Consider the following 57,671-nt stretch of genomic DNA (forward strand, 5'->3'; position numbering starts at 1 on the left):
GAGTAGAAGGAGCGCGGGCCRTAGCCGGTGCACCGCGAGTCCACGGGGTTGTCGCCCGTGCGCTCGGCGGTGATGACGAGCTTGCCGCCGCCCACCGTGACGTTCTGCGCCCGGGGGAACTCCAGCTCGCCCGTGCCGAAGTTGCAGTTGTTGGTGACGGGGTCCCAGTTGCTCGTCAGCACGGTCCAGTTGTTGCCGTTGACGGCCGTGCCGTTGAACTCGTCCTGCCAGACGAGGTTCCAGCCGGCGCCCGGGTTGTAGCCCAGCTCCGCCTGCTCATGGATGCCGAGTGCCTCGGTCTCGGATTCCACGGTCTCGGGGGCGCAGCCGGTGATGGCGGCGAAACAGCTCGCGGCCACGAGGCTCGAAATGAGGGTGTGTCGGGTCATGGTCTTTCCTGTGTGAAATACGGATGAAGCGCTCCGTGTGGAGCGCTCCGTCCTTGGGGGAGGGCACTGCGGGGGGGGGGAGACTGCTCAGTTCACGCCCACGGCGGTCCAGCTCTCCTGGACCTTCTTCACTTCGGCCGAGTTGGCGCCGTAGAGGTCCGTGGCGGCCTGCACCGTGGCCTGGCGGGCCTGGGCGAAGGTGGTCCGGGGCGTCATGTAGTGCTCGAGGGCGCGGGAGAAGACCTTCAGGCCCTTCTCCATCCCGATGCCGTCCTTCACCTCGAGGCCGGAGGTGCGATTCTTCCCGCCGTTGGCCAGCAGGTAGAAGGCGTTGTTGGCGATGCCGCTGGAGCCGTGGACCTCGGTCTGCTTCGGGTAGTTCTTGTAGTTGTCCACGGAGTACCCGTCCTTCGTCGGGTCATCCATGTAGCGCAGCGCGTCCCCGTTGCCGTTGGCCGGCGTCCACGCGTCCTCGCCCACCTTCCAGTCGAACTCCACGGCCTTGTTCTTCTGCGACGCGTACCACTCCACGCCCGAGCCGATGATGTCGCTCATCGCCTCGTTGAGGCCGCCGGACTCGCCCTCGTAGATGAGGCCCGCGGTGCGCTCGGTGAGGCCGTGGGCGATCTCATGCCCCGCGATGTCCAGCGTGGTGAGCGGGCCGGCCGTCTTCCCGTCTCCATCGCCGTAGTTCATCTGCGAGCCGTCCCAGTACGCGTTCACGAAGTTGTTGCCGATGTGCACGTTGGACACGAGCTTCTCGCCCTTGCCGTCCAGCGAGTCGCGGCCGAGCACGTCCTTCATGAAGTCGTACGTCATCTGCGCGCCGTAGTGCGCGTCCACCGCCGAGCGGTTGCGCGTGGGGTCCGTCGACTCGCCCCACACGTCGTTCTTGTCGGTGATCTTCACCGGCCGGCTGGCCTGCTCCTTGTTCTGCGCATCCAGCGTCACCACGCCCTTGCCGCGGCTCGCGTCCTCCAGGCTGAAGCTGCCATCCGCGTTCTTCGTCGTGGAGAGCTCCACCTTGCCGCTGTAGAGGCTGGTGTCATCCGCCTTGCCCGTCACGGGAGTGGGCTTGCCAGGCACGGGCGCCGGGGCCGCCGGCGTGGCGCCAGCCGTGGTGCCGCCCGCGCGGGCGTGGGGCAGCTCGATGCCGCCCATCTGGTTGAAACTGGTGAGCATCTCGCCGCTGTTGGCGTCCACCAGGTAGTTCATCCGCCGGGGGCGCTCGTCGCCCTCGAGGCCCTTGGTGTGCGTGAGCTCCACGTGGAAGGCCGAGTGGTAGTTGCCGTCCTTGCCCTGGAAGACGACGCGCTCGGCGGTGGGCGCGCGATCCGTCCGGCCCGCGAAGTCCTTCTGCGCGATGGCCAGCGCGTCATCGGCCGTCAGCTTCACCGGCTGCGAGCCCAGGCCCGCCGGAATGGTGGAGACGCTGCCCGTGAGGCCCGACACCTTGCCCTGCGCGTCCAGGTGGCTGACGAGCTGCTCGCCGAAGACCTTCACGCCCTCGTGCGTGCGGTCCAGGCGCACGTGCGTCATGCCCAGCGCGTCGCGCTCGACGGAGCGGGGCGTGACGGCCTGGGAGATGCCGGCGCCGGGCGCCACGCCGCGGGCCAGCGAGCCCGTCTGCTGCTGGAGGAAGTCGAGCGACTTCTGGATGGCGGTCTGCGCCTGCGGGCTGCTGAGCGCCAGGGGGCCCGTGGCGGGGGCGGCGGCCTGCTGCGCGGTGAGCGCCACCGCGGTGCGCTTGCCGGTGGACGCGAAGCTCGAGGCCGACTCGAAGCCCGAGGCGTTACGGGCCTGGCTCTTCGGCGAGCTCACCGGGAGCTCGCGGGGGGTGACGGGCGTGGTGGTGGTGGCGACGGAGGGCTTCTGCGCGCGGTTGGAGATCTGCATGGCGGGAGTCTTTCTTTGAGTGGGTCTTGTGCGCAGGACAGAGCAGGTTGTGTGCCATGCGTCGCGTCATGGCCCCACGAACCCCAAGCTCTTGAATTCACACGCACTGCCCACGGGGCTCCCACCGGGGATGGTGACACCCGTCACCACGCCGCACCGGTCTTCCCCTGGTGACTGCTGTCACGGAATGGTGACAGCAGTCATCACCTCACCTCACGCGCCGCCGTCGCGGTCCTCGAGCCCGTGTTTGCGCAGCAGCTTGCGGAGGTAGACGCGGTCGATGCCGGCCTCGCGCGAGGCCCGCGAGATATTGCCCTCGCAGCGCTCGATGAGGCCCTTGAGGTAGTCGCGCTCGAAGCCCTCGATGAGGCGCTCCTTGGCCTCCTTGAAGGGCAGCTCCATCTCGGCGGTGGCGGTGCGCGGTGCGCCCGGGACTCCCTCGCCGCCGGGCAGCGGGGGCATCTCCGGGAGCGCCTCCTCGCCCAGGTTCACCACCTGCTCCACCACGTTGCGCAGCTCGCGCACGTTGCCGGGCCACGGGTACTGGGTGAGCAGGGCCCGCGTCTGCGCCGACAGCGTGCTGGGCGGCTTGCCCATCCGTCCGAGCACGGCGTCGACGAGCAGGGGGATGTCATCGGGCCGCTCGCGCAGGGGGGGCAGGGTGACGCGCAGCACGGCGAGCCGGTGGAACAAGTCCCGGCGGAACTTGCCCGCCTTCACCGCGCCCTCCAGGTCCACGTGCGTCGCCGCCACCACCCGCATGTCCACCGTGCGGTAGTCGTTGGCGCCCACCCGCTTCACCTGCCGGCGCTCCAGCACGCGCAGCAGTCTCGGCTGCAGGTCCAACGGCAGCTCGCCCACCTCGTCGAGGAAGACGGTGCCGCCACCGGCCCGCTCGAAGGCTCCGGCGCGGTCGGACTGCGCACCGGTGAAGGCGCCCTTCACGTGGCCGAAGAGCTCCGACTCGATGAGCGAGGGGGCGATGCCCGCCAGGTCCACGATGATGAAGGGCCCCTTGCCGCGCTTGCTCTCCTGGTGGAGCGCCTCGGCGCACAGCTCCTTGCCGGTGCCCGTCTCGCCCTGGATGAGCACGTCCGAGCCGCCGGGCGCCATGCGCTCCAGCAGGGTGAAGACCTCGCGCATCTTGCGGCTGCTGCCCACCAGGGCACCGAAGCTCTCGCGCGCCGAGAGCAGCAGCGAGCGCTCCCGCGTGTCCTCCGGCACGATCTTGAACTCGGTGGTGCCCAGGGTGACGACACTGCCCGCGCGCAGCTCCAACTGGGAGAAGCGCAGCCCCTCGCAGAAGGAGCCGTTGCGCGAGTCCATGTCCACCGCGAGCACGTGCTCCTGGTGCACCTGCAGCTTCAGGTGCTGCCGCGAGATGGTCTTGTCATTCAGGACGATGTCACACGTGGGGGCCTTGCCCACCGTGTACTCGCCGTGCTCGAGCGAATGACTGCGCCCCGCATCCGGGCCGGAGATGACCAGCAGCTTCAGCCGCAGCTGTGCTGGACCGGCACGGTGGAGGGGCACTGTCGCGCCCATGGTCTCTTCATCTTCATGCGACGCAGCCACGGCGTGGACGCTACCACGCTCCACGTCCTCATGACACCGCTTGTCGACCCGGTGGGTACACGAGTGCCATGACCCTCACTCCCCGCCCTCTCACAGAGCGAGAGGGAGTTACAGGCGCGTCGGGCGGCGGGAGGGCTTCGCCGGGCGGCGCTTGGACTTCTCCTTCTTCTTGGGCTCCTCCTCCTTCGGGAGTGACTCGAGCCAGGAGTCCACCTCGGTCACGCGCGGCGCCATCCCGGCCTGGGTGAAGCGCTCGCGGGCCCGGGCCGCCTCGGCACGCGCCTCCGGCTGCTGGCCGGACACCCACAGCGCACGCGCCAGCGCGAAGCCCGACACCGCCAGCATGTCCGGCGGGGCCTCGGCGAAGGTGACCGCCTGCTTCAGCGGCTCGACGGCCTCGCGCTCCCGCTTCAAGCCCAGCAGCGCCTGTCCCACGCCGTCATATGAGGGCTGGAGCAGCATGTCCTCGGGGGGCAGCGCCTTGCGCTTGGCCGCGAGCGCCGCCTCGTAGATGGGCAGCGCCTCCTCGTAGCGCTTGAGCTCCAGCAGGCACATGCCCACCTCATCCAGCGTCTCCGCCGTGGGCATGCTGTCCTTGCCGAAGGTGGCCTCGCGGATGCGGTTCGCCGCGCGCGCATGCTCCAGGGCCTTCTCGTGCTGGCCCATGTCCCGCAGCGTCCAGGACATCATCACGTGGCGCCGCGCCATGTCCGGGTGCAGCGGGCCCACCGACGCCTCCGTCTGCTTCAGCGCCTCCTCCAGCAGCGGCAAGGCCTGGGCGTACTCGCCCATGTCCCGCATCACGCGCCCGAGCAGGAACGTGGTGCGCGCCCGCTTCGGATGGCCCGTGGGCAGCACCTTCGCGTGGAGCTGCCTCGCCTGCTCCAGCAGTGCCTTCGCCTCCGGGAGCTTCTGCTGGGAGATGGCCAGGTTGGCCCGGTTCACCAGCACGTCGCTCTCCAGCAGCGGCTCGCCGCCCAGGCGCCGCAGCGTGGCCTCCGCCAGCCCGGCCCAGCCCTCCGCCTGCCCGAAGTGCTGCTGCCCGTCCTCCACGAAGAGCAGCTTGTTGAGGATGGACACCTTCATCCGGTCCGCACGTCCCGCCTCGGCGTCGTAGACGGACCGCGACAGCAGCTTGGACGCCTCCACGGACTCGCCCAGCTGCTCCTGGAGCCAGCCCTGGTGGAAACGCAGCTCGGCCACCAGCGGCAAATGCCCGGTGGCCAGCACCGCCGCCTCCAACTGGTTCGCCTTCTCCTGCGCCATCGGGTAGCGGCCCGCGTCCACCATCACCTTCACCTCGGCGAGCCGCTCCTCCAGCCGGGTGATCTCCGCGCGCTTCGCCGGGTCCGACGGCAACCGCTGCTGCTCGGAGAGCGACTCCACCTCCGCGCACTCCTGCAACGCGGGCAGCGCGTGCGCCGCGTCCAGCGCCTTCTCCACCAGGGGCCCGTCCGCCTCGGACAGCAGCCCCACCAGCGCTCCCAGGTCCTTGCGCCGCCGCTCCAGGCACACCACGCGCCGCGACAGCAACTCCTCGGGCTGTGTCCCGTGCACGCGCGTGGCCTCGCACGCCTCGGTGCGCTGCCGGGTCCACGCGGCCGCGTACTCCTCCAGCACTCCCGACACGCGCGCCGCCGTCTCCTTCGCGAAGGGCTTTCCGGTGGCCAGGAAGGACGCCTCCAGCTTGCCCTTCGCCGCCGGCTCCCACACCCCGGTCATCAGGTCCGCCGCGCCCGTGCACAGCCGCGACTGCCGGAACGCCACTCCTCCCACCACCGCCAGCCCCACCGCCGTCGCGCACGCCGCCGCCACCCACCGCTGCCGCTTCACCCGCCGCTGCTCCTGCGACAGGGCCTCCAGCAGCTCCTTCATCGACCCGAAGCGCGCCCCGGGGTCGATCGCCAGCCCGCGCATCAGCGCCTGCTTCACCCACGCCGGCACCTTCTTGTCGCGCGGCGGCTCCTGGATGAGATCCGTGGGGATCGGCTCCGGCTCCATGGGCTCGGTGCGCGCCGCGTCATTCGGCTGCGAGCGCGACGTCGCGTACGCCCGCATGCGCGAGGTCTCGAAGGCGCGCTTGCGGTAGAGGCCCCAATACAGCGCCGCGCAGAAGCTGAATTGATCCGAGCGCGAGTCCACCTCGCGCCCCTGGTACTGCTCCGGCGACATGTAGTTGGGCGTGCCCATCACCACACCCGTCTGGGTGAGGTTGGCCTCCAGCAGCCGGCGCTCGGGCGGCATCAGCTCCCGGGCCTCGTCGGACAGGTCATCGTCCCGCTGGGACGCCCCCACCTGGAGCGCCAGTCCGAAGTCGGTGACGTACACGCGGCCGGCGCGGGTCACCAGGACGTTGGCCGGCTTGAAGTCGCGGTGCACCAGCCCCGCCTCGTGCGCCGCCACCAACCCCCGGCCCGCCGCCAGGAACCGTTCCAGCACCTCGCGCCAGGAGTGCTCCTCCTCCAACCAGCCGCTCAGCGTGCCCCCGTCCGCCAGCTCCATGGCGAGGAACACCTGATCTCCCCACATGCCCACGTCGAAGATGGGGATGACGTTGGGGTGGGACACCCGGGCCATGGCCTGCGCCTCGCGCAGCAGCCGCGCCCGCGCCGTCTCCGAGGCCGACTCCCCGTCCGGCGTCTGCAGCAGCTTGAGGGCCACCTTGCGATCCAGATCCGGATCGAACGCCGAGTACACCACCCCCATGCCGCCCTGGCCGAGCCGCTCCAACAGCAGGTAGCGCCCCACCTGGGAAACCGGGGGCACGTCCTCCGGAGCCCGGCTCCGCTGGGACCGGGATCGGCCGGTGTTCGGTGCCGACTCTCGCGTACCCTTCCCTTTGCTCCGGCTCTTCGAGTCTCTCATGGGTTGCCGAACATTCTAACTGGACTGTTTCTACGGAAAAAGGGTACATAGTGCGTCGTCCGAAGAAACTTGTGACGGCGCGCGTCGATAAATACGCAAGATTCGCGATTTTCCAAATCAGGTGGGCTGCGAGATGAGCGTGAAACTGTCCTCGATGCTGGGTAACGCCCTGACCCGGGCGCTGGAAGTCCCCTCTCAGAGCCGTGTCCAGGCTCCGACCGCGCCCACACCCGAGGTGTCGCCGGCCAGCACTCCCGCTGTGTGCATCCCGGGCAGCACGGACGCCTTCGAGACGGTGTCCAAGGCCCAGAAGGAGTGGGAGTCGAAGTTCGCCGAGGTGGTGCAGGCGATCGCCCCCGAGCTGGAGCAGCTGGCGCCCCTGGAGACGAAGTCCCTGAAGAACCTGGCCAACTCGGTCAACGAGTCGCACAACGTGGTGGCCGGGGACCAGTACGAGAAGGGCAAGTGGTCCAGCTCCACGCCGGTGCTCCAGCAGACCGAGGACAGCAACTGCGGCGCGGCGGCGGCGGCCATGCTGACGAAGTCCAAGGGCGGCAAGGAGGGCGTGTCCGGCAAGGCGCTGATGGACGATCTGGGCTCGCGCTACGGCACCAAGGACGGCACCACGCCCAAGGAGATGGCCAAGATGCTCTCCAACGAGGGCATCGCGGTGAAGGGGAGCACCACCACCGCCGACAAGAACTCGCTGGAGAGCACCCTCAAGAGCGGCGGCAAGGCCGTGGCCATGGTGGACTCCAATGAGATCTCCTCCAAGGGCGGCGCGCAGGCGCCCGGCAAGGCGCACTGGGTCGTCATCGACGGCATGGACGACCAGGGCCGCTTCATGGTGAAGGACCCGGGCAGCGCCTCCAGCTACTTCGTGAAGGGCGAGGAGCTGAACAAGGCCATCGACACCGGCCGCAACACCCACCAGTCCGGCGGCGTGCTCCTCCTGGAGAACGAGCAGGCCCCGGCCACCGTGCCCGTGGCCGAGCAGGAGGCGGAGCAGAAGGCGGAGGCGCTCGGCGACACGCCGGGCACTGGCTCCATGGCGTCCCGCTTCGGCCGTGAGTCTTCCTGAGCCGGGCCGGGTTCCACCTCATATTCCTAGAAAACCGGATTCGTCTTTTCCATATCGTATCGTATGGATTTCGGATCCGGGGAGGGTGCAAGGTACGCCGCCATGTATCGCAGGGACCGCACCAGGGTCGGAGAGTCTGGCCAGGCGACGGTCGAGGCGGCGCTTACCCTCCCGTTGACGATCTTCCTGCTGCTGGGGACGTTGCAGCTCTTCCTGTTGCTGCAGGCGCGGGCGCTGACGGAGTACGCGGCGTTCCGCGCCGTGCGCACGGGCAGCGTCAAGCACGGGGACTGCGAGGCCATGACGCACGCGGCGCTCGGGGTACTGTTGCCCACGTTCGCCCGGACGGACTCGCCAGCGGCGCTCGGAGTGGCCTTCCGCAACCACCGGGACAACCTCTACCACCCCGGGCGTGACTCGGGGCACTCGGGCTCCATCGTGTGGATTGCCCGCGAGCGGCCCCTGTCCGGCTCCATCCCCGAGAACGAGGAGGAGTCCTTCGACGACGTCAACCGCTACGGCAGCGTGGAGGACGTGGTCCGGTTGGAGGCGCGGCTCGTCTTCTGGTTCCCCATGCGCATCCCCTTCGCCAACTGGGTGCTGGGCCGCATGTTCCTGGCCCAGCTCGGGTTGCGCGAGTACTCGTCCACGGATCCGCTCATCCCCGCCCGCACCGCGAACTGGGGCGGCCGGGCGCCTCCCGTGCTGGACCTGGCCATCCGCGCGGAGCTGCTCGAGCGCGCCGCGCGCCACGAGTACGTCTTTCCGCTCCAGGCCACCTACGCCATGCGGATGATGACGCCCGCGCGCCCCCGCTACTTCCGCAGGCAGAACTGCCCGCTCACTCCGGAGGGCCTGTGAGCTTCCGCCGCGCTCGAGGCCAGTCGTTGGTGCTCTTCAGCCTGACGATGCTGCTCGTCGCCGTCATGGTGTGTCTCACGCTCTCGTTCTCCATGAAGGTGCGCGAGAAGATGGAGACGCAGAGCGTGGCGGACCTGGCCGCCTACAGCAGCGCGGTGGCCACGGCGCGTACCTTCAACAGCATCGCCCTCACGCGCCGCGCCCAGACGGGCCACCTGGTGGCCATGTCCGGGGTGCTGAGCCTCACCAGCTGGACCAGCATGATGCGCGCCAACCTCAACGCCGCCCGCCTGGCGGCCCAGGGGTGTCCCGCCGCCGCCGCCGCCATGGTGGCCCTGGACGAGCAGAACGCGGAGATCGAGCGGAAGTGGCACGAGCTGGACTCCCGGGCCGGTGTGCAGGCCTACAACATCCAACTGATTGGCATGCATCTGGCGAGCATGCAGGGCGAGATGTTCGGCCGGCTGCAGGAGGCGGTTTCCGGCGGGGATGCCTCGTTCGTGGCGCAGATGGCGGCCATGGCGAGCAAGGGCAGCCCGTACAGCAAGGAGCTGCGCGCGGGGAAGACGCCGGTGTCCGTGGGCGAGCTGATCCACGCCACCGCCGGGGGCGCCGGCCACGCCCTGGACATGGCCATGGCCACCCGTGGCTATGGCTTCATCACCCGCCGCCAGGGTCTGCCGGCCTTCGTGGGGGACCGGGGCATCCTGGGCGCTCTCGGCGCGGCGGGAGGCACGGCGCGCGTCCTCAATGGTGGCGGCAGCGCCTATTGGGGCACGTCGCTCGGGCATGGCGGGCGCGCGGACAAGACGTGGTTCACCTGGGCCGAGGACCACGCCCTGGTGGAGGTCACCTTCCCCGGCTGTGCTCCCTTCCGCGTGAGGGCCACGGCGGGCGTGAAGGCCACCGACCTCGAGGATGGCAGCGATACCCACTGGTGGACGCCCACCTCGCCCGTGCTCGGGGCGACGGATCCGGGGATGGAGAATCAGTACCGGCACACGCTCCTGTCGTGCTGGCCCCGCACCAACTGCCCGAGCACCTTCATCGGCGGCATGACGTACAACACGGCCGACGACGAGAACGGCAACCTCTGGGCCCAGCCGAAGCTCTTCGCGCTCGCCGAGCGGGACTACAAGGTGCGGGGCCCTCGGAGCGATCCGTGGAACCTCCTGTTCCGCTTCCGCTTCACGCCCGAGCGCGTCGGCACGTTCGACAGCCGCGGCATCGTCCTGGCCAATGGCACGGACATCAGCGTGCAGTCCGCGCTCGCCACCGGGCTGGCCTACTACCACCGGCGCGGACGGTGGAACGAGCCGCCCAACCTCTGGAATCCCTTCTGGCGCGCCACGCTCGTGGCCGCGGACATCGACGCCGGGGGAGACGTGCGGCGCGGCGGCAACGACATCCCCAACACGGTGGGTGGCACCGCGGGCGATGCCCTCCGTCAGCTCATCGCGGCGGGCTACAAGGGAGTGCACTGATGAGGGCGGCGCTCCAGCGGCTCCCGCGAGGGCAGTCCACGGTGGAGCTGGCGCTGTGCCTGCTCGTCTTCGTCACCGTGTTGATGTTCGGCATCCACTTCGCCGAGGTGGGCTACCTGTCGCTCAAGGTGCACGAGGCCGCCGTCTCCCCGCTCTGGGACAGCACGGCCTTCCGGGTGCACCGGATGCTCGAGAACCGGGAGAAGGTGAGCGACTTCGGGGCCTTCGACTCCATCGCCCCGCGGGTGATGGGCAATGCCCAGGCGCGCTACCGCGACTTCGACGGGCGCAGCTCCACGCCGGGCACCCGCACCCACGTCACCCAGGTCTTCACCCGGGTGGATGACATGCAGGTGCGGTGCGACCGGGACGATGAGGTGGAGTTCGACCTTCCCCGGAGCCGTCGCCCCGCGCTGCGCTCGCCGCAGCCCGGCAACTGGGGCACCTTCCCGCCCGGACAGGACGTGGGGGAGCCCACGGACAGTGTGCTCGATGGCATCTTCGAGAACGTGGGCGGCGTCAGCTGCGCCGCCGAGGCCCACGTGGAGGGGTTGCCCACGCTGCCCACCTCCTTCCTGGAAGGGGAGGGAGGGTTCTTCCGGGAGAAGCACTCCACGCGGCTGCGCATGAAGACGTGTGCCTCGGGCCGCCCCGTGGGAGGCAAGTGCGAGGGCCGCTACGGCATCCTGCTGGGGGACTTCGGCTTCTCGGATCCCGAGGTGAGCGGGCACTGCCCCCTCCGGCCCGAGCAGCCGGACGTGCCCTGCTCGGAGAACCGGGCCTTCTATTACTCGGCCATGAAGGTGTTCGACGCCAACGGGCGCGCCGCCGGCCGGGATGCCTCCGAATTCGCCGAGTTCTTCGTCGGCTACAGCCCCATCGACGAGGGTGGCTTCTTCATGAGCTACCGCGGCGAGGAGGACGACTACATCGAGCGGAGCACCCCTCGCGGCGAGTCCCAGGACGAGGTGGATCGGCCGAGGAACACCGGCGGCGTGGACCACAAGCCGACTCCCAATCGCCGCCCGTCCAACAAGTGCTTCCTGGGGCTGTCGGAATGCTGAGCTGTCTGCTGGTGCTCGAGCTGCTGCTGGCGGCGGCGCCCGCAGAGGCGTCCCGCGAGCCCTTCCAGTGGAAGGTGCCCGGGCTGGTGTCCGTGGTGGACGTGCCGGACACGATGAACGTGGGCGGCATCCCCGTCCGCATCCAGGTCTACTCCTCCAAGGAGAAGCTGGAGCGGCTCCTCCAGTACTTCGCCACCGCCTTCGACGACGCGGGCTTCTACATCCAGCGTCATCAGCCCCGGCTGGCCGCCGAGCCCCACCTCACCGCGCTGGATACGCGCACCTTCACCTCGTACACCGTCGTCCTCACGCCCGAGCCCGGAGGGCTCACCACGGTGGTGCTCGGCCAGGCGCGATTGGGGGAGGCCCGGCCGGCCGCGGCTCCGAGGTTCCTGCCCGTGTACGACGGGGCCATGAATGTCCTGTACGCGGACCTCGAGGGCGCGCGGACGCTGACGTACCGGGCGCCCGGCAAGGAGGCCGAGGTGCGGGGCTGGTACCGCGACCAGCTCACGCGCTCCGGGTTCAAGGCGGAGTCCCCCCAGGTCTTCCGCCGCGGGGCGCAGGAGCTCCGGGTGTCGCTCTCGCAGGAGGGAGGCTGGGTCCAGGTGGTCATCTTCCTGAAGACGGGCGGAGAGCCGCCGCCGCTGGAGCCCGAGCAGGAAACGCGGTAGGGACAGCGGCCCATGAAGCGCCGCACCTTCCGAGTCGAAGCCGCCCACACGGGCCGTCCCCTGGGTGAGGCGCTGGTGGCGGAGCTGGGCCTCCCACGCGAGGAGGCGGAGCGCCTGGTGGGCGTGGGCGCGGTGTACGTGGCCGGGCGCCGGAGCCGGGACGCGGGCTCGCGGCTGGCGGCGGGACAGGTGGTGACGGTGGTGCTGGAGGAGGGCGGACAGAGCCCGCTCACGGCGCCGCCGGCCTCCGCGCCCACGTTGCGGATACTTCACGAGGACGCGGACGTCATCGCGGTGGACAAGCCGGCGGGGATGACGGCGCAACCCACGGAGGGGCGGGTCGGGGACAGCCTGGTGGACCGGGTGGGCGAGTACCTGAAGCGGCCCGCGGGACTGGTGCACCGGTTGGACAGGGAGACGTCCGGGGTGACGGTGTTCGGGAAGACGCCCCAGGCGACCACGGCACTGGCGGAGGAGTTCCGCGAGGGCCGGGCACGCAAGCGCTACCTGGCGGCGGTGGGGCCGGTGGCGCTGCCACCACAGGGCACCATTGATCTACCGCTGTCGAAGGATCCGTCGCGGCCGGGGCGCTGGCGGGCCACCCGCGCGGCGAATGGGATTCCCGCGCTCACGGAGTACCGCGTGCTGCACGCGGGGCCGGATTTCTGCCTCGTGGAGCTGTTGCCCCAGACGGGGCGGACGCACCAGTTGCGCGCGCACCTGACGGCGCTGGGCGCACCCATCCTCGGGGACAAGCGTTACGGGGGCGCCGCGCGGGCAGGAGGAATCGAGGCGCCGCGCTGCCTGCTGCATGCCCAGGCGTTGGAGTTGGGCCACCCGCGCACGGGCGCGCCGGTACGGTTCGAGGCTCCCATTCCCGAGGATCTCGCGCGCTTCTTCGAGGCGGCCGGTATCGCCGGGCGCTAAAAAGAGCACATGGGGAGTACCGAGAAGTCCATGGAGTTCTGGCTCGAGGACCTGGCGCGGCGCAGGACCTTCGTGAAGCCGGAGGAGCACACCATCCGGGGCTTCTTCTTCAATGGAGTCCTGGAGAACCTCCGGACGCTGGGGGACGAGGCGCTGGTGAGGCGTTGCCTGGAGGCGTGCGGCCAGGAGCGCTTCATGGACTTCTTCAGCTACTCCACGGATTCGATGTTCCTCATCCTGTCCACCGCGCTGCCCACGCTCGCCGAGCGGCATGGGGGCGCGGAGGCCGCGCTGCGGCAGATGGGTTACCAGGCCTCCACCGACTTCCTGGCCTCGGTGGCCGGCAGGGCGATGATGCTGCTGGCACAGGGGAGGAGTCCCAAGCCGTTGATCAGCAGCCTGCCGGCGGCCTTCCGCGTGGCGATGAGCTACGGCAGCGTCCAGGTGGAATGGCTGGGGCCGCGTCAGGGGCGCATCAACGCGCGGGGCAGCTTCATGTCTCCCCCATTCATCGAGGGGCTGTTGCTGAAGGTGCTCGAGGCGGCGGGGGCCCGGGGAACCCAGGCCACCGCACGCCCCTCGGGAGCGCTCGACATCGTGTGCGAGTTCTCCTGGGAGTGAGCTGCCCCCGTCCGGATGCCTACGGGGCGGTGCGCTGACGCAGGCGCGGCGGGAGGTGCGGAGCGAACTCCTCGAACTGGGGCTCCTCCACCCAGGCTGGCGGCGTGCTCTTCAGCCCGGCGGAGGAAAGACCCGCCCAGCGGAGCACGGTCCCGTAGGCCTCGGAGCGCTGGGGCTCCGGCAGCCGGCTGATGCTGCTGCCGTGATTTCCGCCCGGCACCACGTACAGGTAGGCGTCACTGGCGCGTCCCAGCGAAAAGGCCGCCGAGGTCCAGGGATCGAGCTCGCCGTAGATGAACATCAACCGCTGGCCCCGCGTGGACACCCAGTCCTGGATGTCCTGCATGGCGGACTCGCGGAAGACGAGCGGCAGGCCGAGCGGTGCATAGACCGGCGCGACGTCCGTGTCCGGGAAGTGGATGAGGTCCCCGAGGAAGTCGTCGTACGCCCCGGGCCAGCCCAGCTCCACCGACGCCTGGTAGTAATAGGGCGCGTAGTAGCCGAGGCCGTTGGAACCGTTATCGGCGAACGCGGCCAGGCCCACCTCGCTGTTCATCACGCTCATCAACTGCGCGCCCGTCGCCTCGCTCCCCGGGAAGATGTCGCAGTTGGCCGGGGAGTTGTACTGCCAGAAACCGAAATAGGTCTCGATGACGGCATGCTCCAGCGTCCGCTCGAAGCCGAGCTGCGTGTACGTCAGCTTGTTGTCCTGCGCGTAGGTGCGCAGCAGCCCCAGCATCTCCTCGCGGCGCCCCAGCACCGTGCGCTGGAAGGTGTGGATGCGCTCGCGGCAGGCGGCCTGGGCATCGCCACCCACGGCATGCATGAAGGCGGGGAAGCGCGCGTCGTCCTGGAACGCGAGGGGCGCCACGTAGGCCACCGTCGCGTCCACGTCGTCCGGGTAGAAGCGCCGGTTGAACACCACCGTCTCACCGCCCTTGCTGGCCCCCGTGGACAGCCAGCGGCCGCCGTAGATGGGCTTGATGGCCTGGACGATGCGGTGGAAGTCATCGGCGGACTGCTTGATCGTCAGCAGGCTCCAGTCCGCGGGCTCCGGGCGGCTCGGCAGGAAGAAGCGGTGCTCGACGGAGAGCTGGTTGGCACCCAGCATCGAGGTCAGCTCGCGCCGGCTCGGGCTCGTGGAGACGTAGTAGCCGCCGGTGTAGAGCACCATGGGCGCCGTGTCCGACGTGTGCAGCAACGTCAGGCGCTGCTGGAAGCGCTGGCACTCCGGGTTCGAATGATCCGCCGGCTGGTCGTACTGCATGATGAAGAAGCGGTAGCCGGTGGGGACTCGCGCCCCGTTGGGGTTCTCCTGCACGGTGAGCCCGGGGATGGCGCGCAGCCGCTCCAGGATGTCCAGCGACGTGTCCTGGAGCAGGGCCTTGTTCGCCACCGCCTCCACGAACGCCAGGCCGGTGCCGCACTGATTCGTGCCGCCGTCGGATTGTCCCGTGCCAGCGTCCGGCTGCTCCGTGCCGGAGTCTGGCTGCTCCGTGCTGGCGTCCGGCTGTTCCGTTCCGGCGTCACTGACGCCAGCATCCGGGGTGGGCTTGGGGTTGTCGCCGCAGGCTCCCAGGGAGAGCAGGAGCAGGAGGGGCGTCAGCAGGAAGGGGGACCGGGTGACACGGTCGGTGTAGCGCATGGACTCCTCAGGGGATTGGAGCAGACCCCGTGCGTGGGACTGCCTGCGCCATGTTACCGCACGCTTCGGACGTCACCGCGGAGAGCAGGAGGGACCCCTCCGGGCCCGGTCTCGCCAGACTTGTCCAACAGTTGGACAAGTTCGTGAAGAGCGCGCCCGGGAGGCGGGCTGAAGTCGAGGGCGTGACTTGCGTACACGGTGAGGACACACTCACCCCTGAACGGACTTTGTTCCGATGGCTTAGGATCGCCTCATGTCTCGAAACAGGGTTGCCGCGGCGGCCTTCAACAACGCGCGATGGTGCGATGCGGTTTGCCGTGCTCATGGGCACCCGGGTGAGCTCACGGATGCGCTGTGGCTCAACCGCGCCGAGGTGCCACCGTTCTATCCCAACGTCGTCACGCTCACGCCCGAGGGAGGGGCCCGGCAGTTGGAGGCGATCTCCGCGCTCGCGCTGCCGGGGCGCTGGGGCGTCAAGGACAGCTTCGCGACGCTCGACCTCGCGCCACGGGGCTTCGAGGAGCTGTTCTCCGCGCAGTGGATCCAATTCTCCTCGGAGAGAATGGCTCCCACCACTGCCAGTGGAGCGCGCTGGGTCCAGGTCCGTGACACGGCCGCACTGGCCTCGTGGGAGGCGGTCTGGAGAGGTCAGCAGGGTCCGGCTCCAACGCACGCGGTGTTCCGCCCCGGCCTGCTCGAGGACACGGGGGTGAAGATTTTCGCCGCGTACCACGAGGACACCCTCGTCGCCGGAGCCATCGCCTATCGCGCCGAGGGCGCCGTGAGCCTGTCGAACACCTTCTTCGCCGAGTCCCGGGCCGGAGTGCTGCGCGCGGAGCTGCTCGGGCAACTCCTGGCCGCGTTCCCGGGCCTGCCCCTCGTCGGGTACGAGCACGGTGACGAGCTGGCCGCGTGGTGTGAGCTGGGCTTCGAGCCCATCGGGCCCCTCAGGGTCTGGCTGAAGAAGACGTAGGCCGTTTCACGCGGCGCAGGTGAAGTGCACGCCCTCCACCCAACCGAGCGCCGTGAGGGCCGTCCGAATCTCGTCTCGGATGCCGCGCACGCCCACTGCCGCGATGAGGTGCGTGTCCTCGGGCGGCGCTCCCAGTGACTCCGGCGCGTCCACCGGAATCCCGTGGATGCGCGTGCCCACCTTGCGCGGGTGCACGTCGATGAAGCGCTTCACCCGTGCCCCCTCCGCCAGCAGGAAGCGTGTGAGCGTGAGCCCTCCCGGACCCGTGCCCCATACCGTCAGCGGCCTCCCCGCCACCTCCCGGCTTCGCGCCAGGTAGCGCGCCTTCACCCAGATGAATCGTTTGTGCGCATACCTCGGGTCCGTGCGCGTCAGCCGCTCCGTGCTGTCCCTCCAGCGCAGCAGCACCTCGGGCACATTGTGCATCCCGTGGCCCCGGTGGATGAGCTTCAGCCACAGGTCGTAGTCCTCCGGGAAGTCGCCGTGCTCCCAGCCGCCGGCCGCCACCACCGCCTCCCGCCGCAGGCACACCGACGGGTGGCAGATGGGGCTCTCCACGAAGCGCTCGCGGTGCAGCCGCTCGGGCGTGGTGAGCCCGTTGAGCCACGCCGCGTAGTCCCTCATCGAGGGGCTCACCGGCTGGTCCTCCCGGAACATCTCCACGCCGGTGCCCACGCCGCCCAGGCCCGGGTCCGCCTCCAGGGCCGCGACGCTCGCCTCCAGGCGCCGGGGCAGCGCCTCGTCGTCCGCGTCCATCCGCGCCACGTAGGGCGAGGTGGCATGGGCCAGGGCGAGGTTGAGCGCGGCCACCAGCCCCCGGCCGCCCCCCTCCAGGACCTCCACCCGGGCGTCCCGCTCCGCCAGCCCATCGAGCACCGCGCGCGTCCCGTCCGTCGAGCCGTCGTCCACCGCGAGCACCCGGATTTCACGCAGAGTCCCTTCGAGGAGGCTCTCCACGGCGCGCGCCACGGTGCGCTCGGCGTTTCGGGCGGGCAGGAGGACGGTGACGACCGGAGGCTGCATCCTGTGTAGACTGCCCCACCCATGGGTGGCGTGAGAAACGGCAATGCCCCGTCCGGGCCGGGCACCGGCGTGCCCGACCTCGTGGAACGGCATCGCCAGAGCGCCGCGCGGCTGCTCGAGGAGGGCCATGCCCCCCAGGCCTTCGGCGAGCTGGTGCGCGCCAGCCGGACCCTGCCCATGACGCCGCGCCTGGCCTCGGTGCTCGTCACCTTCGCGCTGCACGCGGGGACCGAGCCCGCCGTCATCGCGCTGCTCTCGTCCGCGCTCGCCCACACCCAGGGGGAGACCCGCCGCGCCGTCCGGCTCCAGCTCGCCCGGGTGTTGCGCCGGGTGGACCAACTTCCCCGGGCCGTCGAGGCGCTCCAGGCGCTCGTCGACGAGGATCCCGAGGACCGCCGCGCCCGCCGGTTGCTCGACGTCCTCTTCCGCCGCCTCTCGCGCCACGAGTCCTCCGCCGAAGGGGACTCGGAGGCCGAGGCCCTCGCGGTTCCCATCGTGCAGGGCCAGGCCCTCGTGGAGGTAGAGGCGCCGGAGCCCGAGGAGCGAAGCGCGACCGTCGAGTTCTCCTCGCCCTGGCTGGAGGACGAGCACACGGTGGAGGCCTCGGGCCCGCCGGATGCGCGGTTCGTGCCGCGTACCCCCCAACCCCGGGCCGGGCCCGCTCCGGCGCCCACCCCTCCGGCTCCCGCCGCTCCCACGCCCGTGGCTTCGGCTTCCCCGGATGACCGGCACAGCACCGTCCTCGAAATGCAGGTGCCCGCGGCTCCGGCCCCCTCGGATGACCGGCACCGCACCGTCCTCGAGATGGAACTGCCCGCGGCACCAGCTCCCTCGGATGACCGGACCCGGACCGTCCTCGAAATGCAGGTGCCCGTGGCTCCGGCTCCCGCGGATGAGCAGCACCGCACCGTCCTCGAGCTGGAGCTGCCCGAGGTCTGGGCGCAGATCGATGAGGAGCCGACCTCCGAGGCCTCCGGTCTGCCCTTCGCCATCTCCGGGCCTCCTGCTTCCGCGCCCCGGGATGACACCGCCGGGGAGGCCTCCAGCCACCGGCGCACGACCCTCGAGATCACCGATTTTCCGGAGGACGAGGAGACCTCCACCGACGCGCCCGTCGCCCGGGTCGAGTCCCCCGTTGTCCCTCCGCCCGCCGGAGTCAGGACGCCCGCCCCCGTTCCCTGGAGCAGTGAGGAGGACACCGAGCGCTCCCGGGCCTTCGTGCCCCGGCAGGAGAACCCGGAGGAGACGCGCCAGGAGGCCCAGCTCATCGCGCGCCGGGCCTGGCGCGAGCTGGCGCAGTTCTACCTGGACCGCGCCGATGCCACGAAGGACCTGTCCGTCCGCGCGGAGACCCTCACCCGGCTCGCCGAGCTGCTGGAGAACGAGCTGCAGGACCTGGCGGGCGCCGCCCGGGTGTACGGGCAGATCGTCGCCCTCACCGGGGACCAGGCCGCGCTCGCCGAGCAGGTGCGGCTCGTGTCCCAGCGCACGGATGGCGATGACTGGGTGGTGTGGCGGGTGCTCGACGAGGCGGTGCAGCGCGCGAGCAACCCCCGGGCCCGTGCCGCCGCCTTCCTGGCTCGTGGCGAGCGGCTGCTGTCCGCCGGTGAGACCGCTCGCGCCCGTGCGGACTTCGAGGCCGCGGTGGCCATCTCTTCCCATTCGCTGCCGGCGTTGATGGGGCTCGCCCGGAGTGTCTCGGAGCCGGACCGGGCCGGAGCCGCCGAGCGCCTGCGCGCCGCGCTCGCCGCCGTGCACCGCCGCGTACCCCACCGCGCCGAGGGACTGCGGTGTCTCGCGGAACTCGCCGGAGGGCCGCTGGCCGATGCGCGGCTCGCCCACTGGGCCTGGTCGGAGGTGCTCGCGGAGGAACCCGAGGACGTCGTCGCGCAGGACCACCTCCTGGAGGTGACGCGGCGGTTGGGCGACAAGACCGGGTTGAGCCGTCTGCTGCGCGCCCGCATCGCCCGGGAGCCGCGGGGACTGGCGACGCGCAAGGTCCGGCTGGAGCTGGTGGCCACGCTGGAGGCCGGAGGCGAGCGCGACGCCGCGCTCACCGAGCTGCGCCAGGCGGTGCGCTTCGAGCCCGGCCACAAGGAGGCGTGGCTGCTGCTGGTGGACCGGCTCATCGCGCTCGGGCAGAACGGCGAGGCCGCGTGGGCCATGGAGCACGCCGCCACCGCCACCGAGGATGATGACGCGCGGCTCGGCACGTGGGAGCGGCTGGCGCGCTTCTGCCGGGAGGTGCTGGGAGACGCGGCGCGCGCACAGGTGTACGCCAACCGGGCGGAGAACCTGCGCAAGGCCATCGCCGAGCGCGTGGCGCCCGCGCTGCACCCCGAGCCCCCGCGCAGCGCCGTCCCCAAGCGGGAGCAGAGTGGCTCGCGCACCGGCGTCCTCATTCCGCCACCGGGCGCGGTGGAGCTCACGCCCACTCCGGCCGCGGCGCCCTCCGCTCCTCCCGAGTCCGCGTCCACGGTCCTCGAGATGCCCGCGGTGTCCGTGCCCGTTGCTCCGAGCCGTCCGCCTCCGCCGGCCCGGGAGTCCGCTCCCGCGAGCCCGCCCCCGGCCGCGCCCGAGGAGCCGCCCGACGCGCCGATGCCCGTGGAGCGCACGCGGTTCATCGCCTGGGAGGCGCCTCCGGGGAAGATGGACCCCGTGCGCCGCAAGGCGCGAGGCCCTGGCTCGGTCTCCTCACCCGAGCCGCTCACGCCCTCCACCTCCTCCAGGCCGGCGCTGGCTCCGGCCTCGGCTCCCGCTTCACCTCAGCCCCCGGCCCCGGCTCCGGTTCCAGCCCCCATGGAGGGCACCCGGCCGGCGGCCATCGAGCGCGTGCGCGAGCGGCCCCTCGACGCGGCGGCCTACCGGGAGCTCTCGGCCTTCTTCGTGAGCCGGGGAGACTCCGCGCGCGGCTCGCTGATGGCGGAGGTGGCCGCGGCGCTCGTGGGGGAGAAGGACAGTGTCTCCCGGTTCCCCCGCCGCACGCTCACGCCCGAGGAGCGCGCGGGCCTGCGCCACCCCGGCCTGCGCAACCCGGCGGGCGAGCTGCTCGCCTCCGTGGGCCAGGCCCTCGTCCGGCTCTTCCCCTCCTTCGGCCGGGCCTCGGGCTCCTCCGAGCCGCTCCGGCCGGACTCGGGCCCTGGCGCCCGTGCCGCCCTGGAGGTGCTGCAGTCCGTGGCCCGCCTCCTCGACGCGCGGCTCCCGGAGGTCTTCCTGTCCGAGGAGGATGGTCCGCCGTTCTCGCTCGTGCACCCGGGGGCCCCGCGCCTGCTGGTGGGCCGGCTCGCGGTGCGCCAGGTGTTGCCGGAGCTGGAGCTGCGCTTCTTCGCCGGACGGGCCCTGTCCTGCCTGGGGCCGGATCTGCTCGCGCTGCGCTGCCTGAAGAAGGACCAGTTGCTGCGCGCGGTGGCCATCCTGGCGTCGGTGCTGCGGGGCGGGACGGAGTTCGGCCCCGAGTCCCGGGTGGTGCGCGAGGCGCTGCACCCCAACGCGCGGGCCCGGGCGCTGACGTTGCTGGAGTCGGCCCAGAAGGAGTTCGACGCGGCGGCGCTCGCGGAGGCGGCACGGCACTCGGCCAACCGCGCGGGGCTCGTCGCGTGTGGAGGCCCGGGGACGGCGGTGGCGGCGCTGCGGGCGCTCAAGTCCAGCGAGCAGGAGCTGGTGGAGCTGGTGCGCTTCTCCGCCTCCGAGCGCTACCTCCCGCTGCGCGGCTGAGGGCTCACTGCACCTGCACCTTGAGGGTGACGGCGACGAGCCGTCCATTCTCTCCGCCGATGTCGTGGCGGTACGCGATGTCGATGCCACCGCCCGGCGTCAGCACGCCGATGCCCACGCCGAGCTGGGAGGAGCGGGTGAACCCATCCCAGGTGTAGCCGGCGCGAACGGGGAAGCTCTGCCCGAACAGGTACTCCATGCCGCCGCTGTAGGTGAGCGTGGTGGTGTTGTTGGTTTCGAAGTCGGCGCGCACGTCGGCGGCGAGGGTGAGGAGGCCGGCGAACACTCCGGCGTGGGCCGTGTAGTAGCGGGTGAGCTCGGCGTTGCCGGTGCCGATGAGGTTATGGGCGGAGACGCCGAGGGAGATGATGGGAGCGGGGCGGAAGATGATGCCGGCGTCGCCGGTGATGGCGTTGGCCTGCCGGGCGCCGCGCATCAGCAGGTAGCGCGAGGAGACGCCGACCATCAGACTGTCGCCGAAGGGGATGGCGAGGCCCACGGTATTGAGGTGGCCGGTGGCGCGCTCGACGCCCTTGCCGAGGGAGATGAGCTGGTAGCTGACGCCGGCGGCGAGTGCACTGGTGGACGAGTCGGCGAGGGCGACCATGCCGAAGGCGTCCTTGCCGGCCCAGTCCCAGGCGCCGGTGAGTTCGATGCGGTAGGAGCGGAAGGCGGCGAGGGCGGCGGGGTTGCCGGTGCCCGACTCGGCGCCGACGCCCAGGGCTCGCCAGGCGCCGCCCATGCCGTAGGCGCGAGCGCTCAGGATTTCGCGCAGGTCCTCGGCGCGCGGCTGGCGCGAGGTGTCCTCCTGGGCGTGGGTCAGGGGGGCGAGCAGGAGGGTGAACAGGAGCGTCAGACGGTGCGACATCCGCATGAGAGCGCATCCTAACTGCCTTGATGGAGGGGAGGGCCATCACTAGATTCGCCGCCCCATGAAAGAGCCACAGAAGCGCAAGAGCGTGAAGCCAGCCGGGGCGGCCGTGATGAAGCGAGCCGTGGCGGTGTTGGGAGTCCTGGTGGCGATGAGCGCGGGCGCGTACGTGCTGCCGGGCGGCTCCATCCTGCGCCGGATGGTAGCGGCGCGAGAGGAGCTGCCGTCGACGTCGCTGAAGGCGGACGGCTCGTTGCACTTCTACGGACCGGTGGTGAACGAGGCGGGAGGCGCGCTGGGGTTGCCGACGGACCGGCCGGATCTGGAGGCGGACGGCACGGTGTATTTGAGGCTGCCGGGCCGTTGCCGTTTCGAGGCGAAGGCGCGGGAGGGCAACACGGTGGCGGCGGTGTCCTCGGGAGGCCGCAAGAGGGTGGAGGGCACGGAGATTCCGGCGGTGTCGGAGGCGGTGCAGCAGCTGTGCGCGGTGTTGGGAGTGAGGGCGGGGTCGGCGGTGGAGGGGCGGGACGTGGTGGAGACGCACCTGCGGGCGCTGGGAATCGATTCGCGCACGACCTCGCTGGCGCGGTTTGGCGGGGACGTGGTGTACGTGCTGGGGCAGCCGGGCGAGGGCAAGCCACAGTTCTGGGTGTACAAGGACGGCTTCCGGCCGGCGCGGGTGAAGTACAAGGACGCGAAGGGGACGGCCTGGGACGTGCGGTTCCTGGACTACACCTCGCCGGTGACGGGCGAGATGTTGCCGAGGAGCATCGAGGTGTGGCGAGGAGAGGACCGGGTGCTGCGCTTCACGGTGCTGACGGGAGACACGAGGGCGAAGCTCGCCGACACGCTCTTCTGAGCCGAGCACCCGCGGAAACGCAGAACCCAGGTTCCCCAAGAACCCCTCTCCCCCCGGGAGAGGGACGGGGTGAGGGTGCCCGGGCCCCAGGTTGGGCCCGAGTCCCCGAGTCCGTTCAGCCGACGACCAGGTTGATGATGCGGCCCGGGACGTAGACGAACTTCTTCTCCGTCTTGCCCTGGGTGTGGGCGAGGACGTTGGGGTCGTTCGCGATGGCGGCGCGAACATCGGCCTCGGTGGCATCGCGGCGGAGCTTCACCTTGCTGCGCATCTTCCCGTTCACCTGGACGCCCATCTCGACGACATCGTCCACGGTAAGGGCGGGGTCGTAGGAGGGCCAGGGCTCGTAGGCGAGACTCTTCGTGGCACCGAGCCGCTCCCACAGTTCCTCGGCCAGGTGGGGCGCGAAGGGAGACAGCAGGAGCGCGAACGTCCGAGCTGTCTCGAGCGGTACGCGAGGAATATCCGCGAGCCGGTTGGTGAGGATCATCAGCGCGCTGACGGCGGTGTTGAGCCGGAGGGCCTCGATGTCCTCGCCGACCTTCTTCACCGTCTTGTGCAGAAGCCGGAGCGACTCCTCGTCGAGGGTGGCCTCGGCGGCCCCTGGCTCCTCGCGGACGAACGCCAGGGTATTCCAGGCGCGGTCGAGGAAGCGGCGGACGCCGGTGACGCCCTGGGTCTGCCAGGGCTTCACGGCCTCGAGGGGGCCCATGAACATTTCATAGACGCGGAGCGAGTCGGCGCCGTGGCGCTGGACGACCTCGTCGGGGTTGACGACGTTGCCGCGGGACTTGGACATCTTCTCGTTGTTCTCGCCCAGAATCATTCCCTGGTGGACGAGCTTGCCGAAGGGCTCGGGGTGCGAGACGACGCCGCAGTCGAAGAGGACCTTGTGCCAGAAGCGGGCGTAGAGCAGGTGGAGCACGGCGTGCTCGGAGCCGCCGACGTACAGGTCCACGGGCATCCACGCGTCATAGGCCTCCTTCGAGAAGGGGGCCTGGGTGTTGTGCGGATCGATGAAGCGCAGGTAGTACCAGCACGAGCCGGCCCACTGGGGCATGGTGTTCGTCTCGCGGGCGAACCACTTGCCGTCCTTCTGGAAGAAGCGCCAGTCGAGCGCGCGCGACAGGGGCCCGGCGGGGTCATCCGAGGGCTTGAAGTCCTCGAGCTCGGGCAGGCGCACGGGCAGATCGCTCTCGGCCACGGCGATGGGCTGGTCGTAGCGGACGGTGTGCGGGTGCTTGCGCGGATCCGTGGAGCCGGGGGGCAGCTCGACGGGGAAGTAGACGGGGATGGGCTCGCCCCAGTAGCGCTGGCGGGAGAAGACCCAGTCGCGCAGACGGTACTGCACCCGGCGCGTGCCCAGGCCCTTCTGCTCCAGGTGGGAGATCATCGCGGCCTTGGCCTCGGGCGTGCGCTGGCCGTCGAGGAACCCCGAGCGGACGGCGACACCCTCGGCGGTGAAGGCCTCGGTCCAGGAGGCGGTGTCGTGGAGCTGACCGTCGGACGAGACGACCTCGGCCACGGGCAGCCCGAAGGCGCGGGCGAACTCGAAGTCGCGCTCGTCGTGCGCGGGCACGCTCATGATGGCGCCGGTGCCGTAGGAGCCCAGCACGAAGTCCGCCACCCAGATGGGCAGCCGGGCGCCGGTGATGGGGTGGAGCGCGTAGGCGCCGGTGAACTCACCCGTCTTCGTCTTGGTGAGCGCCGTGCGATCCATGTCGCTCTTGCTGACGACGGAATCGCGGTAGGCGAGCACCTTCTGCCGGTGCTCCGGGGTGACGAGCGACTCGAGCAGCGGGTGCTCGGGGGCGATGACCATGTACGTGGCGCCGAAGAGGGTGTCCGGGCGCGTGGTGAAGATGCGCAGCTTTTCACTGCGGCCCTCGAGGGCGAAGTCCACCTCGGCGCCCTCGCTGCGGCCGATCCAGTGGACCTGCTTCTCCTTGGTCTCGGGCCAGTCGAGCCCCTGGAGCTCCTGGGCCAGACGGTCCGCGTAGGCGGTGATGCGCAGGGTCCACTGACGGAGCGGGAGGCGGACCACGGGGTGGTTACCGCGCTCGCTCTTGCCGTCGATGACCTCCTCGTTGGCGAGCACGGTGCCGAGGGCGGGGCACCAGTTCACGGGCAGCTCGGCCTGGTAGGCGAGTCCGCGCTGGAAGAGCTTGAGGAAGATCCACTGAGTCCAGCGGACGTAGGCCTCGTCGGTGGTGGCCAGCTCGCGCGACCAGTCATACGAGAAGCCGAGCGACTTGAGCTGCCGCTTGAAGGTGGCGATGTTCTTCGCCGTGGTCTGGGCGGGGTGGGTGCCGGTCTCGATGGCGTGCTGCTCGGCGGGGAGGCCGAAGGAGTCCCAGCCCATGGGGTGGAGGACGTCCACGCCGCGCATGCGCTGGAAGCGGGCCACGATGTCGGTGGCGGTGTAGCCCTCCGGGTGGCCCACGTGGAGCCCCGAGCCGGAGGGGTAGGGGAACATGTCGAGGATGTACGCCTTGGGGCGGCCCGGGTGACGGCGGGCTTCGAAGGTCTTCTCCTGCTCCCAGCGGGCCTGCCACTTGGGCTCGATGGACGAGGGATCGTACTTGGGACGCTCTGTGGACATGGCGGCCGTATGTAGCACGAGGCTCGGGGGGACGCCGTCCTCCGTGGTAGGGGATGTCCACGCGTTCTCGCTGGAGGGGTCATGTCCGAGGAAGACAGGCAGCGGTGGAACACGCGCTATCGCGAGCAGCAGGGGACCCGGGAGCCCTCGGCGTTCCTCCGGTCGCTCACGGACCTGCTGCCGGTTGGGGGCCGGGCGCTCGAGGTGGCGGGAGGGCCAGGGCATGACGCCGTGTGGCTCGCGAGGCGCGGCCTGGACGTCACCCTGACGGATGTTTCGGACGTCGCGCTCGAACGGGCCGCCGAGAACGCGCGCGCGGCGGGTGTGCCCCTGCGGCTCCAACGATTGGATGTGGAGACCGAGCCCCTGCCACCCGGGCCCTTCGACCTCGTGCTCTGCCAGAACTTCCTCTGGCGGCCGCTGTTCGCGGAGGTCTCGAAGGTGCTCGCGCCGTGCGGGCTGTTCATCTTCTCCCAGCCGACGCGGAGCAACCTGCAGCGGAACGCCCATCCCTCGGCCCGCTTCCTGTTGGAGGATGGCGAGCTTCCCGGGCTGATCCAGGGACTGGAGATCGTCTCGTACACCGAGGGGTGGACCGGGGAAGGGCGGCACGAGGCCCGCCTGGTGGTGAGGCGGGCTGGGGAGTGAGTCGAGGCCCGGCGGCTTCATGCTATGAGCGGCGGTGGGAGATCTCATGGAGCTGCTCTGGAGTCCGGTTGGAATCGGCGTGCTGTGGCTGGTCCTGCACTGCGCCGACTATCTGCTCACCATCGCCACGGCGAGGCTGAAGGCCCGGGGAGAGCTCGGGAAGCGGGTGGAGATGGGGGGCAGCTACGAGCTCAATCCCCTCTTCGTGCAGGCGGTGGAGAAGGGGCAGTGGATCTCCAGGCGGTTTCTCCTGACGCTGGGGGCCGGGGCGATCATGCTCCCCCTGGCGGTGGCGTACTTCGACTGGGTGGTGGAGACGGGGCTGGAGGATTTCCGAGGCCTTTCGGAGGCCGTGTGTGGCGCCCTGGTCGTGACGCGCTTCGCGGTCATCTCCGTCCACCTGCAGAACTTCGCGCTCTTCCGGAGGCTGCTGCACGTGCCCGAGGCGTCGATCGTCAGCCTGCGCTACGACCGTGGCACGGTCATGATGGTGACCCGAGCCCGGAAGGTGGAGCTGGCGGCCTTCTGCGCGATCTCCGCCCTCGTGAGCGGCCGGCCCTTCTTCCTGGGAGGCCTCGCGGCGACCCTGGGCCTCGTCGCCATGCTGTTCCTCTGGGGCCGTCGTCAGGTGTCCACCACGCCGGCTACCCAATCCTCCGCGCCGAACTCCTGAGCCAGCTCACGTCGAGGACTCGTTCAGCGTGGTGGCGAGGGCCCGGCGGGCGAGCCGGGTGATGTACACGGTGGCGAGGACGGTGGCGGCCAATCCGCCCCAGAAGAAGAGCTGCCCGGAGAGCCCGGTGTCGGGACGCTCGCCCTGGGAGAGCTGGGCGGCGCTCGTCACCAGCGAGCCCAGGTACACATAGAGCATCGTGGCGGGCAGCAGGCCGAGGGTGGTCGCGGGCGCGTAATCACGCAGGCGCACGCGGGTGAGCGACAGGGAGTAGTTGAGAAAGCTGAAGGGGAAGACGGGCGAGAGGCGCAGCAGCAACACCACCTTGAAGCCCCGGGCGGCCACGGCGGTGTCCACGGCGGTGAACCTCGGCTGGCCCGCGAGGCGTCGGGCCACCCGCTCGCGCAGGACGGTCCGCCCGAGCATGAAGGATGCGAGGGACGAGAGGTTGCTCGCCACCACCACCAGGAGCGTGCCGTACACCGGCCCGTAGACGAAGCCAGCCCCCAGGTTCAGCACGGTGGCGGGCACCATCAGCATGGTCGCCACCCCGTACACGGCGACGTAGAGCACCGCGCCCGTCAGGCCCATGCCGCGGATGCGCTCGACGAGCCCCAGCAGCCACGTGTCCACGGGCAGCAGCGTGATGGCGAGCACCAGCGCCACCACCCCCGTCACCGCCACTGCCCATCGCCCGATACGGCGTGCCATGCCCCTATCCTAACGGCCGTTGAGGCTCCGGTCGTCATTCGTAGCCCAGGAGGGCTGGAATACGGACCGTCTTTCGCCAGTGGTTTCCCGGAAGGCCCCGCCGTAGAAGGGGCCCCATGTCGTCCCAGAAAATCTCCGTCCCCCGCGAGGCCGCCGGCGAGCGGCTCGACAAGTTCCTCTCGGCGCACGTGCCCGGGCTCTCGCTGGAGCGGGCGCGTACGCTCATCGAGAAGGGCCATGTGCTCATCCGCGGGAAGAAGTGCCAGATGTCGCGCAAGCTGTGGGGCGGAGAGGAGATCGAGCTCAGCCGTCCCCCGCCGCGAGCCCCCACGCGCGCCGCGGTGAGCCGCTCGGCCGAGGGGCCCGAGTTGCCGGTGCTCCACGATGACGCCTCGATGGTCATCGTGAACAAGCCGGCGGACCTGGTGGTGGAGCCGGCGGGGGGGAGTGTCCCCTCGGTGGTGGAACTGCTGGCGGCGAGGCTGCCGCCCTTCGACGTGGAGGGCATCGCACAACCCGGAGTGGTGCACCGGTTGGACCGGGAGACGAGCGGATGCCTCGTGCTGGCGCGCACGGACGAGGCCGTGGCGGCGCTGGACCGGGCGTTCCAGGAGAAGCGGGTGGACAAGCGCTATTGGGCGATCGTGCTGGGAGAGACGCCCGAGCGTGACCGGCTCGAGGCCCCGTACGGGAGGGATCCGAGGAACCCGAGGCTCTTCACGACGAAGGTGAACTCGGCGCGGCGGGCGGCGCTCTCGTACGAGGTGCGCGAGCGGCTGAAGGGCGCGACGCTGGTGGAGGTGAAGCTGGAGACGGGGCGCACGCACCAGATTCGCGTGCAGATGTCCGAGGCGGGCTACCCGGTGCTCGCCGACTCGCTGTACGGCCCGGAGGAGACGCGGAAGCACCCGGCGGCGAAGGAGATTGGCCGGCACGCGCTGCACGCGGTGCGGCTGTCCTTGCCGAGCCCCGCCACGGGAGGTGTGGTGAGCGTCGAGGCGCCACTGCCCGAGGACTTCCAGCGCGCGCTCACGATGCTCCGGCGCTGAACCTCGCGGCTCCAGCCATTCAGGGAATAAGCGGCTTATTGGGAAAACTTATTTTCCGTGTTATAAAAGTTTTCCGGTATAGGACCGATTCTTCCCTGAGGAGTGCCGCGATGAAGCGAGAGCTGAGGCGTTCTGCCCCGTATGCCCTGTTGGCGGGAATGATGCTGGTGGCCTGTGGTGCTCCCGAGGAGGGAGGGCTGGCGCCGTCCGAGGACGTGGGGACGACGGGGTCCGCCATCTGCTCGGGTTCGAGCGTGAGCGCCCTGTCGCTGGCGGGCTTCAGCTCGTGGGGAGGCGAGGCGGCCGGCAGCGGGAGTTGGACGGTGACCTATCCCGCCAACGGCATCCACGTGGACTACTTCATCGACGGCACGCTGCGGGGTTCCTCGGACATCCAGGGTGATGCCAACCGTTCGGGCACCTGGAACTTCAGCTACAGCACGGTGAACTGTGGCTCGCACAGCTTCCAGGCGAAGGCCTACCCCATCACGATCAACAGCACCGGGACCATCGACAGATGCCAGACGTCTGGCACCAAAACGGTGACCACGAGCTTCTCGCAGTCCTGCCCGACCGCATCCATCTCCTGCTCGCGCCCCGTCAACACCCACATCCTGAATTGTCAGGGCACGGGGAGCGGCGGCTCTGGCGGTCCGTACACCTACCACTGGCAGGTCTACGCCCAGCCCTACAACGAGCTGTCCTACTACTCGTCCTGGTACCCGAGCTCGAACTCCACGACGGGCATCACCTGCCCCTACCACAACTGGGATCCCCCCTACGATATGGGGAGGATCTCCCTCAAGGTGAGTGACAGCAGTGGGCTGACCTCGGCTGTCGTCACCGGCGAGGCCTTCCCCTGCATCGCCGGCATCCTCTGAGGCCCGTGCATCAGGAGTCGCCCTCTCCCGGCTCTTCTTCATCCAGGGCCATGGAGAACGGGTAGATGGCGCGGTGATTGACGTTGCGATGGAAGACCGCGAGGTAGTCGTCACTCGCGATCTGGATGAAGGTCTGCTCGGGAGGCGCGGACTGGTTCATGAACCAGGATTCCGCCTCCTCGCGGGTATTGAAAGAGGCTGCGGCAGGAGGGAGACCTTCGCGCTTGAGCCGGCCGAGATGGTATTCGATGACGGTGAGGGGGAGCAGGCGCCGGTGGTTCAGCTCGCGGATATACGCGACGGTGTGGTACCGGTCCGCGATCAGCACGAGCGTCGAATCAGGTGGTTCCGGGTGGTTGTTCAGCCAGGATTCCGCCTCCTCGCGTGTTTTGAACGCGGCGACCACGGGCGGGGGCGAGCTGGACTCAAGGTATTTGAGGAAGTCCGCGAAGGCGTACCGCTGACCCGTCGAGGTGATGAAGAGAATCGCGTTGATGGCGGTCTCGAGGAGCGCTTGCTCTTCCTCGGATGGAGTGTTGGCGCGAATCCGCGCGAGCAGGTCCATCACGTCCACAGTGAGATTGCGCTTGTTCATGGCGACACCCCTGCCCCTGGGGCCGGGTGTCCTACTCCGGGCACCGTCGGGCAACCAACGATGACATGACCGCAGGAGTCGGCCAGTGTGATCCCGCCCTCGTGGGAGTGGTTCGTAAGTACCTGAAAACACAGAGGGTAGGAGGGGCGTCCGGCCTCTGGGACGGAGGGGCTCTACCGCACGGGATGCCGGAGGGGATGTCAGACCCAGCGAGTAGTTTGCGTCCTTGCCGCTGAACCGGAACCGACGCGCCATCGGCGTGAAGGAGGGGGTCAGCCGGCAAGGGGGTTTCATGCGAACGAAGCTGTGCGTGCTGGGGGCGGTGTTGGGGACGGCGTCGGTGCTGCCGGTGGTGTGCATGCCGGAGGTTCCGACGCAGCAGACGAACGAGGAGCAGCCGCGAGGAGGTGTGTCGAGGCAGGCGAGCCAGCCTTTCAAGAGCCACGGCGCCGAGCCGCTCTCGCCGGTCGAGGTGCCGGCGAGCCCGGTGAACGACGAGCCGAAGCACCCGTGTGAGCTCATCACGGTGATGCGGGTGCCGTGCGATTCCTCGACGGACACGTGCGAGTACACCTACTGGGAGTGCTCGCGGAGTCTGAGGCCGCTGAGGGCATGACGAAGTGAAGCGTGGCCCGTGAGCGGGCCGTCAATGGCGCGGCGGGTCGGGCTCTTCGGAGCCTGACTCGCCGCGTCGGTGTTTTCAGGCCTTGGGTGCGACCCGAGAAAACTCAATACGTCCTAAGTGGGTATGCTGCACTGGTGGGTCGGGGTAAGGTGATACCCGATTTCCTCCAGGAACATGGGAATGACTGCGGTGGTTCCAGAAGCTCCGATTCTATCGACGGTACCATCGAAGCCTTGGAGCAGCGCTTCCTACTCCGACTGGAACGAATGGCTCTTCGCACACACGTTCACCAGAAGCATGAGTCTGGAGCCGATCAGGAACATCCCGGCTTCCCTTGAGGAACTCTGCGTCATCGTCGGAGAGTCCCCCGAGCGTGCGCAGGAGGTGTTGAAGGCCTTCACTGACGCCATCCGCCAGGAACTCGACAAGGAGCGGTGCACCTTCGAGAGCTACTACCTTCAGTACCGTCTCCGTAGCGGTAGTCCCGACGCGTATTGGAGCCGCTTCAGCGACGAAGAGCCCTACTTCTTCGGCTGCCTCTGGCTGACCTGCTTGGTGGCATCGGGCTACCCTCCGCACGAGGGGTGGTTCTATCGCCGCATGGGTCTGGTGCTCGGAAAACCGGTCAGCAGCTTCTCCTCCACCCGGGAGTCCGGCAGCCTGGAAGACGTCTGGGAGGATCTTGCCGACTGGACGCAGCACCATCGCGACCGGTACCGGGTGCTGAGCCTCCCCCCACGCGACACCTATCGCAAGATCATCGGGCGCTCGTTCTACCTAGCCTTTCCCAACCATGCGGATCGGCTACAGCTGAGAGCGGTGCTGGAGAAAGCTGATCTGCTCGTGGACAAACCTCCCATCACGCCGGTGCTTGAGGCGTTGCGCCGCTCGAAGCAGGTCTTCGGCAAGGAATTCCAAAAGGAATTGGACAGCTTCTTCGACAAGTACCTGCAGAGCGGCCGGGACCCACGAGAGAGCCCGTTCTGGCGCGCAGTGGTGCAGGAGACGAGCACGCCCAGCCTGGAACGTACGAGCGGACCAGAGCGCACGGGCCAGACCACGTTGATGGCTCACTTCGACGAAGACGACCTGCTTGAGCTCTACGTCGGCTGCACCGAGCAGTACCCCGACAAGCCCGGCTTCACCCGCGAAGCCCTCGACTTCAGGGCAGGAGACTTCAGCTACCGGCTCGTACCGGAAGCCTCCGCCCGTTCGCCGCGGCAGCCGTTCGAGCAGATGCTCACGGGGGCGGCCCGGAGGACCTTCGCGAGTGGTGTCGTGCCCTTGTTACGGATCATCACGGGTGAGTACCGGCTTGCCAATGGCGAAGAGCTGGCCGAGTGCGAGCGCGCCCTCGTCCGCGATGACAGGGTCGAGGCCTTCGTCCGGGCGTTTGGAGGGAAGAAGAATCAGTGCGCGCTTTCGGGGTGGTGTGAGGTCGAAGGTTGCCAGCTGCGCCAGTTGGATTCCTCACCCAAAGGACTTGAGGGCGTCTACACGCTTCTCCATACGACGGAGCCCCAGCGGCCTCACTTCGTGGGAGGGCTACGCACCTCGATGGGTGGTTTCTATCGACTGACCGGCTACCTGCCACGCATCCACGCGCCCGGCGCCGAGAAGGTCGAGGTTGCCGTCGTCGGCTCGTGGTTGCCGTGCCAACGCGGCACTGACGAGCAGCAGGTAGAGGAGTGGCTCCTTCCCGCAGGGCTCGATCTTGATGCGCTAGACGAGCTGCACGTGGCGGCGACTTGGAAGGTGCACATCGAGGGATATGCCCTGGAGCGCCGGGGCGAGGCGAAGGCCTCCCTGGATGCATTGAGCCTCGCAATCGACCACAAAGGGCTGCCGAGCGGAGCCTTCTGGCTTGAGACGACCTCGCGCCGACTTGAGCCCCTTAGCGGTCCGGTCGACGAGATTCGTTTGGGCTTCACGACCCAGGACCGTAGCCGCGCCATGGACATGCTGTTCTTCGATGCAACGGCACGCTGGCTAGGGCCTGGAGTCGGAGAAATGTCCCTCGTTCCCAACGATGGTTTTCCGTGGCTGGCCATCGGCCCTAACAACTCCCCGACGATGGTTGTCTTTGTTGGTGACACGCATAAACCGGTCCTGCCGGATGGCAACTTCTCACCTCTTCAAAAGGACCGGCGTCATTGGAAGCGTGCGTTCTCGGGGCGAACCGACCTCTTCTTCGTCCGGCAGGGCTCGGAGTATGTGCCCATCACCGAGAGGCCCGAGGTGCGGGCCATCCACGCCGACTACGTGAAAGCCGCACGCTCCACAGTGCACCCGGCTGGCCTTGAGTGCGCACCGGCTGACCTGGACAGGTACCTTCAGGACACGGAACAGGTGAGTGGTGATTACTCCAGGGAGGCCGCGCTCCTGATAGATGTTCTCTCCTCCATAGCGCATAACCGCAGCGGCATTCCCTTGCGTGAAGCCCACGAACACCTGGCCCGGCTCACGCATACGGACGAGCACCACTCGCTGCGCTACCACTTGCTCCGGGCGCTGGCGGAGGTGGGCGCCATCGACACGATGCTGCGCATGAATGGCAGACAGACGCTCGTCGTCGCCCGTAGGCCTCGGCTCGTCATCTTCCGGAGAGGAAACCGCTTCAGTGGCACCGTACTGGGCCTGTTGCCGCAAACGATCTCCAGGCTCGTCGGGACCGAGGGCAAGAAGCGTGGCCTGGAGGTGACCTACGCGGCGCCGCCCAACCGCTTCCAACCTCCCATCCTCCATCTGGAGGCGAAGAATGGAGCCCTGGAGCCGTTCGAAGCCCTCTCCAAAGAACTGGCCTTCGCCCCACTTGAGTTCCTCGACTGGCCCGATGCGTCCATCGTCCCCCAGCACTTCACCGTTCGAGAGGAACTCTCGCGGGATGTACCTCCGGAGATGTACGAGCGCGAGGCAACTTGGTGTTGGAAGAATGGCTCCTTCAAGCGGACACCGGAAGATCCGGGCGAGGTGAGCATTGAGCGACGCCAGGACGGCCAGCGCTCCCCCATCTACGTCGTCATGCGGGGAGGGACACCCGTGGGTTGGAGCTACTCCCGAGCGTGGGCGCTCCTGGATGCAGCTGAAAAAGCGGGGCGGCCTCCCTTCACGCTCGACGGCAGCGGAGTACTCCAGACCATGGCCAATTCTCCCTTGCACCTGCCGCTACCGCTGGCCCGCCTGTGCACGGTGGTCGGCGCCGGGGCGCCCGGTCCACGCATCGAAGAGCGCAAGGGCCGCCCCGTCGTCACCGCATACGTCTATCCGTTCGGCAAGAAGCTCGCTCCCCTGGCCGCGCGAGCGGTTCCCGAGTCGTGGACTCAAAGGAAGGTCGAGTAATGCAGGACCCCATTGGAAACTTCGAGCGCATCCGCGAACTCTACATCAGCTATCTCGACACTGCCTTCCGTATCGGTGACGAGAGCGTGGCTGAGGAGCGGCGCCGGCTGTTGCGCCAGCCCGGCTCTTTCTGCACCGAGCCGCTCATCGAAGCCATTCCCCGGTACGAGCCCGCGGAGCTGTCATTCGATGCACTCTACTCGAATACCTCGCACGACGGGCCCCTGGCTGGCTTCGACGAGGCAGCGCGACGCGCCTTCGTCGAGCTGACGCTCGCGGGGCTGTTTGGTTCGGAGCCTCGGAAGGAGGGCGGTCTGCCGCTGAAGCGGCAAGCGAAGTACGCGCCCTACCGCCACCAGCTCCAGATGCTGCACAGGGGCGTCCGGCCCGGCACGCCTGGCGTCGTCACCTCCGGCACGGGCTCGGGCAAAACGGAATCCTTCATGCTGCCCCTTCTGGCGCAGCTCGCCAAAGAGGCCATCAGCTGGGACGCCCCCGAGAAGGGGTATCTAGAGCATCGCTGGTGGGTGGATCCCACGACAGGCCAGCCCTACTCCGAGGAGAGCAAGGGGCGGCGCCACTTCAAGCTCCCCAAGCAGAAGCGGCCCGATTCGAAGAATCCTTTGAATACTGCCTTCGAGCGGCACCGAGCGGGCGAGAAACGCACGGCGGCGGTCCGCGCCCTCGTCTTGTACCCGATGAACGCTCTGGTCGAGGACCAGCTCGTTCGCTTGCGCAAGGCACTCGACTCCGCCGAAGCGCGCGAGGCCATGCAGGAGCACTTCCATGGCAACCGCATCTTCTTCGGTCGCTACATCGGTGCCACCGAGGTCACCGGCCATCCAGGCTCGACGAGCAACCCCCGCGGCCTGGATTCCTTTCTCCTGGAAGGAAAGGATGCCGCGAAGCAGTTGGGGTCCATCAAGATCAAGGGCCACAAGCTGGCCGACGCCAACGATGACGTAGCGTACGAAGCCGTCTGGAAGGACGAGAAGGATCGCCGCAACCGCCGCCTGACCCAGCTCTTCGAGCACATGGTCGGCCTGGAGCGTGGGCAGATCCAGGCCAGACTCCACGCGCTAGACAGACAGGCCCAGGAAAACCTGCACGCCAAACTCGATGGACATCGGGAGATGCACGGCGCGGCCCCCGAGGCGGCGGCCTTCCTCTCGTATGCGGAGGCGCCGGAGGTGGGCAAGCGCTCCCTGTCGAGCCTCCTTGAGGACTACCAGAAGCTCTTCGGTGCTCCCGATGAGGCGACGCACCAACGGCTCGCCCAACTCCAGTTGACGGACAAGGACGCGCATCAGGCCCCGTCCGCCACCGGCGTCGACGACTCGCCCTTCATGTTCCCGTCCGTGGACGGCTCGGAGATGACGAACCGGTGGGACATGCAGCTGGATCCGCCGGACATCCTCATCACCAACGTCAGCATGTTGAGCGCCATGCTCAACCGCGAGGTCGAGGAACCCATCTTTGAGCAGACCCGCAGGTGGCTTGAGCAGGACGATGCGTACTTCTTCCTCGTGCTCGACGAGTTGCACCTGCAGCGAGGAGCCGCGGGCACCGAGGTGTCCTTCCTTCTACGAATGCTGCTTGAGCGGCTGGGCCTCACCCAGAGCGCGAAACAACGGAGCAAGATCCGTGTCCTGGCCTCGAGCGCGTCGCTTCCCGCCGCGCCGCCGACGGAGGCAGAGAAGAGTTCCCAGTATCTGTGGGACATGTTTGGCCCGTTTGGACTGCCCCCAGCGGACCGGAGCGAGGAGCAGTCCAAGGAGTCGTGGCGTCAGTCCATCGTGTCTGGGCACGAGAGAAAAGGCAGGTACGAGCCCACTACCGAGCCCGCCAAGGTGCGGCTGGAGCCAGAGCCCTTCCGCGAGTTGCTCGTGGCGCACCAGAGCCCGGGATGGAGCGACCCCGACGTTCTCCTGGCGCAGCCTCTGTCCGCCAGGGTTCCCGACGGCATCGAGTCCCTTGAGCGCGCGTGGAGGCGCGTCTGTGCGGCCCTCGGCATCGGCGCGAACAAGCCCCTGCCCCAAGCCATCTCCGAGGCCATCACGGAGGCAACCCACCGCCTCCTGTGGGCGTGCTGGCAGCAGGACGAGGGGCGTTCGCGCGCACAGCCCGTGAGCGAATTGGCGGAGAAACTCTTCGGGCCTCCCACGGCGGAGGCAGGGCATACGGAAACGGAGCACCTGGAAGCCATTCGTGGGCTGCTCTTCGTTCGCGGAGCGGCAGATGGGCTGAAGCAGCTCGGCTACCTCAGGGGCCTCGATCTTCCCTCGTTCCGCGTACACACCTTCTTCCGGAGCATCGAAGGTCTCTACGCCCCGGCTTACAAGGGTATCGGCTCTCCGAAGACGAAGGAGGAACGGCGGGCAGAAGTGGGCCAACTCACCATCGAGCAGGCTCACCGCATCGCCATCGAGAGCCCACAGGGTACCCGGGAGCACAGGCTTTTCGAGCTCGTCTATTGTGAGTGCTGCGGCGAGCTGTTCTTCGGTGGCATGCGGGCCGACATCTCCAGAGGCCCCTACTTGGCCGAACTCCTACCCCAGGAACCGAAGCTTGAGGGACTGCCGGATGACGCCGCCTCTCAGCGCTTTGAGGATCTTTCCTGGAAGCAATACGCCCTCTTCTGGCCCAATTCCAGGAACCGTCCCTCCGACGGGCCGACGGATGACAAGGACAAGGGCCTGTGGCTGAAGGCCGTCCTTGAGCGAGAGACGGGGGGCATCCTCAAGCGAGACAAGGTGAAGGACTCGGAGTTCGACCCTGGCAGGCATCTTGAGGGCTGGTACTACGAAAGCAGCGGCTCGGATGCCGGGCACAAGCGCAACTGGGACTCCCCGGGCACCAACGTGCCCTACTCCTGCCCGAACTGCCTCACCTCGTACAAAGGTCGGGTCGACAAGCGCTACCGCCTGTCTCCCTTGCGGAACTTCCGGGCAGGTTTTGCTAAGACGACGCAGCTCCTGGCCACCGAACTTTTCGACGCGCAACGTGTTTCGAACCCGGTGGAATCTCCCAAGCTGGTGTCCTTCTCGGACAGCCGGCAGGACGCGGCCAAGGCAGCGCTCTCCATCGAGAAGAACCACCACCAGGACATCCGCCGCGAGCTGCTCGTGAGGACGCTGCGACATTACCTTGCTGGACGCGACCGTCAGCGGGCGGAGCTTGAGGACAGGTGCGCTGCGCTTGAGCAGTCTCTTGCGGCGGTGCATTCCTCCATCAAGGAGATGCTGGAGAAACAGCTTGCCGCCACGAAAAGTCAGCTCGCCAATGTACTCGACCCAAGCGCCTCGCTCTCCGACATCATCGGCATCGCCAGGCCCGAGCAACTCGGTCCAGATTCGAAGGTTCCCATTCTGATTGCTGAGATGGCCCGGTGCGGTGTCCACCCCTACGATGGGGCGGGAGTCGAGCGCCCCGCCGGCCAACAGCCAGGCAGCACCGTGCCGGTGCGCTTCCCGTGGAACCGGCTGCTCTCGCTGAAACCCGCGACCGGCGAGCTCACCTGGGCAAGCTCCGAGGAGGGCGACGAGGCACTCGCCATGGACAATGCCCGCGTCCAGCTCCTCACCGAGGTGCATCGGGTGATGACGGATGTCGTCTTCAGCAAGACGTACTTCTCGTTCGAGGAGTCGGGCCTGGGGTACGTGACGGTGCCGCTCCAGCAGCTCCCAGGCACGAGCGAACAGAAGCAGCGGCGAGCCGGAGAGCTGGCCGCGCTGCTCCGGGTCATGGCTGATTCCTATCGGTATTGGCCGAGTCCTTTCGCCGAGAAGGACGCCACGGGCCAATCCAAGATGCCCAACGAGTGGCGAGAGGCTGCTCAAGTCGGCCCCAAGGTGAAGAAGTTCGCCCAGGAGGTGTGGGCCACCGACTGGGAGGCTCAGCTGAAAGCGGCTTTGGACCTGCTGGCGGACGCTGGACACAAGGATGGGCTCATCCGAATGCCCCATGTCCGTATCCAACTTGCTCCGGAAGACGCCCATTACGTCCGGTGTGCGCAGTGCTCCCGTGTCCACCTGCATCCAGGAGCCAGCGTCTGCACGCGCTGCTTCGCGAAGCTCGACTGGCCCAAGCTGGACAAGAAGCCCATCCGTGAGTTGCACGTGCGCAGCTTCCTGGCCCGCCGGATCCAGCGCGCAGCCGTCGTCGCCGACGAGGGCGGCCACGGAGCCTTCCGGCTCCACTGCGAGGAACTCACTGGACAAACGGAGAAACCCGCCGAGCGCCAGCGGCAGTTCCGCGGCATCTTCGTCCCACGCCTGGAAGATCTCGAAGGCACGAATGACGAGACCCCGGAAGCCGGTGAGCTGGTACTCGGGGAACAGAACCTGCTCTTCAAGCGGAGGAGCGAGATCGATCTGTTGGCCGTGACGACCACGATGGAGGTGGGAATCGACATTGGCCCACTGCAGGTCGTCCTCCAGGCGAACATGCCCCCTCAGCGCTTCAACTACCAACAGCGCGTGGGTCGCGCGGGGCGCCGTGGCCAGGCCTTCTCCCTGGCCCTGACGATCTGCCGAACCAAGAGCCACGATGTCTTCTATTTCCGCGAACCGAAGGCCATGACGGGGGACATTCCACCGACGCCTTTCCTCACCAAGCGGATGGAGAACATCGGCGGTCGGCTCGTCCGCAAGGGGTGGCTGTGGAGTGCCTTCAGGCGCCTGCGAGAGGAAGAAAGGAAGATGGGGCGGCCCTTCCCGGGTGACCTCATGATCCCACCGGACATCCATGGCGAGTATCTACCCACGGTCCTCTTCCAGAACCCGGCTTGGCAGGCGCGGATAGAGAAAACGCTTGAGGCAACGCGGGGCTACGCCGAGCAGTTGGCGCGGCTGCTCGAAGAGGGCAGCACGCTAACCTTTCAGGTGAACGTGCCGGACCTCATGGCCCACATGAGGTCCGCCGTGGACCGGATCAAGCAGACGGGGCTCGCGCACGTGCTGGCCGAGTATGGCTTGCTGCCCATGTACGGCATGCCAACCCGTGTCCGCGAGTTGTACATGGGGCTGAGACGCAACGGAGGACAGCGCGAGTGGAGCACTGTGGACCGGGATCTCGATCTCGCCATCTACGAGTTCGCGCCCGGCTCCACGGTCGTCATCGACAAACGCGAGCACTTGGCCGTGGGCTTCACTCCCAACCTCACCAACCCCATCGCCCGTAAGGGCGGAGAAGCCATCTACGCCATTGAGACCTCGGCGTTCGGCCATACCTTCGAGTTGATGCAGTGCACGGTCTGCCAAGCGTGGACGGACCTCACGAAGCAGGAGGCGAGCACGAAGTGCACATGCGGCGCTGCCCTCAATGGCCCGCGTCGGCTCTGCTGTGTGCCCAATGCCTTCCGGACAGACTTTCCGCTCTTCGCGCGCACCACGGAGGAGGAGGCGGACAGCGGCGTCCGCCATCGCTCCATTCAGGCCGAGGCGGACCAGATCCAGTTCGAGGAGGCCCAGGGCTTTGGCCCCGGAGGAACCTGGAAGTTGCCCTTCCAATACAAGAACAGCCGGACATTCCGGCTCAATCGAGGACCGAACCACGAAACCGAGGGACGTTACTTCCGCGTGAAGCAGGGCACGGACAGCTTGCTGGGCGCGAAGCTCGAGCACCAGGTCGTCTGCACGGACGGAGAGTTGGACAAGCGCGTACGTGGCTTCACGCCCGAAGAGGCGGAGAAGCAGATGTGGCTGGCCGCACCCAAGACGACGGACTCCCTCTACCTCTCCACGCAAGGGACGACGGATGGACTAGCACTCCACCGGTTGCACTCAAGTGTGGACGAGGGCATGCCCCAAGACGACGTGACGCGCTGGCTTGGGGTTCGCGCTGCGGCGATCTCGGCCAGCTTCATCATCGCCAGCCGGGCCGCATTCGAGCTGGACATCGATCCCGAGGAGTTCGACGTGCTGGAGCCTCGGCGCTACAAGGGGGACGACCACCGGCCGCTCCTACAGCTCACCGATCACCTCGTCAACGGAGCAGGCTACTGCAACTGGCTCGTTCAGCAAGAGGCAGGCCAGCCCCGCATCGCGAGCCTCATCCAGTCCATCTTCGAGAAGAAGGACAAGTACCCCCTCAAGCAGTTTCTCGACGGCCAGCATACGGGGTGCGACTCCTCTTGCTACCGCTGCATGCGACGTTACGGCAATCAGCCATTCCACGGGCTCCTCGACTGGCAACTGGGACTGGCGTTCATCCGGACCATGGTGGACCCGGACTATCGAGTTGGCCTCTCGAAGGGAGACTTCAAGGCGTACGTGGAGCTGGCGCGCTGGCCGAAGCTCGCTGCGGAGTTGGCGCGGCAGATGGCTGATCGTTTCGGTGGCGAGAGCACTGTCTTCGGAGACGTGCCCGCCTTCCGGATACGGAAGCAGGGCAGTGAACTCACCCCGTGGGTCCTCATCCGGCACCCCCTCTGGGACTGGAGCAAGGATGACGGACCTCCAGACGGGACGATCCTGGCGCAGGCCTATGTGGAGGCAAAAAAGGAGGGGGAACTGCCGTTGTGCTGGGACAGCTTCAACCTCCTGCGCCGCCAGGTGCTGGTGCGCGAGAAGATCGTCAGCGAGGCTCGGGGTCAATGACGGGGCCTCACCCTCTCCCGAGTCCGATCGAACGAGTGGAGGTACCCGCTTTTTTCTCTCCCTCCCGGTTCGGCGCGCTGGGCAGATGCAAGCTCTCGGTACTCGGCGAAAGGAGCGCCTCGATGCTTCTTCCACCAACCGTTCATGCCCTGGTCGGCACCATCGTGCACCATGTACGGCGGGAACTGAGCGAGGGCCATTGGGGGGCTGAGCTGAATCGGGAGGGGGCATGCGCCATCCTCCTCGCGGAGGCAACACAGCAGGCGGAGCTTCAGCTCTCCGGGACGGCGAGCACTGCGGCGCTCGTCCCCCTGCGTGAAGCGATGGGGAGCCGGAATTGGGAACTTCGGGAGCTGCGTCTTCGACGGTGGGTAGCTCGGCTAGCGCTTCAGGGTAAGAGCAAGCCCGCACGGCCCTTGCGGGACCTGCTGGGAGTTCCCACTGGCCAAGGACCTGACTCCACACGGCTTGAAACGGGAGACGAGGCATGGCTGGTTGCCCCCTCGATGCGGCTCCGAGGAAAAGCCGACCGCATCGAGCAGACAGCGCCCGGCACGCTTGACATCGTCGACTTCAAGTCCGGCCGCCTTCACGATGAAGAGGGGCAGTTGCTGCCGGACGCGACACTCCAGGTGCGGTTGTATGCCCTGGCCGCCGAAGAAGCCGGCTCAGTGTCCGTACGGCTCTTCCTGGAGGGAGACGCTCGTTACCCGGTTCCGTGGGGTGACACGGAACGTGAGGAGACACGAGCCCTGCTCAAGGCGATCTCCGAAGATCTCCCGGCGGGCAAGGCCCTCGGCGCGAAGAGTTTGGCGGAGCCGGGCCCTCACTGCCGAGGTTGCCGCCTACGGCCCTCGTGCGGACGCTACCTTCAGTGGGGCCCCACGGTTTGGCCTCACCCGCAACCTACCGGGCAGGAGCCACCTCTGGACGTGTGGGGCAGCCTTGAGCGTGTCGTACCAGGATCCCGTGGCGACACGGTGGAGTTGCGCAACGCCGACGGCCATCTCGTTATCGTCGACGGGGTGAGCCCTTCTCGGGGACTTGGTGGGCTGGCGGCGGGAGAGCCGGTATACTTCTTCGATCTTGAGCGTACGGAGGACAAACGAGCCCACGGTCGTGTGGTGCACCCACGGAACTTTCACGAGCATCCTCCCGATGGTGGCAAGCGGTTGCGCAGGGCGCGTAGCCTCCAGGTCTTCCTCGGCTGAATCCTGGTGCCGCGTGATTATCCTTCCGGAGTGACACGCCATCGCGCAGCGGTACAGCCCTCTGAAGAAGTCTCACGCCGGATGAAGGCCGTGCGGCGGCGTGACACCAAGCCCGAGGTGGAAGTCCGGCGGCTCCTATGGAACGCGGGAGCCCGGTTCAGGCTTTGTCCCCGCGACTTGCCCGGAAGCCCGGACATCGCCAACAAGAGAGCGCGCTGGGCGGTCTTCGTTCATGGATGCTTCTGGCACGGTCATCGGAACTGCAATCTGGCGACCGTCCCCAAGAGCAACACCGCTTTTTGGGAAGCGAAGCTGGCCGCGAACCGCCAGCGAGATGCCCGAAAAGCGCTGGCACTGAGGCGACTCGGCTATCACGTTCTCGTGGTATGGCAGTGCGCATTGCGCGACCCAGCAGCCCTGGTCCGCCGGTTCTCCAAGGCAGGGATCACGAAGCGATGAGCGACGACCTGGACCAAATCGACGGTGGCGATGCCGCCTTCCTGCGCAGCCGGGCCCGGCCGCTGCCTCTTGGCGGCACTCAACGATTGAGACTGGTCGACCTCTTCGCAGGCTCGGGAGGACTGAGCCTGGGAGTCATGGAGGCCTGCCGCGCGATCAATGCGAAGCTTGAGGTGCGCTTAGCCATGGAGTTGGACGAGCGCGTTCGTGCCGTGTACGACCTGAACTTCACCTCTCAAATCGAGCACAACCGAGGCGACGTCCTCTCCAGGTTCGGTCTAGTCCCTGGAATGCCGCTGTCCACTGCGGAGCAAGAGACGCGGCGCGAGGTGGGCAAGGTCGACATCCTGGTGGGCGGCCCTCCCTGTCAGGGTCACTCAGACCTCAACAACCACACCCGTAGGCACGACAAGAAGAACGAATTGTACATGGTGATGGTCCGCGCGGCCGAGGTGCTTGAGCCCCGCTACGTCCTCATCGAGAACGTCCAGGGGGTGCGCCGCGATCACGGAGCGGTGCTCATTCGAGCAACGGAGTGGCTGAGAGACAACCTGGGATACAAGGTGGCGCACCGTCTGGTGCGCATGGTCGACATCGGAGTTCCTCAGAAGCGCATCCGCCATATTCTGGTCGCCTACCGTGGCGAGGAGCGCCAAGGGCTGCTGGACTTTCCTCCGATCGAGAAGCCTCGAACCCTGCAGTGGGCAATCAAGGACCTTCAGAAGAAGAAGTTCTCTGAACAGTCGATCTTCGACACCCCGGCCCGGCTGAGTCCCGCCAATGAGCAGAGGGCGAAGTATCTGCTTGAGAACCCAGATACTTACGACTTGCCGAACCATCTTCGGCCCAAATGCCATCGCGACAACCCCTCGCACCGCTACAAGGCGATGTATGGGAAGCTCAAATGGCACGAGCCCGCCCACACCATCACCACGGGGTTCGGTAGCCCCGGCCAGGGGCGCTATTTTCACCCCGAGGAGCTGCGCACGCTGACTCCCCACGAAGCGGCGCGGGTGCAGTTCTTTCCAGATTGGTTTGACTTCGGGCCGAACTCGAACCGAGGACTCCTCGCGCACTGCATCGGCAATGCAGTCCCGCCGAAGTTGGCCTTCTCCGTACTCGTCCGGCTCCTGCGACAGCAGGCCGTCGGTGCTTCGGCACAGAAGCCCAAGGGTGAAGCTGCTTGAGCCATGACAGCTACTAAGTTCAATATGCGCGCGCTTTCGTCAGCGGCCATGCGCGCCTCGTGACGCGCTGGGGTCCTTTGGAGGTTCTTCGCGCGGACATCTGGGCCATGCCCGCCTTGCGTGCGCTCCGGTCCGGAATGGAGCGCGCCGAGAACCCGTGGTTCGGCTGGGGTGAACCGCGTTCTCCACTGTGGGTATGGCCCTGTGTGTCCACGGATGTGTCCGCTGTGAACACTCCGGCCAGAAACTACCGGTGTCAGGGACCGCCGCTACAGTGGTTCACAGGTCGCCGTGAGCCCTTCGAACCTCGCCTCCGTTGCAGTCGGCCGTCCCGTCCGGGGCGAGTTCACCTATGTCGTCCCCGAGGGGCTCTCGGGGCGGCTGTCTCCGGGCCAGCGCATCCTCGTGCCTTTTGGCCGCAGCATGTCGCTCGGCTTCTTCCTCGGGCCCGCCACGCCTCCTCCCGAGGCCGAGAGCGTCAAGCTCAAGCCCATCATGAAGGTGCTGGAGGACTCGCCGTCCCTCCCGCCGGATCTCATCTCGCTCCTGCGCTTCGCCGCCGAGCACTACCGCTACCCGCTCGGCGAGGTCATCAAGAGCGCGCTTCCCCCCGGGCTCACCAAGGCCGAGATGGAGAAGGAGGCGAAGCCCGACGTGCAGGAGTTCGCCGTGGCGCTCGTCACCGAGGCGCCCGCTGCCCTTCGCCGTGCTCCCGCCCAATCCGCCGCGCTGGCCTATCTCCTCGCGGTGGGCGGTCGCGCGCCCCTGGAGGAAGTGGCCCACGCCATCCCCGGTGCCCGTGAGACGCTCCGCAAGCTGGTGGAGCGCGGCCTCGTCCGCATCGACGAGGAGGTCATCGCCCCCGGGGTGAAGGAGGGGCTCGGCCAGGGCCGTCCCGCGCAGCTCACTCCCGAGCAGGACGCGGCGGTGAAGGAGCTCCACACGGCTGTCGGCACCGGCGGCTTCCAGCCCTTCCTCCTCCACGGTGTCACCGGCAGTGGCAAGACCGAGGTGTACCTGCGCGCCGTGGAGCGCGCGCTCGAGCACGGCAAGGGCAGCCTCGTGCTGGTGCCGGAAATCGCCCTCACGCCGCAGCTCGTGGGCCGTTTCCGCAGCCGCTTCGGCGCGGACGTGGCCGTGTTGCACTCGGGCCTCAAGGACCGCGAGCGCCTCTTCCACTGGCAGGCCCTTCGCAAGGGCACGGTGCGCATCGCCGTCGGGGTGCGCTCGGCGGTGTTCGCTCCCGTGGAGAACCTCGGCCTCGTGGTGGTGGACGAGGAGCATGATCCCTCCTTCAAGCAGGAGGACAAGCTGCGCTACCAGGCGCGCGACCTCGCCGTGGTGCGCGCCAAGCAGGCCGGGGCGGTGGTGGTGCTCGGCTCGGCCACGCCCTCGCTGGAGACGCTGGAGAACACCCGCCGCGGCCGCTACCGCAAGCTGGAGCTCAAGAACCGCGTGGATGACCGGCCCATGCCCTCCATCGGGCTGGTGGACCTGCGCCAGGAGCGTCCCCGCGAGCCGCTCGTCCAGGAGGAGGCGCCCATCCTCTCGGCGCCGCTGCTCGACGCCATGGCGGAGACGATCGCCAAGGGCCAGCAGGTCATCCTCTTCCTCAACCGCCGCGGCCACAGCACCTTCCTCATCTGCGAGGTGTGCGGCACCTCGGTGAAGTGCTCCGAGTGCGACGTGTGCCTCACCTATCACCGCTCGCAGAACCGGGTGGTGTGTCACTACTGCGGCGTGGCCCACCCGCTGCCGGACCATTGCCGCGAGTGCACCGGGCCGCTGCTCAAGATGGGCGTCGGCACCGAGCGCGTGGAGGCGGAGGTCGCCGAGCGGATTCCCCAGGCGCGCGTGGCCCGGCTGGACCGGGACTCGGCCACCAGCGCCGAGCGTCTCACGGAGATGCTCGCCTCCTTCGCGCGCCGGGAGATCGACGTGCTGGTGGGCACGCAGATGGTGGCCAAGGGGCACGACTTCCCCGGGGTGACGCTGGTGTGCGTGGTGATGGCGGACACCTCGCTGGCCATCCCCGATTTCCGCGCCGCCGAGCGCACCTTTCACCTCCTCACCCAGGTGGCGGGCCGGGCCGGGCGCGGGAAGGACCCGGGGCGGGTGCTCGTGCAGACCTACAACCCCGAGGCGGACCCGGTGAAGCGCATGCTCGTCCATGACTTCGACGGCTTCGCCCAGCGGGAGCTGGAGCGGCGCAAGGTGCTCGCCTGGCCGCCCTACACCCGCATGGCGGCGGTGCGGCTCGAGGGCGAGAGCGCCGAGCAGACGGCCAGCGTGGCCCGGCAGCTCGGGGACTTCCTCACCCGGCGGATGCCTCCGGCCTCGTGGGGGGTGCGCCTGCTGGGGCCCGCCCTGGCCCCCATCTCCCGGATTCGCGGCCGCACCCGGTGGCAGTTGCTCCTCAAGGCCCCCTCCCACGCGGCCCTCGCCCCGCTGCTCGCCCGCCTGGAGGCGAAGCTGGTCGACATTCCTTCTTCCGTGCGTGTCACGATCGACGTGGATCCGGCGGCCATGCTGTAGACTCGCCCGCGATTCCAATGGCCGAATCGGTCCTCCTCGTCCACGACGACATCGCCACCATCGCCACCGTGCGCCGTCTGCTCGCACGCGAGGGCTATGAGGTCATCCTCGCCACCTCCGTGGCGGATGCCCTCATCGCCTTTGGCCACCACCTGCCCGCGCTCATGATCCTGGCGCCCGGCATGGAGGGTGGGCGCGGCTCTCTCGTCCTGGATGAGCTCGGCCAGCACCCGGACATGCGGCTCGCCCGCGTGCTGCTGCTCGGCGAGTCCGTCCCCGGCAGTGCCGCGCCGGTGGCTCCGCTGCCCCTGGATGGCTCCGGTTTCGTGGAGCAGGTGGCCACGGTCATCGTGTCGCCCGCGGGTCCGGAGGCCTGGTTCGCGGTGAGGGACGAGGTGGTGGAGCCGGTGGCACCCGCGCCCGCGCCGTCCGGGCCGCCGGGACTCGTCCACAGGTCCGCCGGGCTCGGCCGCAACGCCGCGCTGGAGCACGCGCTCTTCGATGACCTGCCGAGGACGGACGAGCCGCGGCGGTCCCAGTCCTCGCTCGATGCCGAGGATCTCTTCTCGCAGACGGAGCAGGCGGTGGTGGCGCCCGTTCCGGCGCTCACGCCCGCGGTGGAGGCTCCGGCTCCGAGGGCCCCGGTGGCGGCCGAGCAGGACCCTGGCACCGAGGCGGAGTCCCTCTTCGGAGCGACGGAGCAGGCGGTGGCCGGGTCGGACCAGGTGCCGGTGCAGGCGCCCCCGGGCCCCAACGAGGACGAGCTGAGGCGCATGGAGGAGGACGTGCGCCGCGAGGCCGCCGCCCGGCGCCGGATGAAGCAGGAGGACTCCTCGCTGCCCGAGTCGTCTTCGGCGGGGCTCTTCGCGCGGACTCCGGCGATGGGCTCGGCGATTCCCATCATCACTGCTCCGACTCCGGTCGAGCTGGGGCCCGTGCCGGTGAAGGCGCCGGAGCCGGTGGTGCCCCTGGCCTCGCTGCCCGCGCTGCCGCCGGTGAAGGTCGTGGACGTGGAGGCGGAGGCCCGCGCGGAGGCCGAGCGTCTCGCCCAGCAGGAGATTGAAGCGGCGCTGGCGCGTGAGCGGGCGGCGTCGGGCGCGCAGGAGGCGGCGCCTTCCGCCGAGACGCAGAAGAAGGCGGGGCCGAAGCTCGGGGAGGAGGGGTTCTTCGATGTCCCGAAGACGCCCATGTCCGTGCGGCCCCTGGATGGCTCGGAGCTGGAGCCCGTGCCAGAGGATGCGCCCCTGCCGTCCGAGGGCGACGCCCCCGAGGGGTGGGAGGAACCGCACCAGGAGAGCGTGGGCGCGGACTGGTTCGACTCCGAGTCCGCCGGGGCGCCTCGTGCCGAGGCGGTGAAGGCCGGGCCCGCGAAGGCGGAGCCGGTGGACGCCGGAGCGGTGAAGGCCGAGCCTGTCTCGGAGCCGGCACCGGGCGAGGGGCAGGAGGACGGGGAGGGAGGCCAGCCCGCGGCGAAGAAGTCGCTGGAGACCACGTCGAAGTTCCCGTTGCGGCCGGTGCCCGGGGCGGTGGACGCGCCGGATGTGACGTCGCTGCCGGCGGATGACGCGGTGGCGGTGCTGGAAGTGCGCCTGATGCGGGCGGAGCGCCGGCTCTCCCAGCTGCTGTCCGAGCGGGATGGCGCGTTGGCGCGACGGCGCGAGGCGGAGAGCAGGAGCGAGGAGCTCGAGGCGGAGGTGGCACGGCTGCGCGCCTCGCTGGAGACGCGGCCGGAGGTGCCGGACGCGCGGCTGGAATCCCTTGAGACCTCGCTGCGTGCCGAGGTGGAGCGGCTGAAGCAGGAAGCGTCGGCACGGGAGGAGTCGCTGCGTGCCGAGGTGGAGCGGCTGAAGCAGGAAGCGCCGGCGCGGGAGGAGTCGCTGCGGCGCGAGGCCGAGGCCTGGCGGACGCGGCTCGAGGCGCTGACGGAGGAGCGGGGCCAGGAGGCCTCGCTGCGGCTGGAGGCGGAGCGGCAGCTGGAGGCGGCGCGGGCGCGGGAGGCGGAGCTCGAGCAGTCGCGCACGGCCGAGGCGCGGCGCCGCCAGGAGATGGAGGCCGAGGCGGCCGCGGCGCGCGAGCGCGAGGCCGAGCTGCAACCGCGGCGGGAGGAGGAGCTCTCCCAGCTGGGCCAGCGAATCCAGGCCCTCGAGCAGCAGGTCTCCGAGTGGCGGGAGAAGGCCGAAGAGCAGGAGCGGCTGCGGGCCGGGGCGGAGCAGCGCGCCACGTCCGAGGCGGAGGCCCGGGCGCGGGTGGAGGCGCGGCTCGAGGCGGAGAAGGCGGCGCGGGCGGAGGTGGAGGAGCGGGCCCAGGCGGAGACGAAGTCCCGCGAGCAGTGGGAAGGCCGGGCGCATGGGGAGGCGAAGGCGCGCAAGGAGGTGACGGCGCGCGGGGAGAAGGAGGCGAAGGCCCGGGCGGACGCGGAGGCGAGGGCCGAGGCGGAGCTCCAGGCCCGCACGCGGGCCGAGTCCCGTCTGGAGGCCGAGTCCCAGGCGAGGGTGGCGGCCGAGGAGCGGCTCGCCGGCGCGGAGAAGGCCCTGGCCGAGGCGGAGGCGCGGGTTACCGCCGAGAAGAAGGCGAGGGCCGAGGTGGAGGCCCGTGCGCGCACCAGCGCGGATGCGCGCGTGCAGTCGGAGATGAAGGCCCGCACCGAGGCGGAGTCGCGCGCCGAGGCGGCGGAGAAGGCGCGGTCCGAGGCGGAGGCGAGAGCCGAGGCGGAGGCGCGGGCCCGGGCCAAGGCGGAGCTGAGCGCCGAGGCGATGGAGAAGGCCCGTGCGCGGGCGGAGGCGCGTGCCGTCAAGGCGGAGCAGGAGCGTTCCGAGGCGCTCGCCCGGGCCGAGGAGCAGGAGCGGGCGCTGGCCGACGCGGAGACGCGGGCCGAGACGGCGGAGCGGCAGCGCGCCGAGCTGGAGGCCCGAGCCGAGCGCGCGGAGAAGGCGCGGAGCACGTCGGACGGGTACGCCGGGGAGCAGGAGCGGGCGCGGGCCGAGGCGGAGGAGCGTGCCGAGGCGGCGGAGCAGCTGCGCGCCGAGGCGGAGGCTCGTGCCGAGCGTGCGGAGAAGGCGCGTGCCGCCGCGCAGGCGAAGGCCGCGGAGGAGAAGCAGGCCCGCGCCGAGGCGGAGGCGCGTGCCGGGGAAGCGGAGCGGGCGCGCACCGAGACAGAATCCCGTGCCGGGGCGGAGTCCGAGGCGCGCGAGGAATTGACGCGTGTGCGCTCGGAGCTGGAGTCGCGGCTGGCGGGCCTCGAGGAGACGGTGGCCGAGCATGCGGCTCGAGTCCGCGAGGCGCGGGCGGAGGCGGAGCGGCTCACGCAGACGCTGACCCAGGAGCGGGAGGAGCGTGAGTTCCTCGCCCACGAGGTGGAGCGGCTCGAGGCGGCGCGGGCCCAGGCGCAGGCGGAGACGGTCGAGCGTCTGGCGCGCGCCGAGCAGGCCCGTCGCGAGGCCGAGGAGAAGGCGTTGCGCGAGGCCGAGCAGACCGTTGCGCGGGTGCGCGCGGAGGCGGACACGGCCCTCGCCAAGGCCCGTGCCGAGGCCGAGGAGCTGGCGGCCCGGGCCCGTGCGGCGATCGTCTCCATCCAGGTGCCCGGCAGGTTCGAGGTGGACATTCCCCGCTCCGGCAGCGTCAACGCGGAGGGGCTCGCGCGGCTCGTCACCCGTCTCCAGGAGGCGCGTGCCCAGGTTCGCCTCGAGCTCAAGGTGGCGGGAGCGCTGCGCATCCTCTGGTTGAAGGATGGGGCGCTGGTAGGCGCCATCTCCTCGGCGCCGGACGAGTCGCTCGTCGACCGGGCGCGGGCGGATGGGCTCATCGACGCGCGCCAGGAGAACGAGCTGCGCCTGGTGCGCAGCGCCTCCACGGGGACGCTGCTCGACGCCATGCGTGGCCGTGGCTACCTGCGCGAGAACGAGTTCGTCCCGTTGGTGCAGCGCTACACCGAGCAGGTGGCCCTGGACGCGCTCTCCGAGCCCTCCTCGCTGTACCGGCTCACCGAGGAGTTGCCTCCGCACGAGGTGGCGCTCGCCGCCTCCACCCGGCCGCTGCTGCACCTGCTGGCCGAGTCCCTGCGCAACGGGGTCTCCAGCGATTCCCTCGTGGAGGCCGCCGGCGGACTGCGCGCCGTGGTCGTCCGCGGCGAGCCCGAGCCCACGCCGGAGGCCTTCGGGCTCTCCTCGCGCGAGCTGCGGCTCCTCGAGGACATCGACGGAGAGCAGACCCTCGAGCAGTTGCTGCTGGGCGCGGGCATGCCGCAGGACACCGCGCTCAAGGCGCTCGCCGTGGCGCGGGCCCTGGGTCTCATCACCCTGCGCCCCGCCTCCAAGCCCTCGGGCTCGGAGCAGGACGCACCGGGCGAGCTGGACGTGCGCCGGCTCGAGTCCAAGTTCGAGGAGATCCAGGAGGCGGACTACTTCACCGTGCTCGGGCTCTCGCGCTCGGCGGGCAGCGAGGAGGTGAAGCGCGCCTTCGAGCTGCTCACCACCGAGTTCCACCCGCTGCGCTTCGCGGGGCACCCGGATCCCGCGCTCCAGCACCGCGCCCAGCAGATCTCCTCCGCCCTGGCCGAGGCGGCGCGGGCGCTCGCGGATGACCGGCTGCGCGAGGAGTACGCGCGAAGCCTGCTGGACTGAGAGGGGCGGCCGTGTGCCGCCAGGCCCGTCCTACTTGGGCGAGACCTTGAAGGGATTGGACTGGGCGACGAGCTTGGACCCGACGCGCACGGTGAGCACCATGTTGCCGCCCTGCTTGTCGAGGACGACCTGCTCCTGCCGCACGCCCTTGCTGAAGGAGTTGCTCAGGTTCGGGTGGATGCGCCCCTTGTTGGTGGACAGCTGCACCTGACCCTCGAAGAGGGCCGCGTCCGGGCCCTCGACCCGCAGGGTGATGGTGAACGGGACGTCGCGGACCTGATCCGGGATGGGCTCGATGAGAACACCGGTGACGCGCAGCTCCTCGTCTCCACCGCCGTTTCCCGTGCCCGGCTCGGTGCCGGGGTCCCCCGGGCCGCCGTCCTCGTCCAGCTCTGGAGGCAGTGGGAGCACCGTGAGGCCCTCTTCGCTGACGGAGCCGCTTCCGTTCGCCAGCTCCAGCCGGACATCTTGCAGCCCGGCGGACAGGCTCCCGGGCAGGGTGGCCAGCAGTGTTCCATCCTGCTCCACGTGGGTGATGGGCGCCGCCTGCCCGCCAATCCGCAGGGTGGGCGTCACCAGGGTGGCCGTCTGCTTGCCGTAGTCCACCTTCACCGGCAGCGGCCCATCCAGCTTGACAGCGACCGTCGCCGCCTCACCGCTCACCACCTCCTCGGGCTCGATGGAGATGATGTTCGGCGCCGGCGACACGTAGGGCTCGCATGCGCACAGCACCAGGGTCGACAGCAGTGCGATCTTCCTGAGCACGGCGAATCCCTCCTGTGCTGCTCTCGCGGGGAATTCAGACTGGAATCAGTGTGCCTCGACGCTCGCCCGGTGGAAAGCGGCCCCGAGGCTTTCCCAACACGCACGCTCAGTAGCAGTTTTTTTACTGGAAGTTTGAAGCCGTGGTGCTGGAAAGAGCGAGCTGTCGGGCAGCGGACGGGGGGCGCTGGCCGGTTGCCCGTCGGTTGTCAGGGAGTTAAGACGGGCGCCATGGTTCGCGAAATCCTCATCTGGCCCGATCCCATCCTGAAGCAGAAAGCCAGGCCGGTGGCCCGGGTGGACGACTCCATCCGCACCCTGGTCAAGGACATGTTCGAGACCATGTACGCCGCCGATGGCGTGGGGCTCGCCGCGCCGCAGGTGGGCATCCTGCAGCGGGTCATCGTCCTGGACACCCGGCCGCGCCAGCCCGAGTCCCAGCCGCTGGCGATGATCAACCCGGAGATCATCGCGCTGGAGGGGAAGATGACCTACACCGAGGGCTGCCTGTCCATCCCCGGCGAGGCCGAGGACGTGGACCGCGCCGCGGTGGTGACGGTGAAGTACCTGGACCCCGAGGGCCGCGAGCAGACGCTGACGTGCGACGGGCTGCTGGCCATCGCGGTGCAGCACGAGACGGACCACCTCAACGGCACCGTCTTCGTGGACCACGTCTCCACGCTCAAGCGCGAGCTCATCCGCAAGCGGATGAAGCGCGTCAAGGCGTCTCGCGAGGACCGGCCGTCGGCTTGAGCCGCACGCCCTTCTTCGGGCAGAGGTGGGCCACCGCGCAGCGCTCGCACGCGGGCGCCCGGGCCAGGCAGGTCCTCCGCCCGTGCCAGACCAGGAGCTGGTGGCCCTTGGCCCACCGCTCCGGTGGCAGCAGTGCCTGCATGTCCAGCTCCACCTTGTCCGGGTCCTCGTGGCGGGAGAAGCCCAGCCTGTAGGCCAGCCGCTTCACGTGCGTGTCCACCGGGAAGGCATCGTCGCCACCGAGGTGGATGCACACCACGCCCGCCGTCTTGCGGCCCACGCCTGGGAGCTCCTCCAGCAGGGCCCGCGAGCGGGGCACTTCTCCGCCGTGCTCGTCCACCAGCGCCTGGGCCGCCGCGATGATGTTCTTCGCCTTGGCGCGGTACAGGCCGCACGTCTGGATGTAGGGCTCCAGCTCCTCCACCGTGGCCCGGGCGTACGAGTACGGATCCGGGAAGCGCTGGAAGAGCGCGGGGGTGACCATGTTCACCCGCTTGTCCGTGCATTGGGCGGAGAGGATGACCGCCACCAGCAGCTCCATGGGGGTGCGGTAGTCCAGCTCGATGCGCACGTCCGGCATGGACTCCTCCAGCCGGTCCAGCACGTCCACCGCCCGCTTCCGCTTCGACTCCATCGACTCGCGCGACACGGGGGTGCTCTATGGCAAAACCGACCTCGGACGTAAAGCAGTTTCCACTACCTCTCAGGACGGTTCACCCGACCTCTCCGGGCCGGGGACATACCTGGAGTGTCTCCCGTGAGACGCCCGGCTGGGGGCTTCGGACGTTGGCTGGCTGATTGCTAGAAGGTTGATACACTAAGCGTCGCCTTGCGTCGTCCTGCCGCCCTCATGCTGCTCATCCTGTCGGCGTGTGCTGTTCCTCGCGCCCGGCAGAAGATGAGCTTCGACGAGCTGTACTCCCAGGAGACCGCGCCCTCCCAGGTGGACGCGGGAGCGGGGGCCGTGTCCCCGGGAGGGACGCCCAAGCGCATGCCCCAGGCGAGGCGGAAGGGCTCGTTGGTGGATGCCCCGGTGTCCCAGGAGCTGCGGGACGCCCTGGCCACCTTCGCCACGCAGGCTCGCGCCACGCGGTCGCAGATGCAGCGGGGCAGCCCCATGCCGGACGCCCAGGTGATCAACTGGCGGGAGATGAACGCCACCCTGGACGCCTTCCTGAGCCAGTCCGCGCGCAAGACGTCCTCGCTGGACGTGGTGCGCGCCCGGGTGACGCTGGAGGCCGAGCTGGAGGAGGACGCGCGCACCTACGGGGACATGCCCGCGGACCTGGCCGACGCCGTGCTCGCCCGGATGGATCAACTGGCGGTGCGCATGGCCGAGCTGCGCCTGTTGCAGCTCAAGCCCTCGAAGAAGCCCCTCCGGTTCGTCTGGCCGGTGGATCCGGTCGTCATCACCAGCGTCTTCGGCAGCCGGGTGCACCCCATCACCGGCCGGGAGCGGGATCACCTGGGCCTGGATCTCGCGGCGAAGCGGGGTCAGATCGTCTCGGCCGCGGCGAAGGGCGTGGTGGTGCGAGCGGGGTGGAACGGCGCGCACGGCAACCAGGTCATCCTCCAGCACGATGGGAACATCACCACCCGGTACAGCCACCTGTCGCGCGTGCTGGTGACGCCCGGCGAGGTGCTCGAGGAGGGGGACGTGGTGGGCGCGGCCGGCAAGACGGGCCTGGCCACCGGCGTGCACCTGCACTTCGAGTTGTGGAGGGAGGGAGAGCCGGTGGATCCGCTCGACGAGCTGGGCCCCACGGAGTCCGGCGAGGAGCCTTCCTTCGTGCAGCGCGAGCCGGCCGGGGTCTCCAAACGCGAAGGGCGCCGTCCTGCCGGACGACGCCCCCAGTGAGGTCGGAGCGCGCTCGCGGGCTCCTGCGGACTACAGCGAGTTCTTCAGCTCCTTGGCGGGCCGGAAGCCGATCGTCTTCGAGGCCTTGAGCTTCATCATCTCGTTGGTCTGCGGGTTGCGGATCTTCCGCGCCTTCCGAGAGCGGACCGACCAGGTGCCGAACCCGGGGTAGCTGAAGCGCTGGTCCTTCTTCACCGCCTTGCCGATGTTGGCGAAGACGATGTCGAGAATCTCGGCCGCCGACTTCTTCGTCAGCCGCGACTGCGCCGCCACCGCCTCCACGAGCTCTGCCTTGGTCATCCGCGCTCTCCTCCGTCAGCGTTGAAATTCGAAAGTCCGAGGTTGGTAACAAATCGCTCTTTTGTCTGTCAATGCTGACAACCATTGCGAGGCCGGTAGATCGGCCTCCGCGCGATCCGCGAGGAATTTGACGGATCGCCGGGCTCCTCTAGAGAGAAGAAGCCGTCCCGCGCCCCTCTGGGAATGAGCGCGGTGGGTCTTATGACCCGCGAGGTGTGGATGTGATCGATTGAGAGGGTTTTTCTTTGTCATTTCGATCATTTGCGCGACGCCTTCTGATCCAGACGAGCATGGAAGGCCGGCAGGTAATAGTGTGTGCGATCGAATGCTCCGCTGCCTGCTGATGATCTGCTGCCTGACGTTTCCGGCCTGCCGTGCGACCGCCGGAGTGATCGCCCCCGTCTCGCCCGCCGGACCCACCGAGGTGTGGGTCGACGGGGTCTGGCGCGAGGCCGGGGACGGGTCGCGGGCGCGTCCCTTCACCTCCCTTCACGAGGTGCTGGCACGGGGCCTGGGCGGGGGCACTCCCGTCCGGGTGCATCTGGCGCCGGGCCGCTACGCGGGGCCCTTCGTCCTGCCCGCCGGGGTGGAGCTCATGGGGGCTGGGGAGGGCTCGGTGCTGCACGGGACGGGGACGGAGCCGGTGATCCGGGCGCCGGAAGGGGTCCGCTCGAAGGACCTGGTGCTTGAGGGCGGAACCTGGGGCTTGGAGGCGGCGGGGGAGGTGCGGCTGGAGGCGGTGCGCTTCCGGGGGCAGAGCCAGGGTGGGGTGCGGATGGAGTCGGGGCAGCTCTCGGTGGAGGGAGGCGGGCTCGAGGCGGAGGGGACGGGGGCGGTGGGGGTGCTGCTGGGGGCGGGCGCGCGCGCGGAGGTGCGCGAGGCCACGTTCACGGGCTCCTTCCGGCGGGGCGTGGAGGCGAGGAACGCGGAGGCGGAGCTGGAGTCCGTGCGCTTCCGGGGGCCCCAGACGGCGCTCTACCAGGAGGCGGGGCGGGTGCGGCTGCGGCACGTGTCGGTGGAGGGGGGACGCGAGGTGGGCCTCTTCGTCCAGCGGGGCACGCTGCGGCTCGAGGACGTCACCGTCACCGGACACGAGTATGGGCTCCAGTCCATGAAGGCCACGCTGGAGGGGCGGGGTTTCACCTCGGTGCGGGCGCTCCGGGCGGGCGTGGCGCTCGTGGGCTCCCAGGTGGAGTTGGAGGACACGGTGGTGCTGGGCAGTGGCCCCTTTGGAGGGGTGACGCTGGTGGCCTCGGAGACGGTGCTGCGCGGCCTCCGGGTGGATGGGGCGGAGGAGTACGGCGTCATGGCCACGCGCGGGCGGCTCCGGCTGGAGCGGGCGGTCCTCACCCGGCTGACGACGCGAGATGGGGAGTCGGGGGACGGGCTGCACCTGCGCGACACCCAGGTGGAGGTGGAGGGCCTCGTGGTGCGTCAGGCCTCGGGCGTGGGCGTGCTGTCGGCGCAGGGCTCGCGGGTGGTGCTGCGCGAGGCCTCGCTGGAGTCATGCCAGGAGGCCGGGGTGTGGGCGGAGACACTGGGCCAGGTGACGGCCGTGGGCCTGGAGGTGCGAGGCTCCCGTGGGCCCGCGCTGGTCGCCATGGTGGACGGGGTGCTGCGGGTGGACGCGCTCACGGCGAGGGACAACGCCGCGGGGCTCGTGATGGCCGATTGTGAGGGCTCCACCGGGGTGACGCTGGGCCGCGTGACGGGTCAGGGCAGGGAGACGGTTCCCGCGCTGGCCTGTGTGGCGAGCGTTTCTCCCTGATCCAGGGGCGTGGCGTGGGCCGCCAGCCAGTCGCGGATCTCCGGATGGACCTCGATGGGCGCGCCCGTGCCGAAGAGCAGATCTCCATGCCCGTAGTTCATCTTGTCGCCGCGCTCGCAGCCGAAGACGTGGATCTTCTTGTCCGATGAGCCCACCAGCTCGAACTGCGCGCGCAGGTTCTTCGGCGAGGCGAGCCGGTCCACGCTCCCGCCCATCACCATCACCGGCAGCGAGAGCTTCGCGAGCCCCGCGCGCCAGTCCACGCTCCCGTCGAAGGAGCGGAAGGCGTCGTGGTCGATCCAATCCCGGAACTGCCGCAGCACGTTGCGGCTCATCGACGCCATCATGTTCGCGTAGACCTTGCGCTGGGTGGGCGGGGGGATGTGCTTCGGGTTGATGATGACGTCGGACAGGGGCAGGGTGACGTAGCCGAGGAAGGGCGCCAGCGAGAAGCTCAGCCACTCGTTGCGGAAGCCGCGCGGCCACGAGGCCCGGCTGCCCACGTGGCTGAGCCGGCGGATGAGCGGATCCGGCGGGAAGAAGACCGGAGCGCCCAGGGCGAGCAGCCCCGCGAGCTTCTCTCCCGCGGGCCCTTGCGCGACCGCGTAGCCCACGAGTGCTCCCAGCGAGTGGCCCACCCAGAGGGCGCGCCGGGCCCCTGTCTGGGCGAGGGCCAGCTCGATGAGGGCGGGCCCGTCCTGGGCGACGAAATCATCCACCGTGACGTCGGGCCAGCGGCGGCCCCGGGGGGGGGGGCGCGAGTGGCCGATGCCACGCCACTCCACGCTGAAGCAGTCGAAGCCGGCCTCGGTCAGGGCGTGGGCGAGGGAATAGGGCGGCTCGAAGTCGAAGGTGCACCGGTTGGCGGCGAGCCCGTGGCACAGCAACACCGGCTCCTCGAAGCGCCGGTGGGCGGCGCGGCGCACGTGCACGGTCAGCTCCCACCCATCCTGGCAGCGGACCTTCAGACGCTCGGGCTCGGGCGTGCGCAGGCGGTACCACCGGCGGACGGCGAGCACCCACAGCCCGTTGATACCCAACAGGATGAGTACGGCGAGCAATACCCAGGATGTCCAACGCACCGCGTCCATCGGCCCTCCGCGAAGACCGGGCAAATAAAACCCTGATATGATTCGTTCTCCCCCGGCTTTCACGGGAACGGCCAGTGGCCAACACATGGAGTCAGGAGAACGATGAGACCCCACAAGTTGATGTTCGTCCTGCCCAACCTGTTCACGGTCTCCTCCATCCTTTGCGGCTTCTACGCCATGATCCTCTGCGCGGGGCAGCCGGGCCCGGCGCAGTTCAATCAGGCGGCCCTGTCCATCCTCTTCGCCATGTTCTTCGACGGGTTCGACGGCCGTGTCGCCCGCCTGACGAAGACGCAGAGCGACTTCGGGATGCAGCTGGACAGCCTGGCGGACGTCATCTCGTTTGGCGCCGCGCCTGCCCTGTTGGTCTACAAGTGGGCACTCGAGCCCCTGGGCTTCCTGGGAATGTTCCTCTCCTTCTCCTTCGCGGCCTGTGGGGCGCTGCGGCTCGCGCGCTTCAACGTGATTGCCATGCGCAGCCCCCAGGGGGGTGGCGGGAGCTTCTTCGTGGGCCTGCCCATCCCGCTGGCCGCTGGCGTGCTCGTGTCGATGATCATCGCCCACCATGCCGCCACGGCGGGTGAGGTGCTCGAGGACTCGGCCCGGGGCCCCGTGGCGGTGGCGGCGACGCTGCTGGCGCTGCTGATGGTGTCCACCGTTCGCTACCGGACCTTCAAGGACCTGCGGCTGTCGCGCCGTTCGGCCTTCGTCCTGATGCTGGTGCTCGCCAGTGGCGTGGTCATCGGCACCCGCTTCCACCCGGCCTACGTGCTGGTGGCCTACTCGTTCGCCTACCTCGCCTTCGGTCTCGTGGAGTCCGCGTTCCTGGTGCGTAACCGGCTCGTGGCCCGGAAGATGGGGCGGGGCGCCGTTGCCGCGGCCGT

At 69.1% G+C, this 57,671-nt stretch carries 39 protein-coding genes and 1 pseudogene (1 of these 40 running past the window's edge); 26 read left to right on the forward strand and 14 right to left on the reverse strand.

The annotated features are described in order from the left end of the window. The 4 genes and pseudogenes from BO221_RS40560 to BO221_RS40575 all read right to left on the reverse strand — a co-directional run. Positions 1-389: pseudogene (locus BO221_RS40560) on the reverse strand (glycoside hydrolase family 16 protein); the annotation flags it as partial. Positions 390-476: 87 nt separating this feature from the next. After that, positions 477-2,285 (reverse strand): M4 family metallopeptidase, encoded by a 1,809-nt coding sequence (locus BO221_RS40565; protein WP_073566304.1) that lies wholly within the window; start codon positions 2,283-2,285, stop codon positions 477-479. A gap of 213 nt (positions 2,286-2,498) precedes the next feature. Next, a complete protein-coding gene (locus BO221_RS40570) occupies positions 2,499-3,830 on the reverse strand; it encodes a sigma 54-interacting transcriptional regulator (RefSeq protein ID WP_198956293.1) in 1,332 nt (443 codons plus the stop codon). Positions 3,831-3,968: 138 nt separating this feature from the next. Then, positions 3,969-6,725, reverse strand: coding sequence for a tetratricopeptide repeat protein (locus BO221_RS40575; RefSeq protein ID WP_073566305.1), 2,757 nt, complete (start codon positions 6,723-6,725; stop codon positions 3,969-3,971). A gap of 133 nt (positions 6,726-6,858) precedes the next feature. Between BO221_RS40575 and BO221_RS40580 the strand changes: the two genes are divergently transcribed. The 7 genes from BO221_RS40580 to BO221_RS40610 all read left to right on the forward strand — a co-directional run bounded on the left by BO221_RS40580 (position 6,859) and on the right by BO221_RS40610 (position 13,437). Further along, on the forward strand, positions 6,859-7,806 hold the full coding sequence (locus BO221_RS40580; RefSeq protein WP_073566306.1) for a C39 family peptidase: 948 nt from the start codon (positions 6,859-6,861) through the stop codon (positions 7,804-7,806). Between the two features lie 102 nt (positions 7,807-7,908). Further along, positions 7,909-8,667 carry a TadE/TadG family type IV pilus assembly protein gene (locus BO221_RS40585; RefSeq protein ID WP_073566307.1) on the forward strand — a complete coding sequence of 253 codons (759 nt, stop codon included), beginning with the start codon at positions 7,909-7,911 and terminating at the stop codon, positions 8,665-8,667. Further along, complete coding sequence (locus BO221_RS40590; RefSeq protein WP_073566308.1) at positions 8,664-10,151, forward strand: pilus assembly protein TadG-related protein; 1,488 nt, start codon at positions 8,664-8,666, stop codon at positions 10,149-10,151. Before BO221_RS40585 ends, BO221_RS40590 begins: the two co-directional genes overlap by 4 nt. Beyond that, positions 10,151-11,215 (forward strand): TadE family protein, encoded by a 1,065-nt coding sequence (locus BO221_RS40595; RefSeq protein WP_073566309.1) that lies wholly within the window; start codon positions 10,151-10,153, stop codon positions 11,213-11,215. Before BO221_RS40590 ends, BO221_RS40595 begins: the two co-directional genes overlap by 1 nt. Continuing rightward, positions 11,209-11,889 carry a hypothetical protein gene (locus BO221_RS40600; protein WP_073566310.1) on the forward strand — a complete coding sequence of 227 codons (681 nt, stop codon included), beginning with the start codon at positions 11,209-11,211 and terminating at the stop codon, positions 11,887-11,889. Before BO221_RS40595 ends, BO221_RS40600 begins: the two co-directional genes overlap by 7 nt. Before the next feature lie 12 nt (positions 11,890-11,901). Further along, positions 11,902-12,816, forward strand: coding sequence for an RluA family pseudouridine synthase (locus BO221_RS40605; protein ID WP_073566311.1), 915 nt, complete (start codon positions 11,902-11,904; stop codon positions 12,814-12,816). 9 nt (positions 12,817-12,825) lie between these two features. Then, positions 12,826-13,437, forward strand: coding sequence for a TIGR02265 family protein (locus BO221_RS40610; RefSeq protein ID WP_083682218.1), 612 nt, complete (start codon positions 12,826-12,828; stop codon positions 13,435-13,437). A 19-nt stretch (positions 13,438-13,456) separates the two neighbouring features. Here the strand turns inward: BO221_RS40610 and BO221_RS40615 are convergent, their stop codons facing one another. After that, positions 13,457-15,082, reverse strand: a complete 1,626-nt coding sequence (locus BO221_RS40615) for a S28 family serine protease (protein ID WP_073566312.1) — start codon at positions 15,080-15,082, stop codon at positions 13,457-13,459. Positions 15,083-15,335: 253 nt separating this feature from the next. On the opposite strand from BO221_RS40615, the gene BO221_RS40620 reads away from it, so the two are divergent. Beyond that, positions 15,336-16,055, forward strand: coding sequence for a hypothetical protein (locus BO221_RS40620; RefSeq protein ID WP_073566313.1), 720 nt, complete (start codon positions 15,336-15,338; stop codon positions 16,053-16,055). A 6-nt stretch (positions 16,056-16,061) separates the two neighbouring features. On the opposite strand, the gene BO221_RS40625 is transcribed toward BO221_RS40620, so the two are convergent. Further along, positions 16,062-17,078: a glycosyltransferase gene (locus BO221_RS40625; RefSeq protein ID WP_073566314.1), complete on the reverse strand. Its 1,017-nt coding sequence runs from the start codon at positions 17,076-17,078 to the stop codon at positions 16,062-16,064. A 21-nt stretch (positions 17,079-17,099) separates the two neighbouring features. Between BO221_RS40625 and BO221_RS40630 the strand changes: the two genes are divergently transcribed. After that, on the forward strand, positions 17,100-20,792 hold the full coding sequence (locus BO221_RS40630) for a hypothetical protein (RefSeq protein WP_073566315.1): 3,693 nt from the start codon (positions 17,100-17,102) through the stop codon (positions 20,790-20,792). A gap of 4 nt (positions 20,793-20,796) precedes the next feature. Here BO221_RS40630 and BO221_RS40635 read toward each other — a convergent pair whose 3' ends face one another. Beyond that, positions 20,797-21,666, reverse strand: coding sequence for a hypothetical protein (locus tag BO221_RS40635; RefSeq protein WP_233166483.1), 870 nt, complete (start codon positions 21,664-21,666; stop codon positions 20,797-20,799). A 58-nt stretch (positions 21,667-21,724) separates the two neighbouring features. On the opposite strand from BO221_RS40635, the gene BO221_RS40640 reads away from it, so the two are divergent. Next, positions 21,725-22,522 (forward strand): hypothetical protein, encoded by a 798-nt coding sequence (locus BO221_RS40640; protein ID WP_233166484.1) that lies wholly within the window; start codon positions 21,725-21,727, stop codon positions 22,520-22,522. Positions 22,523-22,637: 115 nt separating this feature from the next. Here the strand turns inward: BO221_RS40640 and leuS are convergent, their stop codons facing one another. Then, positions 22,638-25,124 (reverse strand): leucine--tRNA ligase, encoded by a 2,487-nt coding sequence (gene leuS / locus BO221_RS40645; RefSeq protein ID WP_073566316.1) that lies wholly within the window; start codon positions 25,122-25,124, stop codon positions 22,638-22,640. Between the two features lie 81 nt (positions 25,125-25,205). Between leuS and BO221_RS40650 the strand changes: the two genes are divergently transcribed. Together BO221_RS40650 and BO221_RS40655 are read left to right on the forward strand one after the other, a co-directional pair. Then, the gene (locus BO221_RS40650) at positions 25,206-25,772 is read left to right on the forward strand and encodes a bifunctional 2-polyprenyl-6-hydroxyphenol methylase/3-demethylubiquinol 3-O-methyltransferase UbiG (RefSeq protein ID WP_073566317.1); all 567 of its coding nucleotides are present in this window, start codon (positions 25,206-25,208) and stop codon (positions 25,770-25,772) included. Between the two features lie 46 nt (positions 25,773-25,818). Further along, positions 25,819-26,445, forward strand: a complete 627-nt coding sequence (locus BO221_RS40655; protein WP_073566318.1) for a hypothetical protein — start codon at positions 25,819-25,821, stop codon at positions 26,443-26,445. Positions 26,446-26,451: 6 nt separating this feature from the next. On the opposite strand, the gene BO221_RS40660 is transcribed toward BO221_RS40655, so the two are convergent. Next, positions 26,452-27,156 carry a TVP38/TMEM64 family protein gene (locus BO221_RS40660; protein WP_083682220.1) on the reverse strand — a complete coding sequence of 235 codons (705 nt, stop codon included), beginning with the start codon at positions 27,154-27,156 and terminating at the stop codon, positions 26,452-26,454. Between the two features lie 116 nt (positions 27,157-27,272). Between BO221_RS40660 and BO221_RS40665 the strand changes: the two genes are divergently transcribed. Together BO221_RS40665 and BO221_RS40670 are read left to right on the forward strand one after the other, a co-directional pair. Continuing rightward, complete coding sequence (locus BO221_RS40665; protein WP_073566319.1) at positions 27,273-28,205, forward strand: RluA family pseudouridine synthase; 933 nt, start codon at positions 27,273-27,275, stop codon at positions 28,203-28,205. Positions 28,206-28,315: 110 nt separating this feature from the next. Continuing rightward, positions 28,316-29,086: a hypothetical protein gene (locus tag BO221_RS40670; protein ID WP_143195977.1), complete on the forward strand. Its 771-nt coding sequence runs from the start codon at positions 28,316-28,318 to the stop codon at positions 29,084-29,086. Positions 29,087-29,096: 10 nt separating this feature from the next. Here BO221_RS40670 and BO221_RS40675 read toward each other — a convergent pair whose 3' ends face one another. Continuing rightward, positions 29,097-29,681 carry a head protein gene (locus tag BO221_RS40675; RefSeq protein ID WP_073566321.1) on the reverse strand — a complete coding sequence of 195 codons (585 nt, stop codon included), beginning with the start codon at positions 29,679-29,681 and terminating at the stop codon, positions 29,097-29,099. A 292-nt stretch (positions 29,682-29,973) separates the two neighbouring features. Between BO221_RS40675 and BO221_RS40680 the strand changes: the two genes are divergently transcribed. From BO221_RS40680 to BO221_RS40715, 8 genes are all read left to right on the forward strand, one after another. Next, positions 29,974-30,297 (forward strand): hypothetical protein, encoded by a 324-nt coding sequence (locus tag BO221_RS40680; RefSeq protein WP_073566572.1) that lies wholly within the window; start codon positions 29,974-29,976, stop codon positions 30,295-30,297. A gap of 189 nt (positions 30,298-30,486) precedes the next feature. Continuing rightward, entirely contained in the window at positions 30,487-33,645 is a 3,159-nt protein-coding gene (locus BO221_RS40685; protein WP_143195978.1) for a hypothetical protein, read from the forward strand. Continuing rightward, positions 33,645-40,244 (forward strand): DEAD/DEAH box helicase, encoded by a 6,600-nt coding sequence (locus BO221_RS40690; RefSeq protein WP_073566323.1) that lies wholly within the window; start codon positions 33,645-33,647, stop codon positions 40,242-40,244. Before BO221_RS40685 ends, BO221_RS40690 begins: the two co-directional genes overlap by 1 nt. Then, a complete protein-coding gene (locus tag BO221_RS57725; protein WP_083682224.1) occupies positions 40,241-41,455 on the forward strand; it encodes a PD-(D/E)XK nuclease family protein in 1,215 nt (404 codons plus the stop codon). The genes BO221_RS40690 and BO221_RS57725 overlap by 4 nt, the downstream gene beginning before the upstream one ends. A gap of 30 nt (positions 41,456-41,485) precedes the next feature. Then, complete coding sequence (locus BO221_RS40700; protein ID WP_073566325.1) at positions 41,486-41,914, forward strand: very short patch repair endonuclease; 429 nt, start codon at positions 41,486-41,488, stop codon at positions 41,912-41,914. After that, on the forward strand, positions 41,911-43,101 hold the full coding sequence (locus tag BO221_RS40705) for a DNA cytosine methyltransferase (protein WP_073566326.1): 1,191 nt from the start codon (positions 41,911-41,913) through the stop codon (positions 43,099-43,101). The genes BO221_RS40700 and BO221_RS40705 overlap by 4 nt, the downstream gene beginning before the upstream one ends. A 291-nt stretch (positions 43,102-43,392) precedes the next feature. Next, positions 43,393-45,636 (forward strand): primosomal protein N', encoded by a 2,244-nt coding sequence (gene priA / locus BO221_RS40710; protein WP_073566327.1) that lies wholly within the window; start codon positions 43,393-43,395, stop codon positions 45,634-45,636. Positions 45,637-45,653: 17 nt separating this feature from the next. Beyond that, positions 45,654-50,255 carry a response regulator gene (locus tag BO221_RS40715; protein WP_073566328.1) on the forward strand — a complete coding sequence of 1,534 codons (4,602 nt, stop codon included), beginning with the start codon at positions 45,654-45,656 and terminating at the stop codon, positions 50,253-50,255. Positions 50,256-50,285: 30 nt separating this feature from the next. On the opposite strand, the gene BO221_RS40720 is transcribed toward BO221_RS40715, so the two are convergent. After that, positions 50,286-51,020: a hypothetical protein gene (locus BO221_RS40720; protein WP_073566329.1), complete on the reverse strand. Its 735-nt coding sequence runs from the start codon at positions 51,018-51,020 to the stop codon at positions 50,286-50,288. 228 nt (positions 51,021-51,248) lie between these two features. Between BO221_RS40720 and def the strand changes: the two genes are divergently transcribed. Further along, positions 51,249-51,770 carry a peptide deformylase gene (gene def / locus BO221_RS40725; protein ID WP_073566330.1) on the forward strand — a complete coding sequence of 174 codons (522 nt, stop codon included), beginning with the start codon at positions 51,249-51,251 and terminating at the stop codon, positions 51,768-51,770. Here def and nth read toward each other — a convergent pair. Beyond that, entirely contained in the window at positions 51,736-52,404 is a 669-nt protein-coding gene (nth, locus tag BO221_RS40730) for an endonuclease III (protein ID WP_073566573.1), read from the reverse strand. The genes def and nth overlap by 35 nt on opposite strands. A gap of 195 nt (positions 52,405-52,599) precedes the next feature. Between nth and BO221_RS40735 the strand changes: the two genes are divergently transcribed. Then, a complete protein-coding gene (locus tag BO221_RS40735) occupies positions 52,600-53,628 on the forward strand; it encodes a M23 family metallopeptidase (protein ID WP_073566331.1) in 1,029 nt (342 codons plus the stop codon). Between the two features lie 30 nt (positions 53,629-53,658). Here BO221_RS40735 and BO221_RS40740 read toward each other — a convergent pair whose 3' ends face one another. Beyond that, positions 53,659-53,928 carry an HU family DNA-binding protein gene (locus tag BO221_RS40740; protein ID WP_043394050.1) on the reverse strand — a complete coding sequence of 90 codons (270 nt, stop codon included), beginning with the start codon at positions 53,926-53,928 and terminating at the stop codon, positions 53,659-53,661. 325 nt (positions 53,929-54,253) lie between these two features. On the opposite strand from BO221_RS40740, the gene BO221_RS40745 reads away from it, so the two are divergent. Beyond that, on the forward strand, positions 54,254-55,696 hold the full coding sequence (locus BO221_RS40745; protein WP_073566332.1) for a hypothetical protein: 1,443 nt from the start codon (positions 54,254-54,256) through the stop codon (positions 55,694-55,696). On the opposite strand, the gene BO221_RS40750 is transcribed toward BO221_RS40745, so the two are convergent. Beyond that, the gene (locus BO221_RS40750; RefSeq protein ID WP_073566333.1) at positions 55,642-56,787 is read right to left on the reverse strand and encodes an alpha/beta fold hydrolase; all 1,146 of its coding nucleotides are present in this window, start codon (positions 56,785-56,787) and stop codon (positions 55,642-55,644) included. The genes BO221_RS40745 and BO221_RS40750 overlap by 55 nt on opposite strands. Before the next feature lie 102 nt (positions 56,788-56,889). On the opposite strand from BO221_RS40750, the gene pssA reads away from it, so the two are divergent. Next, positions 56,890-57,671, forward strand: partial view of a CDP-diacylglycerol--serine O-phosphatidyltransferase gene (gene pssA, locus BO221_RS40755; protein ID WP_073566334.1) — the 5' portion only. It continues 58 nt past the right edge of the window; 782 of the gene's 840 nt are visible here — the first part of the coding sequence; it begins with the start codon at positions 56,890-56,892; its stop codon lies beyond the right edge, outside the window.

It is taken from the genome of Archangium sp. Cb G35, from assembly GCF_001896145.1.
GTDB lineage: Bacteria > Myxococcota > Myxococcia > Myxococcales > Myxococcaceae > Archangium > Archangium violaceum.

Coding starts and splice junctions, on each gene's coding strand:
- nth (WP_073566573.1), bottom strand. CDS start 52,404: ATGGAGTCGAAGCGGAAGCGGGCGGTGGACGTGCTGGACCGGCTGGAG.
- BO221_RS40625 (WP_073566314.1), bottom strand. CDS start 17,078: ATGCAGCCTCCGGTCGTCACCGTCCTCCTGCCCGCCCGAAACGCCGAG.
- BO221_RS40580 (WP_073566306.1), top strand. CDS start 6,859: ATGAGCGTGAAACTGTCCTCGATGCTGGGTAACGCCCTGACCCGGGCG.
- BO221_RS40705 (WP_073566326.1), top strand. CDS start 41,911: ATGAGCGACGACCTGGACCAAATCGACGGTGGCGATGCCGCCTTCCTG.
- BO221_RS40680 (WP_073566572.1), top strand. CDS start 29,974: ATGCGAACGAAGCTGTGCGTGCTGGGGGCGGTGTTGGGGACGGCGTCG.
- BO221_RS40685 (WP_143195978.1), top strand. CDS start 30,487: ATGACTGCGGTGGTTCCAGAAGCTCCGATTCTATCGACGGTACCATCG.
- BO221_RS40655 (WP_073566318.1), top strand. CDS start 25,819: ATGGAGCTGCTCTGGAGTCCGGTTGGAATCGGCGTGCTGTGGCTGGTC.
- BO221_RS40575 (WP_073566305.1), bottom strand. CDS start 6,725: ATGAGAGACTCGAAGAGCCGGAGCAAAGGGAAGGGTACGCGAGAGTCG.
- BO221_RS40595 (WP_073566309.1), top strand. CDS start 10,151: ATGAGGGCGGCGCTCCAGCGGCTCCCGCGAGGGCAGTCCACGGTGGAG.
- leuS (WP_073566316.1), bottom strand. CDS start 25,124: ATGTCCACAGAGCGTCCCAAGTACGATCCCTCGTCCATCGAGCCCAAG.
- BO221_RS40610 (WP_083682218.1), top strand. CDS start 12,826: ATGGGGAGTACCGAGAAGTCCATGGAGTTCTGGCTCGAGGACCTGGCG.
- BO221_RS40640 (WP_233166484.1), top strand. CDS start 21,725: ATGAAAGAGCCACAGAAGCGCAAGAGCGTGAAGCCAGCCGGGGCGGCC.
- BO221_RS57725 (WP_083682224.1), top strand. CDS start 40,241: ATGACGGGGCCTCACCCTCTCCCGAGTCCGATCGAACGAGTGGAGGTA.
- BO221_RS40675 (WP_073566321.1), bottom strand. CDS start 29,681: ATGAACAAGCGCAATCTCACTGTGGACGTGATGGACCTGCTCGCGCGG.
- BO221_RS40570 (WP_198956293.1), bottom strand. CDS start 3,830: ATGGGCGCGACAGTGCCCCTCCACCGTGCCGGTCCAGCACAGCTGCGG.
- BO221_RS40745 (WP_073566332.1), top strand. CDS start 54,254: ATGCTCCGCTGCCTGCTGATGATCTGCTGCCTGACGTTTCCGGCCTGC.
- BO221_RS40635 (WP_233166483.1), bottom strand. CDS start 21,666: ATGCGGATGTCGCACCGTCTGACGCTCCTGTTCACCCTCCTGCTCGCC.
- BO221_RS40615 (WP_073566312.1), bottom strand. CDS start 15,082: ATGCGCTACACCGACCGTGTCACCCGGTCCCCCTTCCTGCTGACGCCC.
- BO221_RS40660 (WP_083682220.1), bottom strand. CDS start 27,156: ATGGCACGCCGTATCGGGCGATGGGCAGTGGCGGTGACGGGGGTGGTG.
- BO221_RS40630 (WP_073566315.1), top strand. CDS start 17,100: ATGGGTGGCGTGAGAAACGGCAATGCCCCGTCCGGGCCGGGCACCGGC.
- BO221_RS40620 (WP_073566313.1), top strand. CDS start 15,336: ATGTCTCGAAACAGGGTTGCCGCGGCGGCCTTCAACAACGCGCGATGG.
- BO221_RS40605 (WP_073566311.1), top strand. CDS start 11,902: ATGAAGCGCCGCACCTTCCGAGTCGAAGCCGCCCACACGGGCCGTCCC.
- BO221_RS40600 (WP_073566310.1), top strand. CDS start 11,209: ATGCTGAGCTGTCTGCTGGTGCTCGAGCTGCTGCTGGCGGCGGCGCCC.
- BO221_RS40750 (WP_073566333.1), bottom strand. CDS start 56,787: ATGGACGCGGTGCGTTGGACATCCTGGGTATTGCTCGCCGTACTCATC.
- BO221_RS40665 (WP_073566319.1), top strand. CDS start 27,273: ATGTCGTCCCAGAAAATCTCCGTCCCCCGCGAGGCCGCCGGCGAGCGG.
- BO221_RS40565 (WP_073566304.1), bottom strand. CDS start 2,285: ATGCAGATCTCCAACCGCGCGCAGAAGCCCTCCGTCGCCACCACCACC.
- BO221_RS40690 (WP_073566323.1), top strand. CDS start 33,645: ATGCAGGACCCCATTGGAAACTTCGAGCGCATCCGCGAACTCTACATC.
- BO221_RS40740 (WP_043394050.1), bottom strand. CDS start 53,928: ATGACCAAGGCAGAGCTCGTGGAGGCGGTGGCGGCGCAGTCGCGGCTG.
- BO221_RS40650 (WP_073566317.1), top strand. CDS start 25,206: ATGTCCGAGGAAGACAGGCAGCGGTGGAACACGCGCTATCGCGAGCAG.
- BO221_RS40585 (WP_073566307.1), top strand. CDS start 7,909: ATGTATCGCAGGGACCGCACCAGGGTCGGAGAGTCTGGCCAGGCGACG.
- BO221_RS40670 (WP_143195977.1), top strand. CDS start 28,316: ATGAAGCGAGAGCTGAGGCGTTCTGCCCCGTATGCCCTGTTGGCGGGA.
- BO221_RS40715 (WP_073566328.1), top strand. CDS start 45,654: ATGGCCGAATCGGTCCTCCTCGTCCACGACGACATCGCCACCATCGCC.
- def (WP_073566330.1), top strand. CDS start 51,249: ATGGTTCGCGAAATCCTCATCTGGCCCGATCCCATCCTGAAGCAGAAA.